This is a genomic window from Roseibium sp. RKSG952 (assembly GCF_009711355.1).
Genome location: NZ_SMMF01000960.1, coordinates 224,248 through 268,884 on the forward strand (window position 1 = coordinate 224,248; position 44,637 = coordinate 268,884).

A 44,637-nucleotide genomic window follows, 5' to 3' on the forward strand; every position below is an offset into this window, starting at 1 on the left:
CTTAAAGGCTTAATTGGACGAGATGTGGGGAGATAAGTGAAATCTGACGGGATGGATTCTTGGATTGGTGTATCCTACCTCGAAGACACTCTCCTGCGGCTGAGCCATTCTCGCTGCGATAGGCGTCGCAATTGTTCCGCGACGCTCATGTTTTGCTAAAAAGCTTGGACGAAAACTTCCGTCGTGTATCTGTCTAGAGGTAGCCGCACCATCCCGCCGATACAGTTTTCAGACAAACTGATTCGTCGTTTGAGAACCCTAAAGCTGGATCGGCTGTGTTCTGGGTAAGTTCGGAATCGTTAAAAGCTCAGACATTTTGTTTTCGTGTGTAAAAATGTGGCGACAAAACGACCGCTCAGGGCTTCTCTCGTAGCGTCGCGCCACATTGCGGTCACAGACCAGAGGCGTGTAACTTTTTAGTGAAGTTCGATTTGATTTTCCCCCTTAACGTGTGTTTCGACCTTTGTTAGCCAGAAGATAATAAGGCAAACAAAAGGTTACGGAATGCGTATTTTGAAGTCCGCTTTTGGCGGAGCAGTGTCCGCATCTATTGCGTGTGCTGCATTTGCTGATGTTCCTGCGGGCATTGCCGCCCTCGAAGCTGGTAATGTTTCGGGCGCAGTCGAGGAGTTTCAGGCTGGTTTTGATGACGGTGACGCAGATGGTGCGTTCTTCATCGGGCGCTTGTTTGAGATGGGCTTGGGAACTGAGCGCGACATGCGCCGCGCTGTCGAACTCTATAGCGCGGCAGCTGAACAGGGCAGTGCGTTGGCGCAGAACCGGCTCGGTTTGATGTATCTGAATGGCGAATTGGTCTTGCAGGATTATCAGCGCGCTGCGGAGTTGATTTGTGCAGCGGCTGAGTCAGGAGATGCCAACAGCGCATTCAACTGCGGGTTGCTGTTCGCAGATGGACAAGGTGTGGAACAGGATGCGGCCATGGCAGTGGCATTCTGGCAGCAAGCCGCAGAGCAGAACCACGTGGCTGCAATCAACTATCTGGGCCAAGCCTACCGTGATGGCACGGGTGTAACGCAGAGTTATGAGACGGCTTTCGACAACTTCTCTCGCACCGGGGAAGCTGGCAACCCGTTAGGGCTCTTCGAATTGGCCAAAGCTTATCAGTCAGGAAACGGCGTGAACCCGGATCTCATCAAGGCGCATGGGTACGCCAACCTGGCGGCTGCACGAGGGATGGAGGAGGCTCGAACTCTCAGAGATACACTGAATGCACAACTGAGCCGCGGCGATCTGGAGGCCGCTCAAAGCTTCGCCCGCGAGTGGGAAGCTACGCCACTGGATCAGGCTGCGCAGTAGCCGCGTTTTCAAGTTCTCGAGTTCTCGTCAGTTCAGGTTGATTCAGCTGTAATGAAAAATCCTTTCTTACTAACCATTTTTTTTCTGTGTGGCCTGAGCGGTTGCTCAGAGACTTCTCCTGAGCAGCTCAAAGAAATCTACAGCGTTTCGCGATCGAGTGACGGCGGCTACACCGCATCCATAGAGGTGCGCGCAAACCATGCCGCTCAGCAGGACAAGTTCAGCCAGAACGCATTCAACGAGATTTGTACGGGCCAAGCGACCATCACGTCCCGCTCCGTCTCCGCCCCGTTCGATAAACAGACCACATACACACAAAAAACATGGAACCCAGCCATCGGCCAATTGGTCCAAACAGCAAGTTTTCCGGTGAACACGCCGCACGTTCGCATGACATACAGGTTTGAGTGCGCATGAGGTGCGGTTCTCGATACAGGCTGGCCGTGAGTATCGGTCTCGCCCTCTTCCAGTCGGCGGCTTTGGCGCAAGTGGTTGAACCCGGGCCCACGGAAGAGGTGTTTTCAGATTGGCTGGTTCTGTGCCAGCCGGCGGAACAGGATACCGTCTGCCAGATGATGCAGAGCGTTGCCGCCGAAGAGAATGGCCCGCCTGTTTTCTTGATGAGTGTGTCTGACGATGAAAACACGGATCGCAGCTATGCAGTCATGACGGTTCCGGTTGGTGTCTATCTGGCCCCGGGCATCGAGCTACATGTAGACAACCGTCGCCCCTTCAAGGTCCTGTATGAAGTCTGCGACCAATTTGGTTGCCACGCCGGATTTCGGATGGAAGGGGATGTTCTGTCAGCTTTTCGCAAGGGACTAGAGGTAAAGGCCCGAGTTTGGACCGCCCGCGACAAGGCCGTTGATTTTCCCGTTTCTCTGCGCGGATTCACAGCTGCTTTTAGTCGCTTCAGCATTGCGGGTGACAACTGATGGGTTTGCGATCCCACTCTCTGACCGCAGCATTTGGTTTCAGCGCTATCCTGTTGATGGCCACCAGCACTTGGGCGCAAGGCGTCTCGCCCGGTGATTTGCAGCGCATCGACAATGATATTCTTCAGCAACAAACTCAGCAGACCGAAGAACAGGAACGTCGCCGCAGGCAATTCGAAGAGCGTGAGGATGTAGTGCAGGATCAAACCGCTGGGGAGGAGTTTTATATCCCACCTCCCGGTGGTCCTTGTTTCGATATCCGCAGCATTGACCTCGAAGGTTTTGAAGCTTTCAAACATCAGCCCGAAGGGTATCGCGATCTGATTGGCACCTGTGCGACAGCGGCCGACATTGCGCAGACACTGAACCTGATCAACACATTCTATCAGGAGCTGGGTTACATCACGACCCGCGCTTACGTGCCGGAACAGGACATTGCAGATGGATCGCTTGCGATCACCATCGTGCCGGGCCGGATCGAAGGGTATGTCTACGGAACCGGCAAACCAGCCGATTTGCGTCTGAATGCGGCCTTTCCGACTGCACGCGGTGACCTTCTGAATTTACGCGACCTGGAACAGGGCCTGGAGAACATCAATGCTCCCCGGTCGGCGAGCGGACAATTCCAGCTGGTGCCAGGAGAGACGCCTGGTGGTTCGTTCATCCAGGTTGATGTGCAGGATCGACGCCCGTGGTATCTGGATTTTCAGTTTGACAATTCCGGTTTCGAATCCACCGGCCGGATCAAAGGCACCAGCAGCTTTGGTCTCGACAATGCATTGAATCTTAATGACCAGTTGCGGATTGGGATCACCACCACCCCCTTTGAAGAACGCGGTGAGCGTTATTCGGATTCTGTTTCTCTCAACTGGGGTCTGCCGGTGGGCAACTGGTTGTTCAATGCGGATCTTGGAGCCAGTGACTATCGCTTCATCACCCAGGGCATCAATCAGTCCTTTGTCACAGAGGGGCGCAGCCAATACCTGATCCTTCTGACCGAACGGTTATTGATGCGGAACCAGACCTCTAAGATTTACGCCTATGGTGATTTGAAGCTGAACAGAACTAAAACCGCGATTAATGGCATCGAGATCACCAGCCAACGTCAGCGCCTGACGATTGCTTCGCTTGGCCTGAGAGGTGAACAGACCATCGGACAGGGTCGGCTGTTCTGGAACATAGGCCTAAAGGCCGGACTCGATGCGCTGGGAGCTGACATTCCGGAACGGAGCGTCATCGATCAGGATTTCCGTCTGGTAAAACTCCGCGCTGATTTCTCTACTCCGATTGGGAAAAGCGGTTTGACCTATCGGGGTACGCTGGCCGGGCAATATTCGGACGATATCCTGCCGGGGATTGAGCAGTTCGGTATCGGTGGCTGGAGCACGGTTCGCGGCTTTCACGACAATAGCCTTTATGGCGATACCGGTATCTATCTGCGCAACACCGTCGAATGGGGTGCTTACAAGGCACCCAGATTTGAGGTCCGCATGAATGCTGGCCTCGATCTTGGGTATATCAAGCCGTCGGCACTGCGACGCTGGTCACAGGATCATCTGGCAGGTGTCAGTCTGGGTGCGGATGTCATCATGAACAGTCAGGTCACGTTGCAGATGCAGGTGGCGCACGCGTTAAGCCGACCTGAGGATTCCCCACCCAATACCAATCCAGCCTTCGAGTCCGACAAGACCGTTGGGTATGTCAGTCTGAGGTTGCAATTCTGATGAGATTTCTGGCCGTTCAAAGCAATTTGGGAAGTGTTATCCATGCGTAGAAGTGTGTTTGAGAAAGTCGTTTCTTCAATTCTGACGCTGGCGCTGACGATACAACCCGCCCTGCTTCATGCGCAGAACATCCAACCTGTGAACCCAAGTACAGGTCCGCGTCCACATGTCGACCAGTCTCTGAACGGCACCACCGTAATCAACATCTCGACCCCGAATGGCGCGGGCGTCAGCCACGATGTCTACACCGACTTCCAGGCTAATGATTTGATCCTGAACAACTCGGCCACGATTACCAATACGCAACTGGGCGGCGTGATCGAAGGCAACGACAACCTGGCGCCGGGACAAGAGGCCAATCTGTGGATCGGTGAGGTTGTTGGTGGAAATCAGACCCAGCTGGGCGGTATTCTGGAAGTCGCCGGAAAGCGCATGGACGTGGTGGTTGCCAACGAGTTTGGCATCACTTGCAACGGCTGTGGTTTCATCAACACGGGCCGTGCGACCCTGACAACCGGAAAGCCGCAATTCGGTAGCAATGGGGCACTGACTGGGTTCGATGTACGTCGAGGCACTGTTACAATCGGTGCCGGAGGTCTGAACCCGGAAAACCAGATAGGTCTGACCGACACCAGCCGCGTCGATGTGATTGCACGAGCGGCCGCAATTTATGGCAAGATGCGTGCGGATCAGCTCAATGTCGTCGCCGGTGCCAATCAGGTGGACTATAACTGGTCCTACGATCCTGAGACCGGCGCCGTAACAGGGATCACCGAGCAGGCCGGAGAAGGTGCGGCCCCGGCATTGGCTGTGGATGTCGCCGCTCTTGGTGGCATGTATGCCAATGCGATCCGTTTGATTGCCACCGAGAACGGCGTGGGTGTGCGTCTAAACGGGGATATGGCTTCCTCAACCAATATTGCGCTGCGGGCCGATGGGAAACTGACGCTGGGTGCTCCTGCTGGTGGTCACACACCGCAAATTCGTGCGGGCGGTCGCATTCAGGTCCGCAACCAGGGACCAATCCTTCTTGAAGGCGCGATCACTTCCGAGAGCGGCGATCTGATCGACATCAGAACCAGCAACGGAGACCTGACCTTCAACGGTCAGGCAGCGGGCGGTGCAATCCGTCTGGAAAGCGCCGGTCTGCTAAACATCTCCGGCGCGATTGTTGCGCGCGAGGCGTTTGAGGCAGCATCAACCGGTGCTTCCGTAGCGCTGAACGGCACGTCCGAAATCTTCGCACAGTCCATTGATGTGAATGCGCTGACACAGCTGACATTCGACGGAAAGGCAGCTGCCCTGGAAGCGGCTTCGCTGACGGCCGGAACTGAGCTTGTAACAGGTGCCAGCTCAGAACTGGTCGCGGAATCTGCGGCTCTTACCGGAGGTGACGCTCGGATTGAAGGCCAGGTGCAAGCACTTGAAAACCTGACCATTGGAGCGACAGACGGGAGCGTCGACCACAGGGGTACGTCTCGCGGGCAAGCTGTCACGATAACAGGTGACGACATTCAAACGAGCGATGGATCGCAGATCGCCGCAGCAGGTGATTTGAGCGTAACCGCCGCAGAGCAAGCCAAGATCAGCGGAGAGCTAGTCGCCGGTAAGGGGCTGACTCTCAAATCCACAGCAGCCGGGATAGCCGTTGAAACAAATGCCGAGATTCTGGCTGAATCCCTGAATATTGAGGCGCAGACTCGTATTGATTTTGATGGCAAGGCCGCCGCTCATGAGACAGCTTCTGTGTCGGCGGGAACCGAGCTGGCCACAGGGGCGGATTCAGAGCTGCTGGCCGACAGCGTGGTGCTCACGGGGGAAACTGCGCAGCTATCTGGTGAACTTCGAGCCGTTGATGGGCTGACGATTGAGGCAACGGATGGCGCGGTTGAGCATAGCGGCGTGTCTCGTGGGCAGAATGTCTCGATAATTGGCGACACTGTTGAGACTGGCGATACATCCCAGATCGCTGCGGTGGATGGCCTCACTGTGACGGCAACAGATCAGATCCTCCTCGATGGCGAACTCGCGTCGGGGGCAGAGCTTGCAATCACATCGACCGGCGCGTCGGTAACCATTGAGGATGGTGCCGAATTGGTGGCGGATTCACTCGATGTAGACGCTCAGACCCAAGTCGCGCTTAACGGACGTGCTGCGGTTCAGAACCGAGCCGAACTCAACGCCGGAGCCTCACTCACAACCGGAGACGCATCCGAGATTGTGGCCGGATCCATTGCTTTCTCCGGGACCAGGGCTCAGATCGCCGGACAAGCCGAAGCACAAGACAGTGTTTCCCTCGAAGCTCGTGATGGCACTTTGGAGCATTCGGGCAGATCTCGTGGACGGTCAGTCGTGCTGTCCGGTGATCATGTGCAAACCGGAGATAGCTCGCAAATTGCAGCTATTGCAGATTTGCAGGTAACAGCAACGGATCGGGCGGTCATTGACGGCACCATGATTGCAGGTCAACGGGCCGATCTTTCCGTGACAGCTGGAGACCTTGATCTTCAAGGGCAGATAAACGCCCGCAACACCAATATTACAACCTCCGGACAGACCAACCTGGGTGCAGACGCGCTGGCGGTGGGGCAGTCGGTACTGGAGCTGCAATCCGGGTCGTTGAATGGAGGGCTTAGAGCTTCGCATTTCGATCAGTTGCGCGCTGGCGATGGTCTTGCGGTCACGTTGGAAACCGGTGGGCTTACTATCGCCGCGTCAGAACGGGTTGAGTTCGATGGAGATCTTCTGCTCGATCTCGAAGGTGACCTGGAGAACCGGGGTACGATCAAAGCGAGTGGTAATCTTCAACTGCGCAGTGGGTCTGATCTGAACAACCGCGGTGGTTTGTTGAAGTCCGGCGAGACAATGCAACTGGTTGCACAAGATGGTACGGTGCTGAACCAGTCTGGGCGTATTGAAGCAGATGGTGGCTTGGCCATCGAGGCGGAAACGTTTGTCAATCGTTTCGACAGTATTGTGACGGAACCCTCGCAATCGGGCGTCGAGATATTTGCAGGAACCCCAGACAACAAAACACGTAGCCGAAGGGTCTCGACAAATCCAGCGGATCTGGAGTTGGGCAGCTGTTTCACGAGCAGCAGATCGAATGGAGGCGCGGACAGAGCGAGCAGCTGCGCAACAATCTACAGTTTTGATGGTGTCTACTCGAACCAGGGCGGCGCCACGTGGAGCACTGGCACCTCAGTTGCAGCCTCTGGCGCGAAACCTGAAATCGTGTCTGGCGCGGGCATCGCCATTCAGGCGGGCACTGTGCGCAACGACGCCGGTCTGATTTCTGCTGAAGGCGGGATCGACGTTCAAAGCTCTAGTTTTGCAAACAATGGGTATCAGGACACAAGGGTCACGCACACGGCGACATACACAAGAAACCTGACCATCGAGATCAACGAGGGCAGCGGTGGTAGCGACGCGGCCTTCACCACGCGCACCGAAAGAGTAACGTATTCCCCGATCTCCCGCGAAACCTCTAACGGAGCAACGTCGGAGATCGGCCAAGTGTTGGCTGGTGGAGCTGTCAACATCAACAGCGCGTCAGTAGTGGCGAGCGGAGATATTCGATCCGGAACTGCTAGTGTTGTTCCTCCGCGGGAAAACTCCAACGTTACCCAGGCGTCTCTGCCTGATCTGATCGTTCCGGCTTCATCCCTGACACCAGTTCAGCCGGATGTTCTGGACTTGCCAGCGCTGGCACCGGTTCAACCGGATGTGGTGACCCTCCCGTCTCTTGACCCGGTTCAGCCCAAGCTTCAGACGCTTGCAAACCTGGATGCTTTGATTGGTGAAGGTCGTACCAATTTCGGAACCATGCCGGTTTCCTATGAGGACCTGCTTTCCTCTGATTACTTCCTGGATCGTCTGCAGATTCAGAATGAGCTGTTCCAAAACATCAATCGGCCCACCGAATGGAATGGATATCAAAGCGACGGCGTAAGCTTTGACGGTGAAAACGCAGTCCAAACACCCGGCTCAGAATTTGTCGGGTTCGGCGACCGGTTCGGCTTGTCCGAAAGCGGAGTGTTGGCATCGCTGGATAAAGCCAACGCATCCGAAAGTGGTGATCTGAAGATTACGGCTGGTAGCATCACGGGTTCTGGTGGGTCGCTGATTGCAGAAGGTGGCTCTCTGTCCCTGACGTCGTTCGGTAACATTGATTTTGAAGACACTGAACTTGGTGGAGACCTGGTCAATATCATCACAGGCGGAGATTTCTCCGGTAAAGCGCTGGTGATCAGATCGACTTCGGACACCTCTATATTTGCCGCCGGAAACGTCGTCATCGCAGGCCTGGCGCAAACAGAAGAATATTACACCAACACAAGTGTCACCAAGATCACCGAGAACCTTGCCTCGCGCTTTGACGTGGGTGGTGACCTGTCGATCATCTCCTCTGCTGACATGACACTGGCCGGTGTTCAGGCGCAGGTCACAGGGGACACGCGACTAACAGCGGGTGGCAGCCTATACCTGCTCGCCGAGCAATCCGGCGTGCAATACAGTGAAGGCGATGCGAAGAACGGGACGGATCGCCTGACCCTGACCGCCCAGGTTACGCAACTGTCTACAGGTGGGGACTTCATCGCCAATGCGGGCGGGGACGCGGTATTGGTCGGTACACAGATTGATGCGGGCGGAAAGGCACATCTGGCAGCGGCTGGCGATGTAGTTCTGGCTGCGGCGCAGGACATAGCTAAATCGGAAACCCGCAAAACCAGCAGAGGGTTCCTGTCGAAGAAGAAGGAGACGCGATCTACGCTTGCCGTCACCAACCGTGGCGTCGGAATCACAGCAGGTGGTGATATCGATATTATCGCCGAGACAGGTGACCTGACCACTGCAGGGACAGAGTTCGCCAGCGCATCAGGTGATATCAACCTCACTGCGACTGAGGGCAACATCCTCGTCGGAACCTACACCGATGTGTTTGAAGAGACGCATACCAAAGAGAAGAGTTACCTTGGCGGATTGCTGAGCAAATCCAGCCAGCTGCATACGGTTGACCACATCAACACCGGCACAGATGCTTTGGCAGCGCTCGATCTCAGCATCGTGTCCGGCTCAGACACCACTTTGGTCGGTGCAACGCTGTCAGCTGGCCAGAACCTGAACATCAAAACCGGGGGTGATTTCTCGGTTCAGGCCGCCATCGACAGCCACCGCTCCGAGTTCTTCGAGACCGACATGGGTCTGGTCACCATGACCACGATCACCGAGACCAGCTTTACGGAAACGGCCGTTCTGACCGAATTGCTTGCCGGACAAGGCATGAGTTTTGACATCGGCGGTGATGCTGAGTTGGTAGTGTATCAAACCGCAGGTGTTGATGCACCAAACCCGCAAGATCTCTATCCTGAGGAACTTCTGGCCATCGACGGTCTGGAGCTGATCAGCCAGGAACTGGCGGATGAGTATTTCTATGAAGAGAAGACGCAGCTCTCGCCCGCGTTCAAGGCGCTGGTGTCAATTGTGGTGGCGGCGTATGTCGCGCCTCAGCTGGTCGGTGAGTTGCTGCCAAACCTGACCTCGGTAGCCGTCTCCAATGGAGCCAATGCGTTCACTTCAACAGCGCTCGTCGAAACGCTGGATGGTGTCGTAGCGGGAGATCTCGACCTAGGCGCGATTCTGGAAGCAGCTGCGTTCTCAGGCGTGTCAGCGGGACTCACATCAGGCATCAACCTGAATATCCCCGAAAACAGCCCCCTGAATGATGCATTGATCAGTGGCCTTGGTAGTCCGAAAGGTCCACAACTCACGGTAGCCGGCATTCTGGAAGGGGCGTTGGACGGCTCAATTTCCTCCGGTCTGAGTTCAGCCGTCTATGGGACTGACTTCGCTGATGGTTTCTCGGCAAGCCTTGTACAGACAGTCACAAACCTGGCGCTGGCAGATGCTCAGTTCGAGATCGGTGGGTTGTTCACCGACGCGAATGGCAACCCCATCAACGGTGGTGAAGGCTCGGCAGGTCATATGTTACTTCATGCACTCGCGGGTTGTGCCGCCGCCGAAGCCACCGGTGCGGACTGCGCGGCGGGCGCGGCAGGTGGAATTGCACAGAGTATTTATGTAGGTACGGATCCTGCGCTCGCAGGGCTGTCAGACTACGAGATTCAAAAACGTGCGGAGCTATTTGGTGCCGTCGCAGGCCTGCTCGCATCTAGGGGCAATGCTGACAACGTCGTCGCGGCGGCGGCTGTCGCGCAGTCTGCGGCGCTGAATAACTACCTGTCACATACGGACGCTGCCTTACGTTCAGATCTTGTTGACAAGCTGTTGAGTGAAGAATGCCAGTCGGGAGGCTGCGAAGAAGACCTCAGTAAGCTTCGAGAGCTGAATGAACTCGACTTGAAAAATGACGCCAGCTTTGCTGCAGCTTGTGGCGCTGGAAATGCTACTGCTGAATGTCGTAGCGAGTTGGCCAAACTTCAGGATGCCTTTGAAAGCTACGAAGGGGCCTACAGATCCCGCGAAGTTTTGGCTGACGGTACGCTCGGCGAATATCTCGATGTCGCCTCGAAATTCGGGACGTACAGCAGTGAAGCCATGTCGAAGGCTGCCCGTGAAGCCTTGATTGAAATGCCTGTGGATTCAGCAAAGGGTGTAATCGACCTGGTCGGAATTTCCGCTCTTGCTCTGACAGGTGACGAGACTGCACAAAAACAGCTGAAGTTGGTTGCCAGCCAGACATGGGACTTGATCAAAGACCCGATTGGGACAACTCAAAACCAGATAAAGGCCGATCTGGAAAAAGCTGATCGCCTCGAAGCGCAGGGCAAGATCCATGAAGCCAACAAGCTGCGCAGCAAGGTGTTCATCAGCGGATACCTCACTGCTACGGGCGTCGCAGGCGCTGCCAGCGCGACAAGCGGTGGTATCAAAATCGTACTAAATGGTACTACACCAAATACAATCAAAGTTGATGTATCAGATGCTCGAAAGGGAACCCGAGAATACGAGGCATTGAACAACCCAGAACCAAATACGACTACTGAGTTGAGCAACGGTACTACCTTCAAGACTGGTGAAGGTGGGTACGTCGATGAAATAACATATAGACCTTTGGATAGCCCTGGTGTTCGTGACGCCCGGCAAACTGCGGTCGGTAAAGAAGGTATAGACGGTGATGTTGGTGGTCACATTCAAGCTTGCCGTCATGGTGGAACTTGTGATCGGTTTAATCTGTTCCCTCAGAACTCGAACTTCAATAACAGTGCCTATAAGCGATGGGAGAACGAAATCACCCGCTCACTGCAAAATGGTGATGATGTTGGAAATGTAACGGTGCGTTTGAACCGATCTGATCCTCATAATCCGAGGCCGGATAGTCTTGAGATCGAGTACCAGATCAATGGTGAAACTAGAATTCTAGACTTCAAAAATGAAGCGGGAGGTTAATATGAGTAATCCCATCGAAGAGCAAAGATTAATCATCGACCAGTTGTATCACATCGTCAAAGGAAGTTGCCCATCGGCTGCAACTTCTGCGAAATGTAAGTTTGAGTATGATCACGGATATGAAGATGGAAGCTTTAGTGTAGGGCAAATTTTTTACTATACTGAGGATGGCAACAGTGTCTCTGCAGCATTGGATCGTACGCTTCGAACTTCCGTCAAGGATTTGGTTCCCGAGCTCCATGCCAAGATGAAAGCGCATACCGGCGGTGACTGGGATGCATTCACACTGTTCATAAATGAAGATGGGACTGTAACGACAAAGTTCGAATACCCCGATCAGAAACCTCGACGCTAACCGAACTTGGGTCGAGTAGATGACCATACAAATAGACCAATTAAATTTCGGTTCTTACCTTTTGACGGAGGGTAGGATATTGAAGTCAGAAGAAAATAACCGTTCTAAGGACTTCTAGGAGGTGTTAGATGGCTGTTTCGCTTCAAGAAGTTATTGATCAAATCGATCTGCTAGACGAGCCGAATGGGCGCAAGCAACCTTTGCCCGACGATGCTCTCATAGAAAAATATGAGCAAGCGATTGGGTTGTCTTTTTCCGACGATTATAAGGTGTTCTTGAAAACGGTAAGCAATGCGTTTGTTGGCTACATATCACCCTTCACTTTAAACGAGCAACTTATGAAGGACTATGGTGACCTTCGCGTTGGACTTGACGAAGGCCGAAAGATTGGAGTGACGCGAGATTGGCTTCCAATCTGTGAAGACAACGGTGACTATTATTGCCTTGCTCCAGATGGGAGTGTCCGATTCTGGGATCATAACGGTTCATCAGACGAAACTTGGCCTGATCTAGCAACTTGGGCAAAAGAGGTTTGGCTAGAAGAAGGCTAAAAGCGCACCATCAACGATCTGAAATGCGCGCAACAGAGGCGGGAACCGCTGCGATAGATGAAGTCTTCGCGGTTCCCGCCTCTGCAAAATCACCTACCATGATGCACGTTCTCTTTGGGATTGGGCGGCAGTGCTATTGGGATTCAAGCGGTATTCTTTTGGGAATACGCATATAGTCACAGAGAACGGACAGAGGGTGATTATTCACTACCAATACAATGCAAACACTGGCCAAGCATACGATATAAAATTTTGTATCCACCAAAACAATACGGCGGTTTACTTTAATGCAAATCAGAGAAAAAGGACGAGACTCGTCAGTGGAAGTACACGGTATCTATTGGGCTGAGTACCGTGGAAATGTTGAGCGATATCATCTCATTGTACCTGAACTAGGGTGTCCAGGGTTGTTATCGGTGCCAGCTTCGGATTGTGAAATTGTTGACGCCTCGTTGGACGGGTTGGTTTTAACAAAAGACACACGCGGCAAAGACGCTTTTATACATCCGATGTTGCTGGATCGAGAGTATCTTGACCAACTAATCGAGCATGACGAAGGCGCGATGGAGAAGTTTATCGCTGAGCTAAACAAGCAATGACGAAATCCATTTGCGATGAACTCAAGGGATTACCGGTATCCAAGCTTATGGCGGTCTACTTTGCGACTCATGATGGAGACGTAAACGCACCAACCAGTGTTGTGTATTGTGGCAAAGACGGAGGGCTGCATGAGTTATCGGCCAATGGGTGTGGACGGATTCGGCGCGAAGGCAGCCCCATTGACCGATTGTTCTTCGATAACAAAATCGGGTACACTTTTCTTGCTCCGCTGCTGAGGCATCTTGGAGGTGCGTTGGACGGCGGAGAAACTGTTCAAACGGTACTTCATAGAGAAAGCTCAGATAAAACCGTCGTCGCGCTGCATTTAGACAACGATAGGATTTTGGAAATGCGTTTTGAAGACGACGAAATCTATTTCGGCATTAGCTAGGATCAAAACTGTGCAAGGCTTGCACCCAGTGTTTAAACTAATAACAGGCACACTATCCCCGAGGAATACTGGAAGCAGGACCTTAAACGAGCCAAGTAAGAAATCTCCTGGGTGTCTTCGAACAGAGAGCTAAAGAACGCGTCTCGGCTTGATGGCGGACCCAATGAGAGTCGACGTATCTGATCCAAATTCGACTATATTCTTGCCGGAATGATGGAGACTTGGTGATGCGGTCGATAGATAGTCTAAATTTCTGGTCGGTAGAGCGTGGGAAAGACTACCCGGCTTACGAACCATTATTCGATGACTTGCAAGATCATGTAGGTGTTTTGTCTAATGAAGAAGCTTCTAAAATATCGAATTACATGGATTTTTTTACTGATTCCGGTGGTTGGTTAAGTTACCCAGTAGACCCTTTGAGTGAGCAACGCACCATTGAACAATATGGGGGCGAAGACGACAAATACCGCTGGTCGGGTCTTCTACATTACCTTGTAAGAGAATATCAGGTTGACCCACCTTTGGAATTTCGAGCCCATGTGCGTGAAAGATTGGCATCTGGTCAGGATTTGCAGGCTTTGGCTAGTGACCTGAATGCACCCAAACAACGAAGAAATCCCAAAATGCTGCGTGAGCGCGAGTGGCGAAAACGAAAAGCCGATGGCGGTGTAAGAGCGGCATGGTTGTTGTACCCCTAGCTGCCGCCATCCGCTAGGCACTCAGCCGCATGCCCAAAGCCCGCGCTTATCTCAGCGACGGATGGCTGGAACTCGACAACAACATTTGTGAGCGCAGCATCGGCCCATCGCGCTTGGCCGCAAGAATTACTTGTTCATAGGCACCGTTGGGGGCGGCAAGGCTGCTGCCATCGCCTATACTCTGATCGAAACAGCCAAAATGAACGGTGTTGATCCGCAGCTGGGAAGTATTGTTGATCTACGGCCAAACTTAACAGTTATACGAGGTTATCGTTGATGGAACGACGCGAACTAACTTTTGCAGAAATTAAGTCACCTTCAACTGAAGCGGGTGAACGAGAGTGGCGTGGATTTTTGGCCCATGAACAAGAAGTGCTGGCCCACAATTGTTTGGGCTATGATCGAGCCTGGATGTTTTTTCGAAACAGCAGTACTGAGATACCTCAGCAAGCCAGCATGAAGTTGTGCGCTATCGTTGTAAGCAAGTATGGCGAAGTCAGAACCACAGCGGATTTCGCGCCTAATTACACGAAGTGCATGGAATACTTGAAAACTATGTCGGACCATTTTTTGGAGCGAGATCTTTAGGGGCATGACCCATAGCCAGTAGATGAAGAGTGGTGCGAGGGCGACGGCGTTGCGTCAATATGGTGCAGAATTTGGCGTTCAGGTAAGTCTCAATGAATTCTAGTCGATTTGATCGGGCGCTGTGGATTATTGGGCGCTGGAAGCAGTTGGATGCTTCCGCAATATGGTCTCAGTTTCACCACACAGGTATTCCAGATGAAACACTGGTCTCATTTAGATCTGCTGACATCAATCGAACTTCCATAAGGGCATCCAAAATCGAGGAGATTCTTGACGGTGCTCATGTTCCATCATTTGAAGTGTTGGGAGACGGGTTCAGCTTCAGCTATGGACAAAACGCTGGTCAAAACTACGATCACGTGTTCATCAAGTCTAACTTGGCTGTTTTAACCCCTGAGTTTTGCGACGAATTAATCTCATCAACACTAGCGGACAGTCTAAATTTCACGCAGGCGCATTTAGTTGATGAGAACTATCAGTACTATCAGAATATTTGTGATCCGCTTGACTTTAAGGCGCTCGGCCTGTCGATGGAGGGCTTGCCCATGAAATCCAACGGTTTGCCATTCCCACTTGAGCAACAGATTGTAGATACCAGCCAAAATCCTGGCCGCTACCGGCTCTGCCAAAATTATGTAGAAGTTGCTGCAGGATACATGTGGTTTGGAGACAGTTTTTGGAAGCTCATAGGGCGTTCTTCACAATGCGTTCGTGAACGTTTGCCTGCAGAGGTATCTCTAGTACACGCTGAGTGCTGGAAGCTGCGCTCTCAGGTGGGCGTTTTTACCGATAGTTGTACAGCTGAATTGCAAGAAGGCGTACGTTCAGCTCTGTTTGATGACGTTCCGCCAAATGGTTGACGCACGTCAAATGACCAACAAGAGAAGTGAGTAGCGTCGTCCAATACCAAATTTCTGGGAAGATTGTCGTGTTTCAGAGATACTTGGGCAGCGAAAGTCATGGCTGCAGTTCCTAATCGTTCAACTTGTCGCAGTTCTGCGAGAATTTCTTCTGGCTTGCGCTGCGTCGTTCCCGCTCTTTCTCTCAAAGCATCGCGTTGGATCACTTTTGGGCAAGCCTTAAATCTGCTTGGGTGTGTCGTGTGGCTTAGAGACTATACGACGATCGATGGTGGGGGATTTGCGGTGACGCGGCATTGTTCACGAGTTTTAACCTGAACAAAGATCCTGCGGGCTCAATCAAAACGACACTGACCAGAGGCGATACTCTCCCCGCCAAACCCCAGGCCCATTCGCTGAAAATCTTACGCTGGCAATCTTCACGAGAAATCGCGGGCGCACAAGAAACTGTTGTTGGTGATAAAATTGACAAATTAAGTTATCTGTTAGTCAGGGTATTGGTTTTTAGGAGGGGCGAGTGCGCATTGGGCAAGAGAAAATGGGAAAATGTTGGAGGGTACGCCATCTTTTGTCATTGTGCCCTCTATTCCTCATTGTCGGTTGCTACGAGAATGAGCCGGATGAAACAAAAGCCACAGCCCCTAAAGTTGTTGTAGCCCAAGCAACAACGGAAGAGGTACCACTTTTTCTTGAACTGACCGGGCGTACTGAGTCACCAAACACCGTGTTCGTTCGATCCCGGGTCGATGGTCATGTTGAATCTCGACCGTTCAAAGAGGGCACAGATATCGTGAAAGGCGACACTCTGTTTGTTATCGACCAGCGTCCTTATGCCACTGAGCTAAAACGGGTCACGGGCGAACGAGACAAAAACCAGGCCGGCTTCGACTTTGCAACCCGGGAGAAGGAGCGTTTTTCCGCTCTGGCAAGTGACGGGACTGTAGCCGAAGAGCAATTGGACCAGTCAACCACCAACGCAGCCCAAGCCAAGGGTGACCTCGACAGCAGCCAGGGCGCGGTGGACTCGGCTCAGGTCAACCTCGACTACGCTACTGTATCCGCCCCGATTAATGGACGTATCGGACGGGTTTATCAGGATGTAGGCAACATCGTTTCGGCGAACGATACCGTCTTGACTGAACTGGTCCAGATGGACCCGCTTTTTGTCTATGTAAGCCCGAGCGAAACGCAGTTTCTGGAGCTTGAAAAGTACAGATCAGCAAATCCGGATCTGAAGGTTGAGGTAACCCTGATAGACGGCAGTGTTCACCCGCACGCGGGTTCACTCGACTTTTCCGATCCGGGAGTCGATCCAACGACCGGTACGATCGCTGTACGCGCCGTATTTCCCAATCCCGAAAAAACGCTCCGCCCCGGTCAATACGCCAAAGTGGATATCCAGCTAGCAGAGCAGTCAGGCCAGATAACTGTACCTTCTGAGGCTATTGCACAGGATCAAGCCGGTTTCTTTGTGTTCGTCGTCGACAAGAACGGTAAAGCCGAAACGCGTCGGGTGACCGTTGGGCGTAACTATGAAGGCCGTCGCATAGTTTTGTCGGGCCTGAAAGACGGCGAAGTGGTGATCGTGCAGGGGCAACAACGCGTCCGCACTGGCATGGTAGTCGACGTCAAAAAACCATCCGCAGGCTCGGATGCTGACAAGGCTGATGGCTGAATGCTGAGCCGGTTTTTCATCTTCAGACCCGTCTTCGCTTCGGTAATCGCGTTGGTAATTGTAATCGCCGGGCTGATTTCGATCCCTTTGCTTCCCGTCGGTGAGTTCCCGGAAGTGGTGCCCCCGACGGTCGTTGTCAGCGCCACGTATACAGGCGGCAGCGCTGAGGTCGTCGAAGAGGCGGTGACCATTCCCCTTGAGGAACAGATCAACGGCGTCGAGGGCATGGTTTACATGGCCTCCACCAGCTCCAACGATGGCACCTCAAACATAACGGTCACTTTCGAGGAAGGTTACGATCTCAGTATCGCTGCCGTGGACACTCAGAACAGAGTATCCACCGCAATGGCTCAACTCCCCGACGAGGTCGTCGCATCTGGCGTGACCGTCACAAAGGAGTCGGTTGACCTGACTATGGGGGTCAACCTTATTTCGCCAAACGGCGAGTTCGACGAACTGTTCATTTCCAATTACGCAGACATCCACATCACAGATCGCCTCAAGCGTATCCCCGGAGTTGGTACGGTTATGGTTTGGGGTGAACGGGTCTATGCAATGCGGATCTGGCTTGATCCTGAAAAAATGGCGAGCCTCGGCCTGACTACGTCTGACGTTTATGACGCTATCACAGAGCAAAATCAGCAGGTCGCTGCCGGTGCATTGGGCGCGCCACCGAACGGTGCAACTCAGAAATTCCAGCTGACACTGACGGCAAAGGGAAGGCTGCAGAGCAAGGAAGAGTTTGAAAACATAGTTTTGGGCATTGGCGATGATAGTTCCGTCATAAGGCTCAAGGATATCGCACGCGTGGAACTGGGTGCCGAAGACTATTCGTTCAGTTCAACTCTCGACAGCAGTCCGACGGTGGGTCTTGGCGTTATGCAACTGCCGGGAGCCAACGCACTACAGCTGGCATCACAGGTTCGCGAAACCATGGCGGAGCTGTCACAGGATTTTCCCGAGGGTCTAGAATATACGGTTATCTACGACACGACGAATTTTGATCGCGAAGCTATTCGGGATGTTCTTTTCACACTTGGACAGGCGATCCTGCTGGTTGTTTTTGTCATCGTTGTTTTTCTACCCAATCTGCGGGCGGCACTTATTCCGGTGATAACAATTCCGGTCTGCTTGATCGGCACTTTCGCTTTGATGCTGGCCTTGGGCTTTTCCATCAATCTGCTGACGCTGTTTGGTCTGGTGCTGGCGGTCGGTCTGGTTGTCGATGACGCAATTGTCGTAGTCGAGAATGTATCGAGGCACATTGAGAATGGTGAAACAGATCCAAAGGTAGCAGCGCGCCGCGCAATGGACGAAGTCACTAGTCCGATTGTGGCCACCTCACTGGTTCTCATGGCGGTCTTCATTCCCGTTGCTTTGATGCCTGGCCTGACAGGAAAACTGTACCAGCAATTCGCCCTTACGATTGCGTCAGCTGTTGCGATTTCAGCAATTAACGCCCTGACACTCAGCCCAGCGCTGTGTGGTTTACTTCTGGGCGGTGCGCGACCGAAAGCCAAGATAATCCAGAAATTCGATACCGGTTTTGCTTGGTTCACGCGTCGCTACGAGGCGGTGGTTGGCTGGTTCATCCGGGTTTGGCAACCAGTCGCACTGGGGTTCGCTGCTTTATTGGCGGGAACTGTTTATATGTTCACCGTTGTGCCCGCGGGTTTTATCCCAAACGAAGATCAGGGCTATTTCATCATCAGCCTTGAAGCGCCGGAGGGCACAGCGCTGGGTCAGACCCAGAAGGTTGTCGATGAGGCTTACGAAATTCTGCATGATCTTCCGGGCGTCAAAGGTGTCATTACTTTCACCGGCTTCAGCATTTTGACCAACACGTCTGCCCCCAATCAGGGCAACCTGTTCGCAATTCTCGAACCCTGGGACAAGAGAAAGGGTTCCGGTGAAAGCGTCACTGAAATCATGGCCAAAGCGCAGGCCAAGTTCGACGAGCTTCCAGGTGGAATTCTTACAACACTGAACCCTCCCCCCATCTTTGGCCTTTCGCCAACCGGGGGGTTCCAGTTCGAACTGCAGGATACAAGCGGTGGCTCGCTTCAGGATCTGGAGCAGGTGACCCGGGAAATGGTTTCTTCTGGAAATGCCCGACCTGAGTTGTCTGGCCTGTTCAGCCCGTTTTCAGCGAGCACACCGCAACTCCATATCGAACTTGATCGTACCAAAGCGCTGACCGAGGGAATTTCGATCGGCGATGTTTTTGATGCATTGCAGACATTTTTAGGAGGCGTGTACGTCAACGATTTCAACATCTACGGCAGAGTGTACAAGGTCTACCTGCAAGCCGATGTAGATGCTCGGCAAGCCGAAGAAGATATTGGCCGACTTTATGTGCGCAACGACCAAGGTAGTATGGTTCCACTAAGTGCTTTGGTGAAGCTTCAGCCTCAGATCGGCGCGCGCACGATCAACCACTATAACTTGTTCCGCTCGACCAGCATCAATGGTGCCGCAGGAGCAGGGCACAGTTCCAGTCAGGCTATCGCGGCCATGGATACCTTGGCGAAGCAAACGCTTCCACGCGGTTATACCTATGAGTGGACTGGCAATGCGTATCAGGAAATCAAGGCAGGGAATGTGGCTCCGATCCTCTTCGCGTTGGCGGTTGTCTTTGCCTTCCTGTTTCTGGCCGCCCAGTACGAGAGTTTCGTCATGCCCTTCATGGTATTGTTGGCGGTTCCACTCGCGATATTCGGTGCCCTCGTCGCGCAGTGGTTCCGCGGCTATGACAACAACATCTATTGTCAGATTGGTTTGGTCATGCTGATCGGTCTCGCAAGCAAGGGTGCCATCCTGATTGTCGAGTTCGCACGACGTCGACGCCAGGAGGGGCTTTCCATTGAGGAGTCGGCAATGGAGGCAGCGCGTATCCGGATTCGGCCATTGTTGATGACCGCGTTCGCTTTCATTCTGGGCGTTGTGCCACTGGTAATAGCCAGCGGTGCCGGGTCTGCAGCGCGCAGGTCTCTTGGAACGGCTGTCTTTGGCGGGATGATTGTCGCTACAATCCTTAGCCTCGTGCTTGTGCCGGTATTGTACGTGGTCATCGAACGGCTGCGAGAGCGTCTAACCAAAACTTCCACGATCACCGGTTGAGGCCCCTGAGCGAAACCCCTGACCGACGTTGGGTTTACCAGGTTGAATCCGGATCGACTTTGAACAGATGTTCCATGAACACGCGGGTAACCGCCTGCAACTTGTCAGCACGCGCATGGTCGCGTTGCAACTCTGCCGGGACCACGTTCCATGTGATCGGTTCGACCCCTGCCTCGATCATGCGGCGCATTCCGTTCTCGTGGCTGAGCTGAGTGATTGAGCCTACAGCGTCCTCCGGCACATAGACCTCATATCCGGCAAGTTCGGCTTCAATGGCGGGATAGGCCAGACAGACATCTGTCCAAAGACCGCCCATGATCAGCTTCTTTCGGCCCGTTGCTTCAACCGCAGCTACAAACTCCGGCTCTTCCCAGGCGTTCACGTTGGTCCGGTCAACAAATACCGCGTTTGGAGCCAGTTCGCTCAGTTCTTCGATCATCGGATCATAACCGTTCAGGCCCACGGCGACATGGCTGAAGATGATCGGAATATCATAAATCACGGCGGTTTTGATCAGTCCCGTGGTGTTGTTGATCAGCTCTTCATGGTCGATGTTCTTGACCCCAGCCAAAATTGGTGGCTGGTAGTCGATGAGGATCAGCGCCGAGTTGCTTGGCGACAGAAACGGGTCTTCGTCGGCGGCACGGACCGGTGTGCCCTGATAGCCCTCCGGATAGCTAGCTATTCCATCCACTGTTTTGATCATCTGGGTTTCCGCCCATACCGGCAGCGCTGTGGTGGCGATGGTCAGGCTCAAGGCTGCAGTGATCGGTTTTAAGAAAGTGATCATTAGAATGTCTCCATTGATGGTTGGAATTCAGTTGTGCACATGCTCGGCGATCAGCTGCGCGACAGACGGACCGGGGCCGACAAGCTCCAACACATTGCGATCCGGATCGCGGATGAAGATGGTTTTGGTCCCGCGAAACTCGCGACGGCCCGTAATGGTGATGCCTTTCTCGGTGACAAAGGCTTCGGTTGCTTCTGCGTCCTTCACTTTGACAGCAAGATGAGTGATGCCCGGATATTTCTCGGCCTCGTCCATCAGGATATTTGCACCCGCCTTTGCCGTTGCCGGTCCCAGCAGGTTTATATTGATCCCCGAGGGATGCAGCATCACCAGCGGGTGGCCTTTGTCATAGCCACCGTCTGCGATCAGTTCGAATCCAAGCATCTCATAAAAGGTGACGGAAGCTTCGCGGTTGCTGATACGGATGCCAATGTGATCGAAGTTTCTGATGTCCAACATGGTTTGGCCTTTCCTTTGCTTGCAACAAAGGTAGCTATGCCTGTAATGAACTTTAATAGCTTGGATGGAACGGCATTTATTCTATATGGATCATAATAAGGATCTATTCGACGGCATGGTTCTGTTCTGCACAGTGGTAGAGCAGGAAGGTATGAGTGCGGGCGCCAAGCTATTGGGTCATACGCCCAGCCACGTCAGCAAAGAGATCGCCCGGCTTGAAACACGGCTGGGTACTCGACTCCTGAACCGGACAACACGCCAGATCAGTCTGACGGAATCCGGGCGCATATACTATGAAAACGCGCGGCGGATTGTGGATGACACCCGTGCGGTGCAGAACCGGTTGCATTCGGTCGGCGACCGGCCCTTTGGGGAGCTGCGGATGAGCGTACCTGTGGTTTTCGCGCATGGGTGGTTGAATGGCTGGTTGCCCGAATTCCTTGAGCGATACCCCGAGGTTGATCTGAACATCGACGTATCCGAACGCCGCGCCGACATGATCGGTGAAGGCATCGACTTACTGGTGCGCATCGGTGATCTGCCCCCGTCTGACCTGATCGCCCGCGAGATATTTCGCACACAGGGTCTGACAGTGGCTTCGCGTTCCTATCTGAAGCGATACGGCACACCACTTCACCCTGATGACCTAAAAGGGCATCAACTTATTGATTTTTCGTTTCACGGGGTCACCCAAAACTGGACCTATCCGGGACCAGATGGAGAGGTGATCACAGTGCCAATCGCACCACGTATTCGATGCAATGATGGCCACACTGAAAAGGCGCTGGCCCTTGCCGGTCTTGGGATCACCCGTCTGCCGGAGCTTTCCTGTCAGGCTGAACTGGTTGCCGGAACTCTTGTTGCGATTTTGCCCGACTTCCGCGCGCCCCCGATCGGGGTCAACGTGATCTATGCCAGCCGCGATAACCTGCCCGCCAAAACCCGTGCCATGATCGATTTTCTGGTCGAGAAGAGCGGCTGAGCTCAGGCCCTGCAGATGTCCAACACTTATGTTGGATGGCATGCGGACCTGAATGCTCCTTTTGATTTGGCACGTTATGAGTTTTCGGAATAAAAGGTGCTGCCTGTTCCTAGTTCACTGCAAAGACAAGATGGCTGCATCCAACGCGGCGTGCCAGTCGCTCTTGGTCAGTTCAGTTATTTGGTAGTTCCCGATGGCGACACTGGGAATGATGACCTCGGCTTGAACGGCTTTGAGTTGTTCGATTGTTTTTATCAACGTTTTCCTGTTCCCCCCGTGGCTTTCCATGACCAAAGCTCTCCACTCGCCGTTATCAGGGTACAAAGTGTCACCGACAAAGAGATACGTCTTACCGTACGGTGAAACGTACCTATAGCTGATGTTGTTATCCGTATGCCCCGGCGTGTAGATCGCCTCCAACCCGCCGTTGAGTTTGACGCGACTTTCCGTTTGAATCGTTTGGTCCAGCTTCAGGCCCTTTGGGAAGTACTGCTGCATCCTGGCGTGTCCAACCAAAGGCGCACCGAGTGTAGATTTCGCGTCGGCCAACCCGTCAGTGATCTCATGATTATGGCTGAGGTACAGGTGATCGACATTTCCGGATGTCTTGATGGTGTGCAGTGTCGATGGTTCCTCAGCAACATAGATCATATCTCGCCCTGCAGGATGCTGAAGGAGAAAGGCGTGGGACTTCAATGTCCCAAAGCGCAGTTCAAGCGGTGTTTGCCACAGGTCCGGGAATAGTTGTTTCATCCTGCTACTCCTTCTGTCCGGCAATCAGGGTGCGGCTGGCAAGAACGGCAACCCCGGCGACCAACCCGAATGTCACGAACAGCCAGATTGCAGAATTTGCTATGGTCGATTGGTTCCCGGCGTCGTTGAACCCGGTGAAATTGCCAACCAGACCTGCCGCGGCGGTCCCAAATGCGACTGCAAACATCTGCACCGTGGACAGGGCAGACGCGGCCATGTCCCGCTCGTTCTCATCCGTGAATTGCAGTATGAATGTATTGAGATGAGGCCAGCCAACGCCGATGCCAACACCCAGTACAATCAAGGCGATTGACAGCAGTGACGTCATGGCTGGTCCTGCATTTCCAAACATTGGTGTGGCCGCGCCAAGCACCACACACGCAATCATCATCAGGATTGGACCTGCGAGAACCGCTTGGTGCATTTTTCGACCTGTGAAGCGTGCGGAATAAACCTCTGACGCTGCCCATCCAATGGAAACCAACGCAGCCACATAACCTGCCATCAGCGGGCTTAACCCATGCAGTCGCTGCAGATAAAACGGCATGAAGAACTCGGCATTGATGCAGAAAATCAAAAGTGCCATGACCGATAATGCCAGAAACAGCGGTGTTCGCGGGACGGTCGCACCACGAGGGAACAGCCGCACGGTTTTGATTTGTTCGCGGCGCATCAGCGATAACAAAAGCAAGATAGAAACCAGCACGGCCGCAACGGCCCATGTGATAGATGGTGCGATGCTTCCGAGTGAGATCGCCAACACCGAGCCTGCAAGCAGTACCAATTGCCCGAACGCAAGTGGTTCGGTCGGCCTATGATCCTGCGGACTGCGAGGAAGCAGTATTAAGGTCAGGGCGACAAACAAGGCGGTAATCGGCAGCATGATCCCGAACCCCATACGCCACATGCCAAACTCGGCGAAGATCCCTCCGATGGCTGGACCAAACAGCATTGTGATCCCCCATGTTCCTGACAAAAGTGCCATCGCCCGGGACCACAGGCGTTCCGGATAGACGATGATGATCATGGAATAGCAGAGCGTGAAGAGCATCCCGCCGCCCGCGCCCTGAATGACCCGCCCCACCAGCAAAACCGGCATGCTCCACGCCAATGCGCCAAGCAGGCTGCCTGTTGCAAAGACAATCCCGGCCATCCCAAACCCAAGGCGAACACCCGTGCGCCTTAACAATTTCCCGGTGACTGCCGCGCTGAGGATTGCGGCAAGCGTCGCGAGTGTGGCGTTCCAGGCGTAAAGACTGTGTCCGCCAATTTCTGCCACGATGGAAGGCAGCATCGTAGCGGAAAGGGTAATGTTCACTGCGTGAAGCGCGATGCCAGCCGCAAGGACGGCGGACACCGCTGAGAACTCTCCCCTCAGAATTTCATGCCACCCGGGCTCTGCTTTGTGCTCAACGGCTGTCGTCATGGTTCGCTCCGCGCTCAAAGTTGGTGTTCAGTCTTTTTGGACATAGGCGTGATCGGGGTTTTGTGCTGCCCACTCGTCGGCATTGAACCCCTCAACCGCAAACGTAAAATTCGGAGGGATCACATCCGTTCTAAGGTGCTTAACAGCCTGATACTCTTCTGAATTCCAGAAGCCTTGCAGCGCTTCCATCGATGGGAACCGGAACAACGTGAACCGAGCATCATCTTTCCACTCACCCTCAAAAAGATCCATGAATTGCCCGGTCTCGCCCGCGACGATCAACTCACCACCCCACTTTTCCATGATTGGGTGCGTGGCCTGACCGTAAGGATCAAGAGCACCGTGCCCTTCCGGCATAAATGAACTGGCCACAAGGTAGGCTGGCTTCTGTTTCGGCATATCAATCTCCGTGTCTATTTGCTCGATGATTCGAGCCTCCTATTGCGTTGCTACTTCCTCAACTTAAGTTGAGGTCAAGCGATTGATGACAGGAGTTTCGGGATGAAGCGTCGTGGTGGTCTGACGGTAGGCGAAGTGGCGGAACGCAGCGGTATCGCTGTGTCTGCGGTGCATTTCTATGAGCGAAAAGGGCTGATCGCGTCGGTGCGCAACGATGCCAATCACCGCCGTTATTCTCCAACTGTTTTACGAAAGATCGCTATTATCCAGGTGGCGCAGCGAGTGGGCATACCGCTTCGGGAGATTGCCGAAGCAATGGATTTTCTGCCCCCCGAGGAAAAGGTTACGGTCAAACACTGGGAAAAACTCTCAATCCGGTGGACCGACGATTTGGATGACCGTATCGCACGTTTGCAGCGGTTGAGAGACGGAATGGCTGGCTGTATCGGCTGCGGCTGCTTATCGATGGATACATGCAAGCTCGTCAATCCAGACGACAAGATCGGCGCCAACGGCCCAGGTCCACGATATCTGGAAGAAGATGCACCAGAGGTGGAAGGCTTTGTCGGCACTTAGCTTGCATTGGTTCGGTTAACGTGGTGACAGCTCTGTTGTCATCAACAACTCATCTTGAAATGCTGGTATTGCTTGCGCGGAGAATGACCGCTTTGGGGAAGCTTCGTTGCGGCGAATCCAAGCTTGGCGAACGGCAATAATTTGGCAGTCTGCCACTGGAAAGAACTACCAGCTTTGGTAGCTATAACGCGGCGACACCTTACGGGCCATTGAGCATTCAAACCAGCGCCTGATCTTCGAGACGATGTGGCTTATTGCGCGAACGAAGCCAGTTTTGCTGTGAACTCGCCTCCGGCCTGTGAGCTACAGGCAGGTTCCCTAAGGTTTCACATATCTGTCACATTCGTGCGCTAGTCAAAAGTTGCAAAAAAGAGAAAACATAGGAGGCTCCGATGACCTCTCTCAATTCTCAGCTGTGGGAGCTGATTAAAACGCACAAATTGCCGGATGATGCTGCGGGCAAGCCATTCATTGAACAACTTATGGCTGAAAACAGCATCTCTCGCGATACCGCCAATGTGGCGATCGCTGAATATCAAAAGTTTATGTATCTTTGTGCCGCGCGAACAGAGCGCAACGTGCCCTCGAAGGCGGTCGATTTGGTGTGGCATTTACACATGCAGCACAGCCGCGACTATTGGGATGTCTTTTGTAAAAAGCTGGGCAAACCCGTGCACCACAATCCCGGTGGCCAAAGCTCCCAACACTTGGATGATTACAAAGCCACGGTCAAAGCCTATTCGGACCTGTTTGGAACGCCCCCAAAAGGGATTTGGAAGCGGAAAAACAGAGTTGGAACTTTCATGATGCTGATCTTCTTGTTGGTGTTCATATGCATCGGCACTACTTCCATCGTTCAAAGTGGCGATCTTTTGTTTGGAGTGCTTTGGCTGAGCGTACCGCTCGTCTGTTTTGTGACCACACTCAATAGCCTGACCTCCAAAAGTGAACTGACGTTGATTTTTGCAAGTAATGACCCATTTGCAGACGCAGATGCAGGTGACTGTGGTTCGGGCGATGGTGGTGGTTGCGGCGATTGAGTCGCCAGTCGCTCAATCTGGTTCGATTGCTCTGAGCTGCGTCACTGTCGTAGGACAGCAATTTTGTCCCTGATCCGTTCAACCCAAAATCGCGTTCCTATCCGCGCCGCTGCAAGTCAAAGTGCAGTACATCTAGCGCAAGATCGGAAAAAAATTGCAGTTAGAAACTGCGACGATGCGCTTCGATCCAGTTGATACTGCCGGACGGATAAAGAGTGGAAACGGATCATGTGCAGAGCCCGAAAGGTCGCGATAGTTGGAAAATGCTAACAAATCCCGAATTACCGGAAGGACTATGCAGAATTTTCCAGAGATTGTTTGGTGGAGCCTAGGGGAGTCGAACCCCTGACCTCTTGCATGCCATGCAAGCGCTCTCCCAACTGAGCTAAGGCCCCATGCAGGTACCGCCTTGGCGGTGGACGGACGTTTAAGAGACGCCGTTGAAGAGCGCAAGTCCAAAAACCAGATTCAGAGAAAAAGTTTTGAACCCGCCATCCGCAGATGCGGACGGGGCGGCAGGGGCCGCCCCGGACCGAAATCAGTTCTCGTCTTCCGACGACATGTCGGTGATGTCATCCAACGAAACATTGTCGTTGCTGTCGTCGTCATCGTCCAGCAGATCATCGTCCAGCTCGACGTCGACATTGTCGTCATCATCCAAAACCAGATCTTCATCCGAGTCTGCGGCGCGCGCTTTCGCCGATGCTGCATCTTCGGCATCAGCAGCAATCATCCGGCTCTTGCCGGTTTCCAGTTCCACGATCTCGCCGGTGTAGGGGCTGATGATCGGATCCTTGTTCAGGTCATAAAACCGTTTGCCTGTTGTTGGGCAAACGCGCTTTACGCCCCATTCTTCCTTGGGCATGTCAAATCCCCTTGATATCAGGTGAGTCGTATAAACGATTCAGGTCACGTGCCACATGCAGCGGGCACTGTCAAAGCCTTTGCGCGAAGGAGAACGTACAATGGGGCGACATGCATTGCCCGGGCAGCCGCCAGTACCGCTGACATTGCGCAAATCGGCGCGGGCGCGGCGTATAAGTCTGAGAATTTCTCAACTGGATGGCCGCGTTACGCTGACCTACCCGCAGGGAGTTCCTGAATCAGAGGCACTGAGCTTTGCAAAGACCAAAGAAGACTGGATTCGCGAGCATCTGGAGGCGCGCCCTGATGCAATTGATATCGGGTTTGGAGAGTCGATCCCGATCGAGGGTGTTGTGCGCCGAATCGTCCCTGCAGAGGGTCGTCGGATCTTGTTGGATCGGGATAATGTCAGTGTCCCGGCAGGAGGTGAAGCGCGTCGCCTCGCGCGTTTCCTCAAGGAGCTGGCGCGTGACCGGCTAATCGGCGCCTGCGATGACTACGCCGCAATGCTGGGGCGGTCCTATTCCAGCCTGACGATGCGGGATACAAGATCCCGCTGGGGGTCGTGCAGTTCGCATGGTGGGTTGATGTTTTCATGGCGGCTTATCCTCGCCCCGTCCGAGGTTTTGCACTATGTCGCAGCCCATGAGGTTGCGCATCTGGCAGAGATGAACCACTCGCCGGCGTTCTGGGCACAGGTCGAAAGGATTTTCGGCCCTTATTCCGAGCCGCGTAGGTGGTTACGAGAAAACGGGACCGATTTGCATCGCTATCGCTTTGATGCCGGAACCTAGTTGACGCCCCTTGGTTTTGTGATCACATGGAGGCCATGTTGAACGCGCGTCCCACGGATTCACAAACAGCAACTCATGACCGGGTATATCGTGCGCTTCGGTCTCGGATCATGCATGGGGAAATGGCTCCGGGGCAGGCGCTGACCCTTCGGGGGATTGGGAAAGAGTTCGGGGTCTCCATGACCCCGGCGCGAGAGGCGGTTCGAAGGTTGGCGGCTGAGGGCGCACTGTTCCTGTCTTCGTCTGGGCGCGTTTCCACCCCTGAACTGACCAATGATAGAATTGAAGAGCTTGCAGCGCTGCGTGCGCTGCTTGAAGTGGAACTGGCCAGCCGTGCCTTGCCACGGGCACATATGGCGCTGATTGATCGGCTGCAGACGATCAACATGACCGTCGCTGAAATGGTGACCAAGCGGGACGCGGTTGGGTATATCCGCTCGAATCTGGATTTTCATCGCACTCTGTATCTGCGTGCGCAAGCGCCAGCGATGCTGGCCATCGCCGAGACTGTCTGGCTGCAATTAGGCCCCACGATGCGCGCGTTGTATGGAAGGTTGCGCCGAACCGAGCCTCCTCACTATCACAAGCTGATTATCGCGGCCCTCAAAGCCGGAGATGAGCCGGGATTGCGTTTAGCTGTAAGATCGGATGTGACGCAGGGTTTGCGACTGCTGGTGGCCTGAGCGGCTTCTCGCTGACCAGTGATCAGGGATGAATCCAGATCACTGATGATAGATTTGCAAGCTGGTTTGGACAGCGCGTCTGCGATAGCATGAGGCAAATCACAACAAGAGCAGATTTCAGTTATGATCAATCGACGGACCTTTTCTATCGGACTCGGGTCAACGTTGCTGGCCGCGTGTTCAGGCGGTGGCACACCCACCAGTGCACCGGCATCGCGGATGCGGGCGGTACCAAACGCTGGTTGGGATGCCTGGGTGGCGAGTTTCAAAGGGCGTGCGGCCTCACAGGGCATTTCGCAATCGACCATAGATCGTGCCTTTCAGGGGGCAGGTTATTTGCCCGATGTGATCGAGCGCGACCGCAATCAGGTTGAGTTCAAGCGATCACTTGAAGACTATCTGGCAATTGCTGCTTCGGATGAGCGGATAAGCACAGGCAAACAAATGCTGCAAAAGCACAACGGAACGCTGTCGCAGATTGAGGCCCGGTACGGTGTCGACAAAGAGGTCGTTGTGGCCGTTTGGGGACTGGAAAGCCGTTATGGCGCGCGCCGTGGGGACGTACCGGTTATCTCGGCCACCTCAACCCTGGCCTATGACGGACGGCGAGGCGCATTTTTTGAAAAACAACTGGTGGCCGCGCTGAAGATCATTCAGGAGGGGGATACATCGCCCGCCAACATGACCGGCAGCTGGGCCGGGGCCATGGGGCATACGCAGTTCATCCCAACGTCTTACCTGGCTTATGCCGTGGATTTCACAGGCGACGGTCGTCGGGACATCTGGTCCGAGGACCCAACGGACTCGCTGGCCTCGACCGCCGCTTATCTGGCGCGGGCCGGTTGGGTGCGCGGACAACCATGGGGCGGCGAGGCGGGCACCGTCTCGGGCACCCCCTTTGCGGTATTGCAACCGCAAACGCCGGGGCCGCGCATAGCGGTGTTCCGCAATTTTCAGGTGATCAAGCGTTACAACAACTCTGACAGTTACGCGATTGGCGTTGGGCATCTGTCTGACCGGATCGCGGGCGGCGCACCGTTTCAGGCCTCGTTCGGCCCCGATGCAACCGGGCTGACGCTGGAGGACAGAAAGGAACTGCAGCGCCGCCTGACATCGGCCGGATACGATACACAGGGCGCAGATGGCGTTATCGGCAACAACACCAAGTCCGCCATCAGCGAGTATCAACGCGCCAAAGGTCTGCCGGTAACCGGAGAGCCTTCGGCCGAATTGTTGCGCAGATTGGGTGGCTGACGGCCTAGGCCGCCAACCCTTTGGAGCCGATATCCAGGAACTTCTGGCGGCGGTCCTTGACTAGGGCCGTCCCATCCTTGCCTTCTAGTTCTTTCAGCATGGCGGCAATGGCATTGCGCACGGATTCAACCGTTGCATCACGATCCCGATGGGCGCCGCCCTTGGGTTCATCGATGATGTGGTCGCAAACGCCCAACTTGTGCAGGTCTTGGGCAGTCAGGCGCAGCGCCTCGGCGGCTTCGCGCATCTTCTCGGAATCCTTCCACAGAATCGACGCGCAGCCCTCGGGTGAGATTACCGAATAAACCGAATGCTCCAGCATCGCGACGCGATTGGCTGTTGCGAACGCAACCGCACCGCCTGAGCCACCTTCGCCGATAATCACGGACACCAACGGGACACCAATTTTCAAACACATCTCAGTCGAACGCGCGATAGCCTCGGACTGGCCGCGTTCTTCAGCACCCTTGCCGGGATAGGCGCCGGCGGTATCGATCAGTGTGATGACGGGCAGGCCAAACCGACCGGCCATTTCCATCAGACGCACGGCTTTGCGATAACCTTCAGGACGGGCCATGCCAAAATTGCGTTCGATCCGCGATTTGGTGTCCGATCCTTTTTCGTGTCCAATGACCATAACAGGCTGGTCATTGAAGCGCGCCAACCCACCGATCACGGCCAGATCGTCGGCAAAGTTCCGGTCCCCAGCGAGCGGGGTGAACTCGGTGAACAGGGCCTCGACATAGTCCTTGCAATGGGGGCGTTCCGGATGGCGCGCAACCTGGCATTTCCGCCAGGGCGTCAGATCGCCATACAGCTCGTCCAGCAACTTGGCGGCTTTGGCATCCAGTGCCGCTGCCTCTTCAGAAATATCCATCTCTTCGTTGGCGCGGGCCAGTGCACGCAATTCTTCTGCTTTGCCTTCGATCTCGGCCAGCGGTTTTTCGAAATCCAGATACTGAGTCATGACGCCTCTCAACGCGGAAGTTCCCTGCTATATGACCCGAGGTCGTCCCGGATGCAACTCAGCAAGATTTGTGGATTTGGATTGTGGCACCACCAAGAAGCAACCGGAAAGAAGGATGCCAAAGATGGCAACCAGTTACGAAGATCGGGTTCTGGGCGTGCTGACCTATATCCACGATCATCCCGATGTAGACCTGTCGCTGGATGTTCTGGCCGATGTTGCGGCGATGTCCCGATTTCACTGGCACCGCGTTGTTCGTGCCATCCCTGGTGAAACCTTCGCGCAAGCCGTGCTAAGAGTGCGCTTGCATCGCGCAGCCACCCGGCTTGTTGATGCGGACATAAAATCGCGCTGTCGATCCCCCGAAAAGTCAGCGTTAAACGATTTTCGTTGATGCGCCCCCTTTCCACTAAATGAGAACGGACAGTGTGTGGGGTATCAGTCTCTATTATTGCGCCGCTTGGTGGTTCTGCAAAAAAGCCCGTGTCAGTCGCCGAGGTTCAGTCTAAAAGCCCCTGCGTAGAGAGTCGCAGGACTTCCGATGTAAGGTAATTGACCCAGCAGACCTTATTGAGGCTGGCCAGCTTGATGGATTATAAGCGATTTTCCGAACGAAATTTGGCTAGGAAAGTATTTCGATGACAAAGGACGGCATGGATCAACCTGCAAATCTCCCGCTTGATGGAGAGCGGAAACTTCCCGAACTCCAAAGAGTGGCCGAGATTGAACAGCTTCATCGGTACCAACTGGCCCGCAGTCTGGCCACCGGGCTGGATGTTCTGGATATCGCCTGTGGCGAGGGTCACGGAGCCGATGCTATTGCCGCAAATGCCAAGTCGGTTGTCGGGGTGGACATCAGCGAGCCGGCTGTGAGGCATGCAAAGCACCACTACCGAGACTCAAACCTCTCTTTCCACGTCGGCAGCGCCACGGATATTCCGCTTCCAGATGATTCCGTAGATATGGTCACTTCTTTCGAGACCATTGAACATCTGGAAGAACACGACCGCATGATGCAGGAATTGCAACGTGTACTTCGTCCCGGCGGGTTATTGTTGATATCAAGCCCCAATAAGCACGAGCATTCCGACAAGTCGGGGGATGATAGCCCACTTCATGGGAAAGAGCTTTCAACTGACGAACTCGTAGAACTGGTCGACGGCTACTTTTCAAACACATGTCACTATGGCCAACGTCTGAGCACGGCGTCGCTCATTGCTAACGACCAGAGCGCTGCATTTCGTGTACTAGCCGACAGCGATATCCACGATAGCGTCACGAATGCTCGTCATGATCTTGTTCTTGCCTCGGACGGTGAACTGCCGGAACTGCCGAACTCGATCTATGAAATTCCTGGTGTTCCGCTGGAACCCTATTCCGTCGAGGACATGCAAAATGGCGCGACAGACCAGAAGGAAAAGCCAAAGCAGGCGACGGGCAAGCAAGAACAAAGTTCATCTCCGGAAGATTCTCTGAGCAAACTCAAGGGAACCTTGGCAGAGCGCGATGAGATCATTTCCCATCTCATCGAACATCTTCGGAGCACAACGATAGCTGCCAATGAGGTAGTTCAAAGTAGATTTTGGCGCAAAACCAGCCTGAAGCGGCGTCTGTCAAACAGCATGCGCAAACGCCGCGGACGACCCAAGAGAATTTGGCCGGAAAAATTTGAAACACCTGATTTCGTTGAGCGCATTCTGGCCGGTGACACCAATGTCAACTTGTTCCTGCCGGACCGACGCGCCAGTGCAGCGCAAGGTGTAATCCCACCTTTCGGTCGCTACGGAAAAGGGCCGAACCTGCCTGTTGTTCAATATTCACAGGTGAAGGAAGGCTTTGTCGACTATATCCCTCATGAGACGCTTGAAACTGTTGTAAAGGCCATTGCCTTCTATCTACCGCAATATCATCCTTTTCCCGAAAACGACAAATGGTGGGGCAAAGGTTTCACCGAGTGGACCAATGTAGGTAAAGCGCATCCTCTTTTTGCAGGGCACCATCAGCCACATTGCCCCATACACTTGGGATACTATGATCTGCGCCTTCCTGAGGTCATGGAAGAGCAGGCGAGATTGGCGCGCAACTATGGCGTGTCCGGGTTCGCATATTACTTCTACTGGTTTGCGGGCAAGCTGCTCATGGAAAAGCCACTTGAAGCAATGCGCGACAACCCCAAAGTAGACATGCCGTATTGCATGATCTGGGCCAACGAAAACTGGACTCGCCGCTGGGATGGGTTGGATCAGGAAATCCTGATCGCACAGGACCATTCGTTGGAAGATTCACGTGCTATGCTTCAGTATCTTGAATCCTTCATGAAGGACCCACGGTACATTCGTATTAACGGGAAACCCCTGTTCATTGTTTACCGGGCACACCTGATTCCTGACTTCAAGGAAACCGTTCAGATGTGGCGGGAGCAGGCAAAAGAGATGGGGCTGGACGGATTGTATGTCGTTTCTGCTCAAACTGCCGATAGTGGAACGCCAGAAGAGCTTGGTCTGGATGCAGCCATGCAATTCCCACCTCATGCTGTTGACGCAAAGAATGTCACCAAACTCGTCGATAACCTAGCCAATGAGTTTGAGGGCGGCATCTATGACTACGATGATATTGTATCCAAGGAGGTCCGCAAAGAACCCTCGGCGAAGAAGACTTTCCGGACGGCCATGCTGTCTTGGGACAACACTGCGCGGCGGGGTCTGAAGGCATCGGTATTCACTGATTTCAGCCTGACCCGCTATAGCCAGTGGTTGTCTGCGAATGTCGAAAATGCAGCCAAGGACCCTAACCTGTCGGATGATGAGCGTATCGTGTTCATTAACGCGTGGAACGAATGGGCAGAGGGTACTCATCTGGAACCGGACCAACTCTACGGATATGGCTATCTGGATGCCACGCAGAAAGTCCTTGCCAACTATGACTCTGCTTCGGCGCCCTTCCTGCGTCCGGAAATTCCCGAAACTACTGAGGCTAAATATGCCATCGTAGCTCATGTGCATTATTCTGACACTTGGCCAGAGTTGAAAGAACTGATTGACACGCTGCCGCAGGGGGCGGTGGATGTCTATGTAACGACTACAAGTCTGGAAGCGGCGCTGATTGTCTCCAGAAGTATGCCGGAAGCTCATGTAGAACTCGTCGACAACCGTGGCCGGGACGTTCGCCCATTCCTTATCACAGCGAAACGTATTGCCCACCTGAACTATCGGGCTGTCTGCAAGGTGCACGGCAAAAAGTCGGTATACCGGGTCGATGGTGACAAAATCCGCAAGAGCACATTGAGCGCGCTGATCAACAAGTCGGCTATCAAGAAATTTGAAGCGGATCCCAAGCTGGGAATGCTGGCGACGAAGCAATCAGTTCATAAGCACGAGTCAGTCAACATGCGCCACAATCGTGCGACTGTTAAAGAACTAGCGCGCGAGATTGGACTTGAATATCGAGATGGCCAGTTCATAGCAGGAACCATGTTCTGGATTACGCCGAAGGCCGTCGAGCCTCTGTTGAAGCTGAACATCAACGATTTTGACGTTGAACGCGGTTTGGCTGATGGCACCCTTGCCCATGCCGTAGAGCGTGTTTTCGTCAACCTCGTGGAAAAATCAGGTTATCGGCTAGAGTCTTTCTGAGGCAGGTGAATCGGTTGCTCCGGCAAGGAGTGGCGCTGCAATTGGTGCGGGAGCGTCGGCGCTCCTGCCCGAATGAACTCGAGCGGTATTGTCCATACAGGAATTCCAATGTGGCAGGCATTCGCGTCAAAACGGTGCTTTGACAAGCTGTGTTTCACAGATCGTCTTGTGCGTTCAGCTTTCTTTGTTCAGACGGACTTATCCTACCTTCTCTGAAACAGGTCATCCCGGCCAAAGAACCGGATAGAGCGAGGCGACCAGCAATACTGCCATTGTCCAGTTGAACACCACCAACCGTCGCGGGTTCGTCAGAATCCGCGCCATTTGCTGTCCAAGTACCGTCCAGGTGCTGACCGAGGGCAGGTTGATTGCGCCAAACACCAACGCAACGATGATGATGGCATTCAGCGTCTGACCGGGCGCGTAGGCGGTTGTTGCAGTCAACGCCATTGCCCAGGCCTTGGGATTGACCCACTGAAACGCAGCCGCTTGCAAGAACGTCATCGGGCTGCCTGTTGCGTCCCGGCTCTGAGCTGGAGCGGCGTGGGCGATTTTCCATGCCAGATACAGCAGATATACAACTGACGCGACTTTGAGCACCGTGTAGCTGACAGGATATCGGTCGAACAACTGAACAAGCCCGGCGCCAACCAGCAACACCATAAACGTAAAACCTAGTCCGATGCCCAGCATATGCGGGATCGTGCGGCGAAATCCGAAGTTGGCACCCGATGCCATCAGCATTAGATTGTTCGGTCCCGGAGTGATCGAGGACACGAAAGCAAAGGCAATCAGAGCAAGCAGTATTTCATAAGTCATGCTGCGATTAATTGCCTGTTATTGTTATAATGAAATTGCGTTCTTGTGCGTACCGGTGATACTTTCGCAATTAATGACGAAGATGGATAAAATAAACCGCGATATATTGCGCGAATTATCTGTGGATGGCCGCATCAGCAATCTGGATCTGGCAGATCGTATCGGCCTTTCGCCTTCGGCCTGTCTTCGGCGAGTGCAGGAACTTGAGCGATCGGGTGTGATCTCGGGCTATCGGGCTGTGCTTGACCCCGCAGCCATGGGTGTTGGGTTTGTGGCTTATATCGGTGTAGGGTTGGGCGAGCATACCAAAGCGGCGCAAGAAGGTTTTGAGCGTGCCTTGCAGCGCGCGCCCGAAGTGGTCGAATGTCACAATATCACAGGCACCATTGAATATCTGTTGCGGGTCGAATGTGCAGATCTGCCCTCGTACAAGACATTCCACACAGAAGTGCTGGGAACGCTTCCGCATGTGACCTCGATAACGTCCTATGTCGTGATGGGATCGCCCAAGGATCTGAGGGCCTGAAGCCCAGAATGTGAACCTTAACCATCTTGCAGGGTTAATTTTCAGCGCCTAGTGTCATCACAAATATGTCGCTGACTGGGGTTATGACCCCAAAACGGCGCCAACATCAGGGAGATGACCATGAAACTCGTTCGGACAGGAGCGATGGCTGCAGCCGTAGCGTTGATTGCAGGTGCTGCCTTTGCGGCGCCATTGAAATTGCAACCGGCCAGCCCGCAGCCCTCAAATCCAAAAGCTGGCTTGAACGTCAAGTATGTCGGGAACGGCACGCAGCGAAAGATTAGAGATCTCAAACAGGCCAAACGGTTGTTGTCCAAGGCCAAACCAGGTCAACCGCTGCGCGGCTTGGACTACCGTGACACGGATAAGGGTGATCCGGTTCTTACGTTCAGCGACCCTTACAACGTTGCAGCCGAGATTTCGGGCTACATCCGGTTTGATGCGCCGGGCGTCTACGAGCTTGAAACATGGTCGAATGACGGGATTGAGGCCTATGTGGGTGGCCAGCAGATCGGCTATGTCACCGGCATTCAAGGGTGCGAGGCCAACCAACGGACCGAAGTCGAAGTTCCCAAAGCGGGCTGGTATCCGGTCAAGATCAACTACTTCCAAAAGCTTGGAACATCGTGCCTGATGATGAAATGGGGCAAGAAGGGTGATCGCGTCACCTGGGTTCCCAACAACGTCTTTGGGCGCTGAGACCTCAATAGCATTGTACCAATGAAAAAGGGCGCTCACCGAGCGCCCTTTAAATTTGCCTGTGGCAGATATCAGCTGCCTGCCGCGATCAGCTCGGCCTGCGCAACGATCACCTCGGCCTGCTTGATCGAGGCGATGTCGACCAAACGGCCTTTGTACACAGTAGCACCTTCGCCATTAGCCTTGGCCTGCTCCATGGCGGCCAGAATCTCGCGGGCTTCCGATACAGCCTCATCCGATGGGGTGAAGACCTGATTGGCCAACGCGATCTGCTTGGGATGGATCGCCCATTTGCCAACCATGCCCAGTGTCGCAGAGCGTTTGGCTTGTGCGATATAGCCTTCATCATCCGAGAAATCGCCAAACGGACCGTCGACCGGTAGCACACCATGGGTACGACATGCGGCAACGATCGCGGCTTGTGCCCAATGCCAGGGGTCAGACCAGTGTTTTTCGCCTTCGCGCAACATGTAGTAGTTTTCCTGCGTGCCGCCGATGCCGGTGGTTTGCATGCCCATCGAGGCTGCGAAATCGGCAGCTCCCAAGCTCATTGCCTGCATGCGAGGCGACGAGGCAGCGATCTCTTCCACATGGGCGATACCGGCCGCAGATTCTATGATCACTTCAAAGCTGACGGGCTTTGTGCGGCCTTTGGCGCGTTCGATTGCGGTGACTAATGCGTCGACGGCATAGACATCGGCAGGGCAACCTACTTTTGGGATCATGATCTGATCAAGGCGATCACCGGCCTGCTCCAGCAGGTCAACGACGTCGCGATACCAATAGGGCGTATCCAGTCCGTTGATACGCACTGACATGTACTTGTTGCCCCAGTCGACGGTGTTCAGCGCCTCGATCACGTTGGCGCGGGCGGCGTCTTTGTCCGTGGGTGCGACCGAGTCCTCGAGGTCGAGGTTAATTACATCCGCAGCGGAAGCTGCCATTTTGGGGAACAGTTTTGTGTTCGAACCAGGGCCGAACAACTGGCACCGATTGGGACGTGCCGGGGCAGTGGGTTGGATGCGGAAACTCATCTGGACCTCGCGTGAGTAATGAAATTACGATTTTTCTGCTCAATGAGGTATTAAATTGCGCGAGTCTGCGCAAGCATCATTGTGCATCTGCGGCAATGCTGGCGCAGCATATCGTTTTGGAGTGGGTGATTGTGGTGATTAAAGTTTAATCAGTTTGTAAACTTCGAAGATTTTTGCGCATTGTGAAAAAATAGCGCAAAAATCTTCCACCTGCATAGCGGTTAGTCAGGATATACGCGAAACGCTCGCCAAAACGGTTCTCTAGTTTATGCCGGAATCAAAGGAGTGCACCGCAATGATCGAGACACCGTATTTGCTGTTTTTGGGCGATGCGCCCGACCAATTGGCGGCCAAAGTGGCCCAGGGTATCAAAGACTGGCGCCCGGAAAACGCAGTAGGCCAGTTGCGCATGGATGGCTGCAAAGCCGATCTGGGTCTGAAGGACATGGACCTGATCGAGGCACGTGAAGCTGGCGCTAAAACACTTGTGATCGGCGTTGCCAACCGTGGTGGCGTGATCAGTAAAGAGTGGAAAAAAGTGCTCGTCGCCGCCCTTGAGGAAGGTTTCGACCTGGCATCCGGCTTGCACAATCTGCTGCGGGATGAGCCCGATCTTGTCGCGGTTGCCGAAGCTACCGGACAAAAACTTCACGATGTTCGCGTACCCGAAGTGGACTATCCCATTGCAAACGGCATCAAGCGCAAAGGCAAACGTTGCCTTGCTGTCGGAACCGACTGTTCCGTGGGCAAAATGTATACGGCCATGGCGATGGATGCCGAAATGCGCAAGCGCGGCATGAAATCGACCTTCCGCGCCACTGGTCAGACCGGCATCCTGATCACCGGTGATGGCGTACCGCTGGACGCGGTCATTGCTGATTTCATGGCCGGCTCGGTCGAATGGCTGACGCCTGACAATGATGAAGATCATTGGGACCTGATCGAAGGGCAGGGCTCGCTATTCCACGTATCGTATTCGGGCGTGACCATGGCGCTGGTCCACGGCGGCCAACCGGATGCCCTGATCCTGTCGCACGAGCCGACCCGCGAGCATATGCGCGGTCTGCCGACCTATCAGCTGCCGACACTGGAAGCGTTACGGGATACTGCGTTGGCGATGGCCAAGGTTGCCAACCCGGACTGTCAGGTTGTCGGCATTTCGGTCAATACGCAGCACATGAGTGAAGCGGACGCCACCGCCTATCTGGCAAAGGTCGAGGCCGATATGGGCCTGCCTGCCACCGATCCCTATCGCTTTGGTGCGGGCAAACTGGTCGACGCGCTGGCCGCGATGTGATCAATAAGACCCGCCGGGGTCTCTCCGGCGGGCAAACTTTGAAAAGTGAAGGAGCAGGCGCGTGCAGATTGAAGTCTCTCGTGATGTATTCCGGCTGGCTCAGGTCTTTACGATCTCTCGCGGGTCGCGAACCGAAGCAAAAGTACTGACAGTGCGTGTCTCGGACGGAACGCATCAGGGCTGGGGCGAGTGCGTGCCTTATGCGCGTTATGACGAAACGCTTGAGTCGGTCGAAGCCGAGATTGCTGGCCTGCCGAACGCGTTTGATCGTACCAAACTGATGGATCTGTTGCCTGCGGGCGCTGCTCGGAATGCGGTGGATTGTGCGTTGTGGGATCTGGAGGCCAAACGGGCCGGGAAACGCGCATGGGATCTGGCCGGATTGCCAGTACCGGGTCCTGAGATCACAGCGTATACCCTGTCGCTCGACACGCCTGAGAAAATGCAGGCGCAAGCAGCAGAAAACGCCTTTCGCCCCTTGCTGAAAATCAAGCTCGGTACGCCGGATGACATGCCGCGTTTGGAGGCCGTTCGCGCAGGAGCGCCGGACGCCAAGATCATCGTGGACGCCAACGAGGGCTGGTCGGCTGAAGTGTACGCTGATCTTGCACCGCATCTGGTGAGGCTGGGTGTGGCGCTGGTCGAGCAACCTCTGCCCGCGGGAGAGGACGATGCACTGATCGGCATGGATCGCCCGGTGCCGGTATGTGCAGACGAGTCCTGCCATGACCGCAGCAGCCTGCCAAAGCTGAAAGGCAAATATGATGTGGTCAACATCAAGCTCGACAAGACAGGCGGCCTAACCGAAGCGCTGGCCCTGCGCGAGCAGGCACTGGCCGAGGGCTATCGCGTGATGGTTGGCTGCATGGTCGGTAGCTCGCTTGCGATGGCACCTGCGACACTGTTGGCACAGGGTGCGATGGTGACAGACCTTGACGGCCCGTTGCTGCTGGCCGAAGACCGCGACAACCCGTTGATTTTTGATGATGCCGGAGTGCACCCGCCCAAAGCGGACCTCTGGGGCTGAGGAGACAAGACATGACCCGCACCGTTTATGTAAATGGCGAATACCTGCCCGAGACCGAGGCCAAGGTTTCCATCTTTGACCGCGGTTTTCTGTTCGCTGACGCGGTTTACGAAGTCACCAGCGTTCTGGATGGCAAGCTGATCGATTTCGAAGGCCATGCTGTGCGCCTGAAACGGTCGCTGGATGAGCTGGAGATGTCCGAGCCCTGCACCAAGGACGAACTGCTGGAGATTCACCGCAAGCTGGTGGAACTGAACGGCATCGAGGAAGGTCTGATCTATTTGCAGGTCAGCCGTGGCTCGGATGGCGACCGGGATTTTGTGTTCCCATCGGCAGATACAAAACCCAGCCTCGTTCTGTTCACTCAGAACAAGCCGGGTCTGGCCGATAGCCCCGCGGCCCAAAAGGGTGCTAAAATCATCTCGATCGAGGATATCCGCTGGGGCCGTCGCGACATCAAGACCGTGCAACTGCTCTACCCTTCGATGGGCAAGATGATGGCCAAGAAGGCTGGTTGCGACGATGCGTGGCTGATCGAAGATGGTTATGTAACTGAGGGCACCAGCAACAACGCCTATTTCGTCAAGAACGGAAAGATCGTCACGCGTCCGCTGTCAAACGACATTTTGCACGGCATTACCCGCAAGGCAGTGTTGCGGATGGCCGCCGAAGCCCAGATGGAAATCGAAGAGCGCCTGTTCACCATTGATGAGGCGAAAGAGGCGGATGAAGCCTTCACCACTTCGGCCAGCGCCTTTGTCATGCCTGTGGTCGAGATCGACGGAGTGACGCTGGGCGATGGTACCCCTGGTCCTATCGCAAAGCGTCTGCGTGAGATTTATCTGGACGAGAGCCGCAAGGCAGCGATCTGAGCATCCGTGAAATAGAAACTGAAAAAGGCCCGCTGATCCAGCGGGCCTTTGTTGTTCTCGGCGAGGGCTATGCTAGTCCTTCTTGCCGACATTCTCTTCGAAGGCGACTTCGAAAGCGGCCTGCTTTTCCGGGCTGGCTTCGGTCTGATAGTTTGCTTTCCATTCGGCCATGGTCATGCCGTAGAAAATCTCTCGGGCCTCATCCTTGCCCATCTCGATGCCTTTTTCGTTGGCTGCTTCCTGATACCAGCGCGACAGGCAGTTCCGGCAAAATCCGGCAAGGTTCATCATGTCGATGTTCTGCACATCGGTACGGTCTTGCATCAGATGCTTTTGCAGGCGGCGGAAAGCAGCGGCCTGAAGTTCAATTTCGGTTTGCTGGTCCATTGTCGGGCTCCGGATAAGTGTCTCGCGTCCTGTCTCTGACCTAACAACCCGAAGGCTGCGATACAATAAACACAAGGCTTGCTGGCGCCTTGCAGAAGTAAATTCTAATTTATGCCAGCTTGAGCGCCAGCCACGGCATCAGGCAAAACACGATGGTCAGGATTTTATAATTCGCCAGATACCTGAAGTATGCCCTCTTTACGTCCGCACGCTCCATCTGGAACATTCGACCGTGAATGCCCGCGATCCAGTCCTGCAGGACAACGATCATCAAGGTCGTAAAAACCAAAAGGCCGAGGTTAAGAACCGTCATCCAGCCGAAGACGGTCGTCAGGAATTCCTGAGTCATGGTCGTCTCCTTTCCTCCAATATATGGGGTTCAGGATACGCGCTCTCAATAATATGAGGATCGGAAACTACCTGCTATGACCCTACGTCATAAGCCACTTTCACTGAGTGCGTCTTGCAGCACGGGGGCCAGGCGCTCCGCCCATTCGCGTTGTCCGGCATGGTCCCCGATCAGGTCATTGCGCAGCTCAATCAGTGCGTTTGGACGGCCAAAGGTAGTGCAGTGCTTGTCAATTGCATCTCCGGGCAGAACGCCGGTATAGGGTTCATTGACTCCGACACACAGGTCCCCTTCCGCTTCGAGCCGATTGATGAGAGGGCGCGAGAAGCGTTCATCCGGGGTGTGCAGGACGCCGATATGCCACGGGCGCGGGTCCCGGCCGCGCAGTTGGCGGGTAAACGAGTGCATGGACACGATGACTGCATGGGGCAGGGCGGCCATTTGTGCCAGAGCTTCGTGATAGGGGCGATAGCACATATCCAGTCGCCGCTCACGCTCGGCCGCATCTGCGTGCCGGTTGCCTGGGATGATCGAACCGTCATAGAGTTTCATCAGGAGGGTTGGATCATCCTCGCCGCGGTTTGGATCAATCACAAGGCGTGAGAAATTGGCCGCAATAACAGGCGCGTTCAGAATCTCACCCAAATGCTTTGAGACTTCGTAGGCGCCCACATCATAGGCAATGTGGCGTTCCATGTCTTCACGCGGCAGACCCAGATCGCCCCCGTTGATTTCAGGTGGTACGGTGTTGGTTGCATGGTCGCATGTGATCAGCCAGCGGGACGGGCGATCCGCGCCGTGTACGAAAAACGGGGTGTATGTCATGAGCCTGTCATCTAGTTTGCCGCAGGTGTAGGGCAGTTGCTTGAGAAAGGGAATTGCGCAATAAGCACACCAACGCAATGTTTGCGGTAACATCGAGCGGACGAGGAGAGCAAAGCTAATGCGACGCCTGAGAAATGTGAAAATCGTGGCGACGCTGGGGCCGGCGTCCAATGACTATGATACAATCCGCGCCTTGCACGAGGCCGGGGCAGATGTATTCCGCCTGAATATGAGCCATGGCAGTCACGATGAAATTCGGGAGCGGCACCGGATTATTCGGCAGGTAGAAAAAGATCTGGACAGTCCGATTGCTATTTTGGCGGATCTGCAGGGCCCGAAATTGCGTGTTGGTGTGTTTGCGAATGACGCGGAAGAACTGATTGAGGGTGAAGCGTTTCGGTTGGACCTTGATGAAGCGCCCGGTGACGCCAAGCGGGTCTGCTTGCCACATCCTGAGATCTTTGCCGCTCTTGAACCGGGTGCTCGCCTGCTGGTTAACGACGGAAAAATTCGTTTGACCGTTGAAGCCTGCGGTCGCGATTTTGCCGACTGTAAGGTTGAAACCGGAGGCACCATCTCGAACCGCAAGGGCGTGAATGTGCCAGACGTTGTATTGCCACTGGCGGCCCTGTCTGAAAAGGATCGCGACGATTTGGAGTTTGTTTGCCAGCTAGGCGTGGATTGGCTTGCCCTGAGCTTTGTTCAGCGCGCCAAGGACGTCTTCGAGGCGCGCTCGCTTGCAGATGGCCGTGCTGCAATCCTTTCCAAGATCGAAAAACCGGCCGCGGTAGAAGCGTTTGCAGATATCCTCGATGCCTCCGACGGGATTATGGTTGCGCGCGGTGATCTCGGTGTGGAATTGCCTGTATCTGCTGTGCCGCCAATCCAGAAAAGACTGGTCCGCAAATGCCGGGCAGCAGCCAAGCCGGTGATTGTGGCCACACAGATGCTGGAAAGCATGATCGAAAGCCCGATGCCGACGCGCGCAGAGGTCTCAGACGTTGCAACTGCAATCTATGAAGGCACTGACGCGATCATGCTGAGCGCTGAATCGGCGGCGGGCTCTTATCCGATCGAGGCTGTTCAAACCATGAACAAGGTCGCCATCGAGGTTGAGGCCGATCCGACCTATACTCAGATTATCGCAGCCTCCCGTACGGCCAAGGGCACGACTGTTGCCGATGGCATCGTTGCAGCAGCCCGTGAGATCGCGGAAAAGACTGAAATCAAAGCAATCTGTTGCTTCACGCAAAGCGGGACGACTGCGCTGTTGACTGCACGCGAACGCCCGGGAGTGCCGATCATTGCCATGACCTCGCTCAAGGGAACCGCGCGCAGGTTGTGCCTGAGTTGGGGTTGTAATTGCGTCATGACGCCCGAGCTTGAGCGGTTCAAAAGCGCTGTTGTCAACGCCGCCCGTGCAGCGCGCTCAGGCGGGTTTGCAGGGCAATCAGATCAGATTGTGGTGACAGCAGGCGTTCCGTTCAACGTTCCGGGGACAACCAACATCCTGCGTGTAGCGCCGTGTGATGAACGCATGATTTATAGCACTGATCCCGAGTAAGCCGGATCAGGTGAAATCTGCTATTTGCAGTTAAGCAAGATTGGACCTCATCGGGTTGGCTCCCGGTGAGGTCTTAACTTGATACGACCTGAAAAACTCTGATTTTTAAGCGGAATTTGACCGCTAGAGACGAATTTGGCAAAATGGTTTCCATTTTCAGGTGATTTATCCTGATACTTACATTGGGCGGTCTCACAATAAAGTTCCAAGTTCCGGCTGCCCTGTCGGGGACACGGGCCTCGATCAAACAAACAAAACGGAGGAACGGCATGACAACGAAAATTGTCATTGGACTGGACGGGACAGAAACCGGAGAACGCGCAATCGCTTTTGCCAAGGACATGGCTCAACGTATTGGATCGTGCGAACTTCTGGCGGTGTATGTCATTGAATGG

40 protein-coding genes, 1 tRNA gene and 1 pseudogene are annotated in these 44,637 nt (G+C 54.3%); 29 read left to right on the plus strand and 13 right to left on the minus strand.

Annotated features, from left to right (window positions below; genetic code table 11):
* The first annotated feature begins 504 nt into the window (after positions 1-504).
* From E1297_RS42310 to E1297_RS42370, 14 genes and pseudogenes are all read left to right on the plus strand, one after another.
* A complete protein-coding gene (locus E1297_RS42310; RefSeq protein WP_155149050.1) occupies positions 505-1,317 on the plus strand; it encodes a tetratricopeptide repeat protein in 813 nt (270 codons plus the stop codon).
* Between the two features lie 51 nt (positions 1,318-1,368).
* Positions 1,369-1,734, plus strand: coding sequence for a hypothetical protein (locus E1297_RS42315; RefSeq protein ID WP_155149052.1), 366 nt, complete (start codon positions 1,369-1,371; stop codon positions 1,732-1,734).
* A 26-nt stretch (positions 1,735-1,760) separates the two neighbouring features.
* Positions 1,761-2,252 (plus strand): invasion associated locus B family protein, encoded by a 492-nt coding sequence (locus E1297_RS42320; protein WP_209016325.1) that lies wholly within the window; start codon positions 1,761-1,763, stop codon positions 2,250-2,252.
* Positions 2,252-3,976: a ShlB/FhaC/HecB family hemolysin secretion/activation protein gene (locus E1297_RS42325; RefSeq protein WP_155149056.1), complete on the plus strand. Its 1,725-nt coding sequence runs from the start codon at positions 2,252-2,254 to the stop codon at positions 3,974-3,976. Before E1297_RS42320 ends, E1297_RS42325 begins: the two co-directional genes overlap by 1 nt.
* 42 nt (positions 3,977-4,018) lie before the next feature.
* On the plus strand, positions 4,019-11,386 hold the full coding sequence (locus tag E1297_RS42330; protein WP_155149058.1) for a DUF6862 domain-containing protein: 7,368 nt from the start codon (positions 4,019-4,021) through the stop codon (positions 11,384-11,386).
* Between the two features lies 1 nt (position 11,387).
* Positions 11,388-11,741 (plus strand): hypothetical protein, encoded by a 354-nt coding sequence (locus E1297_RS42335; RefSeq protein WP_155149060.1) that lies wholly within the window; start codon positions 11,388-11,390, stop codon positions 11,739-11,741.
* Positions 11,742-11,869: 128 nt separating this feature from the next.
* On the plus strand, positions 11,870-12,292 hold the full coding sequence (locus tag E1297_RS42340; RefSeq protein WP_155149062.1) for an SMI1/KNR4 family protein: 423 nt from the start codon (positions 11,870-11,872) through the stop codon (positions 12,290-12,292).
* A 320-nt stretch (positions 12,293-12,612) separates the two neighbouring features.
* On the plus strand, positions 12,613-12,891 hold the full coding sequence (locus tag E1297_RS42345) for a hypothetical protein (protein ID WP_155149064.1): 279 nt from the start codon (positions 12,613-12,615) through the stop codon (positions 12,889-12,891).
* Positions 12,888-13,283 carry a hypothetical protein gene (locus tag E1297_RS42350; protein WP_155149066.1) on the plus strand — a complete coding sequence of 132 codons (396 nt, stop codon included), beginning with the start codon at positions 12,888-12,890 and terminating at the stop codon, positions 13,281-13,283. The genes E1297_RS42345 and E1297_RS42350 overlap by 4 nt, the downstream gene beginning before the upstream one ends.
* Before the next feature lie 227 nt (positions 13,284-13,510).
* Positions 13,511-13,981, plus strand: coding sequence for a hypothetical protein (locus E1297_RS42355; RefSeq protein ID WP_155149067.1), 471 nt, complete (start codon positions 13,511-13,513; stop codon positions 13,979-13,981).
* A gap of 47 nt (positions 13,982-14,028) precedes the next feature.
* Positions 14,029-14,201 (plus strand): annotated as a pseudogene (locus tag E1297_RS50590) (transposase); the annotation flags it as partial.
* A gap of 460 nt (positions 14,202-14,661) precedes the next feature.
* Positions 14,662-15,429 carry a hypothetical protein gene (locus tag E1297_RS42360; protein WP_155149069.1) on the plus strand — a complete coding sequence of 256 codons (768 nt, stop codon included), beginning with the start codon at positions 14,662-14,664 and terminating at the stop codon, positions 15,427-15,429.
* Between the two features lie 517 nt (positions 15,430-15,946).
* Entirely contained in the window at positions 15,947-17,104 is a 1,158-nt protein-coding gene (locus E1297_RS42365) for an efflux RND transporter periplasmic adaptor subunit (RefSeq protein ID WP_155149071.1), read from the plus strand.
* Positions 17,105-20,224 carry an efflux RND transporter permease subunit gene (locus tag E1297_RS42370; protein ID WP_155149073.1) on the plus strand — a complete coding sequence of 1,040 codons (3,120 nt, stop codon included), beginning with the start codon at positions 17,105-17,107 and terminating at the stop codon, positions 20,222-20,224.
* A gap of 34 nt (positions 20,225-20,258) precedes the next feature.
* Here E1297_RS42370 and E1297_RS42375 read toward each other — a convergent pair whose 3' ends face one another.
* Positions 20,259-21,014 carry an isochorismatase family protein gene (locus tag E1297_RS42375; protein WP_155149075.1) on the minus strand — a complete coding sequence of 252 codons (756 nt, stop codon included), beginning with the start codon at positions 21,012-21,014 and terminating at the stop codon, positions 20,259-20,261.
* A 27-nt stretch (positions 21,015-21,041) separates the two neighbouring features.
* On the minus strand, positions 21,042-21,473 hold the full coding sequence (locus E1297_RS42380) for a VOC family protein (protein ID WP_155149078.1): 432 nt from the start codon (positions 21,471-21,473) through the stop codon (positions 21,042-21,044).
* Between the two features lie 85 nt (positions 21,474-21,558).
* Between E1297_RS42380 and E1297_RS42385 the strand changes: the two genes are divergently transcribed.
* Positions 21,559-22,455, plus strand: coding sequence for a LysR family transcriptional regulator (locus E1297_RS42385; RefSeq protein WP_196223546.1), 897 nt, complete (start codon positions 21,559-21,561; stop codon positions 22,453-22,455).
* Between the two features lie 114 nt (positions 22,456-22,569).
* Here the strand turns inward: E1297_RS42385 and E1297_RS42390 are convergent, their stop codons facing one another.
* Genes E1297_RS42390 through E1297_RS42400 form a run of 3 tightly spaced genes read right to left on the minus strand, consistent with a single transcriptional unit; the run spans position 22,570 to position 25,033 of the window.
* Positions 22,570-23,208, minus strand: a complete 639-nt coding sequence (locus tag E1297_RS42390; RefSeq protein WP_155149082.1) for an MBL fold metallo-hydrolase — start codon at positions 23,206-23,208, stop codon at positions 22,570-22,572.
* 4 nt (positions 23,209-23,212) lie between these two features.
* Positions 23,213-24,634, minus strand: coding sequence for an MFS transporter (locus E1297_RS42395; protein WP_155149084.1), 1,422 nt, complete (start codon positions 24,632-24,634; stop codon positions 23,213-23,215).
* Between the two features lie 27 nt (positions 24,635-24,661).
* Positions 24,662-25,033, minus strand: coding sequence for a DUF1330 domain-containing protein (locus E1297_RS42400; RefSeq protein ID WP_155149085.1), 372 nt, complete (start codon positions 25,031-25,033; stop codon positions 24,662-24,664).
* Between the two features lie 102 nt (positions 25,034-25,135).
* On the opposite strand from E1297_RS42400, the gene soxR reads away from it, so the two are divergent.
* The gene (gene soxR, locus E1297_RS42405; RefSeq protein WP_155149087.1) at positions 25,136-25,609 is read left to right on the plus strand and encodes a redox-sensitive transcriptional activator SoxR; all 474 of its coding nucleotides are present in this window, start codon (positions 25,136-25,138) and stop codon (positions 25,607-25,609) included.
* A 392-nt stretch (positions 25,610-26,001) separates the two neighbouring features.
* Entirely contained in the window at positions 26,002-26,649 is a 648-nt protein-coding gene (locus E1297_RS42410; RefSeq protein ID WP_155149088.1) for a hypothetical protein, read from the plus strand.
* Positions 26,650-26,968: 319 nt separating this feature from the next.
* Here the strand turns inward: E1297_RS42410 and E1297_RS42415 are convergent.
* A tRNA-Ala gene (locus E1297_RS42415) sits at positions 26,969-27,044 on the minus strand.
* Between the two features lie 143 nt (positions 27,045-27,187).
* Positions 27,188-27,514: a TIGR02300 family protein gene (locus tag E1297_RS42420; protein WP_155149090.1), complete on the minus strand. Its 327-nt coding sequence runs from the start codon at positions 27,512-27,514 to the stop codon at positions 27,188-27,190.
* Positions 27,515-27,614: 100 nt separating this feature from the next.
* Here E1297_RS42420 and E1297_RS42425 point away from each other — a divergent pair, with 100 nt between their 5' ends.
* From E1297_RS42425 to E1297_RS42435, 3 genes are all read left to right on the plus strand, one after another.
* Positions 27,615-28,307: a M48 family metallopeptidase gene (locus E1297_RS42425; protein WP_209016326.1), complete on the plus strand. Its 693-nt coding sequence runs from the start codon at positions 27,615-27,617 to the stop codon at positions 28,305-28,307.
* Between the two features lie 35 nt (positions 28,308-28,342).
* A complete protein-coding gene (locus tag E1297_RS42430) occupies positions 28,343-28,990 on the plus strand; it encodes a GntR family transcriptional regulator (protein WP_155149093.1) in 648 nt (215 codons plus the stop codon).
* A 255-nt stretch (positions 28,991-29,245) separates the two neighbouring features.
* The gene (locus E1297_RS42435; protein ID WP_368669838.1) at positions 29,246-30,244 is read left to right on the plus strand and encodes a lytic murein transglycosylase; all 999 of its coding nucleotides are present in this window, start codon (positions 29,246-29,248) and stop codon (positions 30,242-30,244) included.
* Between the two features lie 4 nt (positions 30,245-30,248).
* Here the strand turns inward: E1297_RS42435 and E1297_RS42440 are convergent, their stop codons facing one another.
* Positions 30,249-31,211 carry an acetyl-CoA carboxylase carboxyltransferase subunit alpha gene (locus tag E1297_RS42440; protein ID WP_155149097.1) on the minus strand — a complete coding sequence of 321 codons (963 nt, stop codon included), beginning with the start codon at positions 31,209-31,211 and terminating at the stop codon, positions 30,249-30,251.
* Positions 31,212-31,335: 124 nt separating this feature from the next.
* On the opposite strand from E1297_RS42440, the gene E1297_RS42445 reads away from it, so the two are divergent.
* Together E1297_RS42445 and E1297_RS42450 are read left to right on the plus strand one after the other, a co-directional pair.
* The gene (locus E1297_RS42445; protein ID WP_209016328.1) at positions 31,336-31,605 is read left to right on the plus strand and encodes an AraC family transcriptional regulator; all 270 of its coding nucleotides are present in this window, start codon (positions 31,336-31,338) and stop codon (positions 31,603-31,605) included.
* Between the two features lie 244 nt (positions 31,606-31,849).
* Positions 31,850-34,843, plus strand: a complete 2,994-nt coding sequence (locus E1297_RS42450; RefSeq protein WP_155149099.1) for a glycoside hydrolase family 99-like domain-containing protein — start codon at positions 31,850-31,852, stop codon at positions 34,841-34,843.
* A 222-nt stretch (positions 34,844-35,065) separates the two neighbouring features.
* On the opposite strand, the gene E1297_RS42455 is transcribed toward E1297_RS42450, so the two are convergent.
* The gene (locus E1297_RS42455) at positions 35,066-35,662 is read right to left on the minus strand and encodes a LysE family translocator (protein WP_155149101.1); all 597 of its coding nucleotides are present in this window, start codon (positions 35,660-35,662) and stop codon (positions 35,066-35,068) included.
* Positions 35,663-35,744: 82 nt separating this feature from the next.
* Between E1297_RS42455 and E1297_RS42460 the strand changes: the two genes are divergently transcribed.
* Complete coding sequence (locus E1297_RS42460; protein ID WP_209016329.1) at positions 35,745-36,188, plus strand: Lrp/AsnC family transcriptional regulator; 444 nt, start codon at positions 35,745-35,747, stop codon at positions 36,186-36,188.
* 120 nt (positions 36,189-36,308) lie between these two features.
* A complete protein-coding gene (locus E1297_RS42465) occupies positions 36,309-36,887 on the plus strand; it encodes a PA14 domain-containing protein (protein WP_155149105.1) in 579 nt (192 codons plus the stop codon).
* A 71-nt stretch (positions 36,888-36,958) separates the two neighbouring features.
* Here the strand turns inward: E1297_RS42465 and E1297_RS42470 are convergent, their stop codons facing one another.
* Complete coding sequence (locus tag E1297_RS42470; RefSeq protein ID WP_155149107.1) at positions 36,959-37,921, minus strand: L-malyl-CoA/beta-methylmalyl-CoA lyase; 963 nt, start codon at positions 37,919-37,921, stop codon at positions 36,959-36,961.
* A 295-nt stretch (positions 37,922-38,216) separates the two neighbouring features.
* On the opposite strand from E1297_RS42470, the gene dgcN reads away from it, so the two are divergent.
* From dgcN to E1297_RS42485, 3 genes are all read left to right on the plus strand, one after another.
* The gene (gene dgcN / locus E1297_RS42475) at positions 38,217-39,218 is read left to right on the plus strand and encodes an N-acetyltransferase DgcN (RefSeq protein ID WP_155149109.1); all 1,002 of its coding nucleotides are present in this window, start codon (positions 38,217-38,219) and stop codon (positions 39,216-39,218) included.
* A 61-nt stretch (positions 39,219-39,279) separates the two neighbouring features.
* On the plus strand, positions 39,280-40,245 hold the full coding sequence (dgcA, locus tag E1297_RS42480; protein WP_368669839.1) for an N-acetyl-D-Glu racemase DgcA: 966 nt from the start codon (positions 39,280-39,282) through the stop codon (positions 40,243-40,245).
* 11 nt (positions 40,246-40,256) lie between these two features.
* Positions 40,257-41,117, plus strand: coding sequence for a D-amino-acid transaminase (locus E1297_RS42485; protein WP_155149111.1), 861 nt, complete (start codon positions 40,257-40,259; stop codon positions 41,115-41,117).
* Between the two features lie 72 nt (positions 41,118-41,189).
* On the opposite strand, the gene E1297_RS42490 is transcribed toward E1297_RS42485, so the two are convergent.
* The 3 genes from E1297_RS42490 to E1297_RS42500 all read right to left on the minus strand — a co-directional run bounded on the left by E1297_RS42490 (position 41,190) and on the right by E1297_RS42500 (position 42,678).
* Positions 41,190-41,504 (minus strand): DUF1244 domain-containing protein, encoded by a 315-nt coding sequence (locus E1297_RS42490; protein WP_155149113.1) that lies wholly within the window; start codon positions 41,502-41,504, stop codon positions 41,190-41,192.
* A 109-nt stretch (positions 41,505-41,613) separates the two neighbouring features.
* Positions 41,614-41,853 carry a DUF6868 family protein gene (locus E1297_RS42495; protein ID WP_155149115.1) on the minus strand — a complete coding sequence of 80 codons (240 nt, stop codon included), beginning with the start codon at positions 41,851-41,853 and terminating at the stop codon, positions 41,614-41,616.
* Positions 41,854-41,940: 87 nt separating this feature from the next.
* Positions 41,941-42,678, minus strand: coding sequence for an N-formylglutamate amidohydrolase (locus E1297_RS42500; RefSeq protein WP_155149116.1), 738 nt, complete (start codon positions 42,676-42,678; stop codon positions 41,941-41,943).
* A gap of 118 nt (positions 42,679-42,796) precedes the next feature.
* On the opposite strand from E1297_RS42500, the gene pyk reads away from it, so the two are divergent.
* Entirely contained in the window at positions 42,797-44,242 is a 1,446-nt protein-coding gene (gene pyk / locus E1297_RS42505; protein WP_155149118.1) for a pyruvate kinase, read from the plus strand.
* A gap of 269 nt (positions 44,243-44,511) precedes the next feature.
* The coding region (locus tag E1297_RS51460) for a universal stress protein (protein ID WP_196223547.1) at positions 44,512-44,637 on the plus strand (126 nt) is incomplete at its 3' end.

What these genes read in the sequence shown, in the direction of transcription:
- E1297_RS42310 (WP_155149050.1), top strand. Translation starts at nt 505, where the DNA reads ATGCGTATTTTGAAGTCCGCTTTTGGCGGAGCAGTGTCCGCATCTATT.
- E1297_RS42315 (WP_155149052.1), top strand. Translation starts at nt 1,369, where the DNA reads ATGAAAAATCCTTTCTTACTAACCATTTTTTTTCTGTGTGGCCTGAGC.
- E1297_RS42325 (WP_155149056.1), top strand. Translation starts at nt 2,252, where the DNA reads ATGGGTTTGCGATCCCACTCTCTGACCGCAGCATTTGGTTTCAGCGCT.
- E1297_RS42330 (WP_155149058.1), top strand. Translation starts at nt 4,019, where the DNA reads ATGCGTAGAAGTGTGTTTGAGAAAGTCGTTTCTTCAATTCTGACGCTG.
- E1297_RS42335 (WP_155149060.1), top strand. Translation starts at nt 11,388, where the DNA reads ATGAGTAATCCCATCGAAGAGCAAAGATTAATCATCGACCAGTTGTAT.
- E1297_RS42340 (WP_155149062.1), top strand. Translation starts at nt 11,870, where the DNA reads ATGGCTGTTTCGCTTCAAGAAGTTATTGATCAAATCGATCTGCTAGAC.
- E1297_RS42350 (WP_155149066.1), top strand. Translation starts at nt 12,888, where the DNA reads ATGACGAAATCCATTTGCGATGAACTCAAGGGATTACCGGTATCCAAG.
- E1297_RS42355 (WP_155149067.1), top strand. Translation starts at nt 13,511, where the DNA reads ATGCGGTCGATAGATAGTCTAAATTTCTGGTCGGTAGAGCGTGGGAAA.
- E1297_RS42360 (WP_155149069.1), top strand. Translation starts at nt 14,662, where the DNA reads ATGAATTCTAGTCGATTTGATCGGGCGCTGTGGATTATTGGGCGCTGG.
- E1297_RS42370 (WP_155149073.1), top strand. Translation starts at nt 17,105, where the DNA reads ATGCTGAGCCGGTTTTTCATCTTCAGACCCGTCTTCGCTTCGGTAATC.
- E1297_RS42375 (WP_155149075.1), bottom strand. Translation starts at nt 21,014, where the DNA reads ATGATCACTTTCTTAAAACCGATCACTGCAGCCTTGAGCCTGACCATC.
- E1297_RS42380 (WP_155149078.1), bottom strand. Translation starts at nt 21,473, where the DNA reads ATGTTGGACATCAGAAACTTCGATCACATTGGCATCCGTATCAGCAAC.
- E1297_RS42385 (WP_196223546.1), top strand. Translation starts at nt 21,559, where the DNA reads ATGGATCATAATAAGGATCTATTCGACGGCATGGTTCTGTTCTGCACA.
- E1297_RS42390 (WP_155149082.1), bottom strand. Translation starts at nt 23,208, where the DNA reads ATGAAACAACTATTCCCGGACCTGTGGCAAACACCGCTTGAACTGCGC.
- E1297_RS42395 (WP_155149084.1), bottom strand. Translation starts at nt 24,634, where the DNA reads ATGACGACAGCCGTTGAGCACAAAGCAGAGCCCGGGTGGCATGAAATT.
- E1297_RS42400 (WP_155149085.1), bottom strand. Translation starts at nt 25,033, where the DNA reads ATGCCGAAACAGAAGCCAGCCTACCTTGTGGCCAGTTCATTTATGCCG.
- soxR (WP_155149087.1), top strand. Translation starts at nt 25,136, where the DNA reads ATGAAGCGTCGTGGTGGTCTGACGGTAGGCGAAGTGGCGGAACGCAGC.
- E1297_RS42410 (WP_155149088.1), top strand. Translation starts at nt 26,002, where the DNA reads ATGACCTCTCTCAATTCTCAGCTGTGGGAGCTGATTAAAACGCACAAA.
- E1297_RS42420 (WP_155149090.1), bottom strand. Translation starts at nt 27,514, where the DNA reads ATGCCCAAGGAAGAATGGGGCGTAAAGCGCGTTTGCCCAACAACAGGC.
- E1297_RS42425 (WP_209016326.1), top strand. Translation starts at nt 27,615, where the DNA reads ATGGGGCGACATGCATTGCCCGGGCAGCCGCCAGTACCGCTGACATTG.
- E1297_RS42430 (WP_155149093.1), top strand. Translation starts at nt 28,343, where the DNA reads ATGTTGAACGCGCGTCCCACGGATTCACAAACAGCAACTCATGACCGG.
- E1297_RS42440 (WP_155149097.1), bottom strand. Translation starts at nt 31,211, where the DNA reads ATGACTCAGTATCTGGATTTCGAAAAACCGCTGGCCGAGATCGAAGGC.
- E1297_RS42445 (WP_209016328.1), top strand. Translation starts at nt 31,336, where the DNA reads ATGGCAACCAGTTACGAAGATCGGGTTCTGGGCGTGCTGACCTATATC.
- E1297_RS42450 (WP_155149099.1), top strand. Translation starts at nt 31,850, where the DNA reads ATGACAAAGGACGGCATGGATCAACCTGCAAATCTCCCGCTTGATGGA.
- E1297_RS42455 (WP_155149101.1), bottom strand. Translation starts at nt 35,662, where the DNA reads ATGACTTATGAAATACTGCTTGCTCTGATTGCCTTTGCTTTCGTGTCC.
- E1297_RS42460 (WP_209016329.1), top strand. Translation starts at nt 35,745, where the DNA reads ATGGATAAAATAAACCGCGATATATTGCGCGAATTATCTGTGGATGGC.
- E1297_RS42465 (WP_155149105.1), top strand. Translation starts at nt 36,309, where the DNA reads ATGAAACTCGTTCGGACAGGAGCGATGGCTGCAGCCGTAGCGTTGATT.
- E1297_RS42470 (WP_155149107.1), bottom strand. Translation starts at nt 37,921, where the DNA reads ATGAGTTTCCGCATCCAACCCACTGCCCCGGCACGTCCCAATCGGTGC.
- dgcN (WP_155149109.1), top strand. Translation starts at nt 38,217, where the DNA reads ATGATCGAGACACCGTATTTGCTGTTTTTGGGCGATGCGCCCGACCAA.
- E1297_RS42485 (WP_155149111.1), top strand. Translation starts at nt 40,257, where the DNA reads ATGACCCGCACCGTTTATGTAAATGGCGAATACCTGCCCGAGACCGAG.
- E1297_RS42490 (WP_155149113.1), bottom strand. Translation starts at nt 41,504, where the DNA reads ATGGACCAGCAAACCGAAATTGAACTTCAGGCCGCTGCTTTCCGCCGC.
- E1297_RS42495 (WP_155149115.1), bottom strand. Translation starts at nt 41,853, where the DNA reads ATGACTCAGGAATTCCTGACGACCGTCTTCGGCTGGATGACGGTTCTT.
- E1297_RS42500 (WP_155149116.1), bottom strand. Translation starts at nt 42,678, where the DNA reads ATGACATACACCCCGTTTTTCGTACACGGCGCGGATCGCCCGTCCCGC.
- pyk (WP_155149118.1), top strand. Translation starts at nt 42,797, where the DNA reads ATGCGACGCCTGAGAAATGTGAAAATCGTGGCGACGCTGGGGCCGGCG.